The following is a 57,671-nucleotide window of genomic DNA, read 5'->3' as shown; positions in this document are numbered from 1 at the left end:
ATGAATGCATCGATCCGTTCAGGCGTCTGACGTTGCGGAACGTTCAATGTAAATGTGAACTCCACCTTCTCGGGATACTGTTCAGCCGGGTTCTTCATGGTTGCGGCACTTACGGTGCCTGATGATCGGTCGTGTTAGGCTCAGCAGTGGGACCCTTTTTCTTTCTGAAGCCGGCAACGATCTCTAACCCAAGCAGCAGGGCGATGCCAACGGTAACGCAGGAATCAGCCACATTAAAAACCGGCCAATGTGTCCACACCGTCCCCATGATATTCATATCGGGAATATCAAGCTGCACAAAGTCAACCACGCTGCCAAGGAACAGTCCTGCCTGACCATAGGCAACGCCATAGAATGTACGATCAATAAGATTACCAACAGCGCCGGCCAGAAGCAACATTATTGCCGTTTGAAGAAGCATACTTCCAGTTCTGATTTTATAGAGGTACCAGCCAAGTGCAGCTGCAATGATCACGGTTGCCAGCGTTAAGACAATTTTCGCTGATCCCCATTCTAAACCAAAGGCACTTCCGGGATTTTCAACAAATGTTAGCCTGACGATGTCACCGATGAGCGGTTCACTTTGACCAAGGTACATCCCCTGATGGGTAATGCCCATAAACGAAAAACCCTTAACGGCAAGCTTTGTACACTGATCCAGGAGTACCAGGGCCACGGCAATCAAATGGAATCGGAAAACCCGCATGTAGCACTATCGTATAACGCCACCGGGCTTTGCCACAATGCGGTCAACGCCGTCTTCCGGACATTGCTGATGAATTTTGTACGATGCCGACAACGTTGTAATCGGCACAGCAAGCAGGCGTTCCTTGGCGATTTTAATTCCGCACATCCGACATATACCGTACGTTTTTTCATCAATACGCATCAGTGCTTCATCCAGCTTCCGGATGTATTCCTGGATGCGTTGAATCTGAGCATAGGTTTTTTCTTTTTCCATTGCTTCAGATCCCTGCTCGGCCATGTGCATAGAATAGATAGCACTCTCTTCGGCCATCTCGCTGCTGGTCAGATCGTCAAGACGCTCACGCAGCATCCGTAATTCTTCCAGAGCATCCGATTTGGAATGTTCAATGTTAACCTTGAACATCTCAAGGTCCTTATCGTTATACCTAACATTCGGCTTTGGCTGAACCGGTACAAGTGGGGCGGCCTTAACCACCTTTGTTTCTTTTGAAGCTTTTGTTGTTTTTGTCTGTTTTGAAACAGAAGCTGCTCCTGTGGATCGCACAGGAGCAGCTTGTGATGTGCTTCCGGTTTTCGAGTTAGACTTCTTTTTCGTCACTTCCTGCTTTCTCGCTGTTTGTTCCTGATTCTTCATCTCTATAATAGTATTTTTAGACGCATTTGACATCTGCCTGCTGACGGCTGACGTCTTCGACGAAGTCTGTTGCGAAACCGGATTAAATGAGTTGCCGTTTCGGGCTAGCTCATTTTTTTTTTTGCAGCAGCTTTCTTAGCTACTGGCTTCTTAGCGGCAGCTTTCTTGGCTACCGGCTTCTTAGCAGCAGCTTTCTTGGCTACTGGCTTCTTAGCAGCGGCCTTCTTGGCTACTGGCTTCTTAGCGGCAGCCTTCTTGGCTACTGGCTTCTTAGCGGCAGCCTTCTTGGCTACCGGTTTCTTAGCAACAGCCTTCTTTGCGGCTGGCTTCTTAGGAGCAGCGGCCTTTTTGGCGGCTGGCTTCTTGGCGGCTTTCTTGGCAACTGCCATAGAAATAAACCTCCGATAAAAAGTGAATGAAAACGCGTGCGTCGATGGACGCACAAGCTTCAGTCGCGCAATACGCGCACGTTGACGAAGCGCCCGTTAATCTCGAGATCAACCCCTTCGGGCTGTTCCCCCCGCTCGAGCGATGTCGCCAGCGTTTCCATTACAATGTACGACCGCATGGATACCAGTGCTTTATATGTTTCGTCGTCACCAACCAGGACTAAACTCACTCTGTCGGTAACATTAAAGCCCGAATCCTTACGGATTTTTTGGATTCTGCTAACAAACTCACGTGCCAGACCTTCACGTTCGAGGACATCATCAATTTCAGTATCTAAAGCTACCGTAATTGTTCCCTCGGAAGCTACCAGCCATCCTTCGATATCCTCGCTGATAATTTCAACATCTTCGTATTCCACCTGAACAATTTCATCTCCCACTGTACATGCCAAAACCGAAGATTGTTCCAACTTCCGCACATGGTCGTTAGTCATGGTACGAATTGCCGCTGCAACAAGCTGGGTGCGATCACCATACTTTTTCCCTATAACTTTAAAGTTTGGTCGTGCACTCCGCCGAACGATACTTGTGTCATCCGATACATACTCAATTTCTTTTACATTGATCTCCTCCATGATGATGTCCTGTACAGACTGAATCTGTCTGCGTGCTGCCGGGCCATCAACTGGAAGAAGAATTCTTCGTAACGGTTGCCGCGTTTTTATTCGTGCCTTTTCTCTTAAAGAACGTGCAAGCGATACAATTATCTGCGCCTGCTTCATCCGTTGTTCGAGTTCAGCATCAATAAGTGCTTCCTCAAACAATGGCAATATACAACAATGTATGCTCACTTGGTGCGACTCTTTTTTTAGTCGTTGAAAAATCGCTTCGCTGATCATCGGGACAACCGGTGCCATCAGCTGAGTTACCCCAAGTAAAATTTCATACAATGTATGGTAGGCAGATTCTTTGTCGGCATCCATAGTACCCTTCCAGAACCGACGCCGATTGCGGCGAACATACCAGTTACTGACTTCCTCAATACAGAACTCCTGAATAGTCCGGCATGCCAACGTTATGTCGAACTCATCGAATGATTCCATAACGTCCCGACGCACAGTTTGCAACCGGGATACAATCCAGCGATCAATCTCCGGACGGGTTTCAACGGCCGGAGCAGGCGTGGTTGCGGCAAATCCGTCGATGTTGGCATACATTGCAAAAAAGTCGTACACGTTTGTTATCGATCTGAATAGCTCGGCTACAACCGTACGTGCAATGTCAGTTTCGTTAAACAACTTCGGCTTCCAGACTGGTGATGAGACCATGAGATACCAGCGAATAGCATCTGCGCCGTATGTGCCGAACAGCGAAAATGGATCAACAGTGTTGCCACGTGACTTCGACATTTTCTGTCCGTCCTTGTCAAGAACCAGGTCGTTGACAATAACGTTTTTAAATGCAACCGATCCAAACAGCGCAGTTGCAATATTGTGCATCGTATAAAACCATCCGCGCGTCTGATCGATTCCTTCAGCAATAAAGTCAGCCGGAAATTCCTTCTCGAACTTTTCCTTGTTTTCGAACGGATAGTGAAACTGGGCAAACGGTACGCTTCCGCTGTCGAACCATACGTCAACAACTTCGGTGGTTCGGCGGTATCGTTTTCCGTTGCGCACAAAAACAACATTGTCAACAAACGGACGGTGAAGGTCGATCTCCCGATTGCTTTCTTTCAGGGGGCTCAGGCTTCCGTCGTCATCTTCGTACATACCCTCCCGCAGTTCTTCGATGGATCCGACGGCAAACATGTCGGTTCCATCCTCACTGATCCAGATTGGAAGCGGAGTACCCCAGTATCGGTCGCGCGACAGGCTCCAGTCCTTGACTTCTTCCAGCCAGTTGCCAAATCGTCCGGCGCCAATTTCCGGTGGATGCCACGAGATTTTTGTGTTGTTCTCAACCAGATTGTCACGGTAGCGTGGTGAGGTAATAAACCATGAATCCCTGGCGTAATAAATCACGGGATTGTCGGTCCGCCAGCAGTGTGGATAACTGTGAACGTAGTCAAACGTAGCACGGTAAATTTTACCGGCTTCCTTCAGAGCTTTAACAATATCCCTGTCAGCCCCTTCTTCAGTATGATCGGCATAGGTAAATGTTTTTACAGTACGCCCGGCAAATGCCACAACGTCGTCCGTAAACCGTCCGTTTGCCGTAACAGGCTGAGGCATTGGTAAATCAAACTGCTTGGACACTTCGTAGTCATCCTGTCCAAAGGCGGGTGCCATGTGCACAATTCCGCTTCCGTCTTCGGTGCTTACAAAGTCGGCAGGGACAATAGTCAGAGCATGAGGGTGTGCCCCGATATCAAGTTTAATGTCAGAAAAAATCTGTTCATACCGAGCTCCCACGATATCCGATCCTTTATACCGGGCTTCAATGGTGTATGGTCCCTGCAACACCGAGAGCCTGCTCTCGGCAATCAGAAATCGTCCGCTTACTTCGGGTATCCCTTTAATCTGGCGGGTGTGTTGCACAACAACATAGTCGATGTTGGCACCAACTGCCAGCGCAACATTGGCAAACAGCGTCCACGGCGTTGTGGTCCATATCAGCACCTGAACGCCAACCAGTTCGGGGTGAGCGGAATGAGTGATCGTTACATTCAGGTAAACATTAGGATCTTTAACGTCTTTATAATTCTGCGATAATTCGTGGCTGCTTAGAGGAGTACCCAGGGTAGGACTTTGCGGAACAACTTTGAACCCCTTGGTGATAAGCCCCTTATCAAAAAACTGTTTCAGAGCCCACCAGACAGATTCAACATAGTTATTTGTACAGGTGATATATGCCGAATCCATATCAAGCCAGTAACCCATTCGGCGTGTCACCGACCGCCATCCCTGATCGGTACTGATGTTCTCATCAACAATTGCCTTGCATTCCTTGTTGAACACATCAACGCCAATGGTTTCGATCTGCGCCTTGTCGGTAATGCCCAGCCGCTTCTCTGCGGCAATCTCTACGGGCAGTCCGTGAGTATCCCATCCGGCCTGCCGACGGACTGCGTAGCCCCGCATGGTTCGGTATCTGCAAATGGTGTCCTTAATAGTCCGTGCAAGCACGTGGTGTATTCCCGGACGTCCGTTTACAGTTGGCGGTCCTTCATAAAACGAAAAAACCGGGGCATCTTTTCGGGCATCCTGTACGGTTTGGAAGACAGTATTGGCATCCCAGAATTCGAGAACAGATTCTTCAAGTTTTGGATACGATAAATCGTCTGGAAACGGTTCGAACATGGTGTAATGTAAAATGAAATGAGATACAAACTTACACTGTTCTTGGCAGCACCATGCTAAAGGTTGTACCCTTGCCCTCGGTACTCTCAACCTGTATGCGTCCGTGATGTTCATCAACAATCCAGCGGACGATACTTAGGCCGAGGCCGGTACCAGAGACATCCTGCGACCGTGCCTGATCAACCCGGTAAAACCTGTCGAAGATAAACGGAAGCTTGCTTTCAGGAATTCCAATGCCGGTATCACTCACGCGCAAAATCACGTCATTAAACTCTGCAAGCAACGTAATATGAACAGTCCCACCGGCTGGCGTGTACTTTACAGCGTTCTCGACAATATTCAAAACAGCCTGCCGTAGTCGAAGCGCATCACCGGTAACAATCAGGTCAGGCTGAATGGCAACGTGCAGCGTAATCTGCTTTCGCGTTGCCAGCCGTTCAATCACATCGGCAACATCGGCAATCATAACCGAAAAATCAACTGGCACCTTCTCGATAACAACCTGTCCCGACTCTGCACGTGACAGTTCCAGAAGACCCTGTACCACGTGCGTTAAACGCTCAACTTCTTCCAGACAACTGGTTAGGATTGCCCGGGCCTCCACCCCCACGTTTTTATTTCGGAGGGCAACCTCCAGCTCGCCCATCATTATTGCCAGCGGGGTTTTTAATTCATGCGATGCATCTGATGTAAACTGACGCACCTGTTCGAACGATTGCTGGAGGCGCGCTATCATACTGTTCAGTGTTTCAACAAGCCGGCCTATCTCATCGTTCGCAGGCGGTACCGGTAATCGTTCCGACAAGTTTTCAGCCGTTATCCTGCGCGCACTCCTCACCACCCTGTCCACCGGTTTCAACGCCCTGCGTGCCAGAAGCCACCCGATAAACATACTGACGACAATCGTTACCGGGAAGCCCCATTGTACAAGCTTGAATAGCCGAACCAGAATTAAATCAATTTCGCCAACCGGGTATGCGGTAGCCACTTCAGCTATCGAACTTCCGATGACAACAATTCGATATCGAATTCCATCCTGTTCAAACCATGACCAAACCCGGTTTGAATCTCCCTTCCCTGTTGGCAGCAAACTGCGAAGTGACGGCAGCGAATCAGTAAGCAGGTTGTCGGATTTCCAGACGATGTCACCTTTTGCCGATCGAACCTGTAATAAAAATGAACTTGCATTCAACAATACGTGTTCATATACGGCACTCCATACCGGGTCGGGTGGCTGCTCAAAAACATCATCCGTCACAGGGATCGGACCCACGAACTCCCGTAGCGACGATCGTTGCAAAAACTCAAAAACATTGTCGGGGCTATCCCTCCGACGCTGCTTTACCGGCTGGAGTGGCCTGTTCTGTTGTGTGTGCTCACGCTGCACTACGGCAAGTAAGCCGTTGCCTGCCCGCAGCAACGAAGCATCCAGATTATTCTGCAGCTCGTCCATCACTGTGTAATACGCAATAAAGGCAAAGGCAACCGTTGTGATGGCTGCCACAGCCCCGTACATCAGTGATAACCGCATTCGTAGGGTGAGGTTCACAACCGTAAACTACGCAGAGTAGGTACTTATCCCTGCGTATTTTCGACGATATGCCGGAAGAACTACAACCCATTGGTGTATTTGACTCGGGCCTTGGCGGTCTTACCGTACTGCGGAAGCTTATGATGCACCTTCCGAATGAACGGTTTGTGTACTTGGGCGACACTGCCCGCGTACCGTACGGTAACAAGAGCGCCGAAACCGTCCGCAAATACGCAGCCGAATGTGCGGCGTTTTTACTTGACCATGACGTTAAACTCATTGTGATTGCCTGTAATACTGTCTCCGCTGTTGCACTGGAGTCTCTCAGGTATCACCTTCCTGTACCCGTGCTTGGAGTTATCGAACCTGCAGCAAGGCAGGCCGCCCAGGTTAGCCCGAGCGGACGTATCGGCATTGTTGGAACCAGGGCCACGATTGCCTCCGGAGTGTATGAACAGGGTATTCACGCTCACCGCAGCGATGCCGCGGTTATGAGCCAGGCATGTCCGCTCTTCGTTCCCCTTGTTGAGGAAGGATGGCTTGATACCGATGCAACACGACTGGTTGCCAGAACCTATCTGAATCCTCTGCTGGCACAGCGCATTGATACCCTTGTGCTTGGATGCACTCACTATCCGCTACTCTCACCGCTGATTCAGGAGATGGCCCCCGGTGTTCGGCTTATTGACTGCGGCGAAGCAGCCTCAGTACAGGCAGCACAAACACTTAATGTAGCTTGGATCAATGGAGTTACGGATACAACGCGATCTTTTGCTCAGCTGTATCTTACAGACTATACGCCAACCTTTCAGCTTATTGCCCGTGAGCTCCTGGGCATGAACGTTCAGGAGCCTACCCGCGTAACCCTGTCGGAATACTCATTGCCGGACGCACCATGAAACTCTTCCAACTACTGGCAAATGCCCTTTCACTCCGACAGTTGTTGTACACACTTGCCGTACTCCTTGGAGTTGTAATACTAACGTTCTTTATCAGACCACCGGGTGACCCTGTACGGGTTGCTCTTGGACAGCATGCAGACTCTGTGAGCGTGGCGAACCTTCAGAAACAGCTGGGTCTGGACAAGCCCCTTGCCATTCAAATGCTACACTACATAGGCAACCTGACTGCTGGCGACATGGGTCGGAGTCTTGTTACCGGCAGACCGGTAGCTGAAACCATTGCCGACCGTTTGCCGGCTACGGCACTGCTTGCCACCACATCGATGCTCATAGCCACAGTTCTTGGTATTATACTGGGTGTGTGGGCAGCATGGAGGGCCAACTCGTGGCTCGACACCTCGCTGATGGGGTCATCGCTGCTGGGGATTAGTGTTCCCTCGTTTGTTGTTGGGCTGCTGTTCATCCTGGTGTTCTCGGTTATCCTGGAGTGGTTTCCTATCAGCGGATATATTGATCGTGGATGGGAATACCTTACCCTGCCTATGATCACACTTGCCATTCGGCCATTGAGCGTGATTGCACGCATCACCCGTTCCAGCATGCTGGATGTTTTAGGGATGGACTACGTACGCACCGCCCGGGCGAAAGGCTTATCTAACGTCAAGGTGTTTTTCAGGCATGCCCTGCGAAACGCTCTCAATCCTGTTGTCACCACCGTTAGCGCATGGTTTGCCGGCCTTCTTGCCGGCACCTACTTTATCGAAATGGTTTTTAACTGGCCGGGAATCGGCCTGGCAGCATTTAATGCCATCGAAAAACTCGACTATCCGGTTATTCAGGGTACGGTGCTGATAACTGCGGTGATTTTCGTTATTACCAACTTAGTCACCGATATTATTAACGCCCTGCTCGATCCGAAAGTGAGGGTGCGATGATTCCTATCGTAACGCTTACGTGGAAACGACTGAAAAAAAATAAAGGGGCTTTGGCAGGCTTGATAACAATATGTATCATGTCAGCAATGGCCATCTTTGCTCCATGGATAACACCATTTGAACCCACCACTCAAATTCTTGAATACAGTGTTAAGCCGGCTGGGTTTAGGGGAAACATTCTGTTAAAACACAACCCTGCAAATCCCAACGTACCCAGTGTTATAGCTGTCAGCGACTTCACGATATCCGGCGATACCGTCCACTACCACGATCCTTCGGGAGAACCATACCGTATCGCCCTGAAGCAGCTTGCGGGAACGTCGCAGGACGACTGGCACCACCGGCCCCTGTTCCTGCTCGGCACTGATCGTTTTGGTCGTGACGTGTTCAGCAGACTGATTTATGGTTTGCGGGTATCGCTGACCGTTGGGCTCATCGCCCAGGCTATCGCACTCCTGATAGGCGTTACGCTTGGTGCCTTTGCCGGATATTTCAGGGGCTGGGTTGATGACGGTGTAATGTGGGTTGTGAACGTTGTCTGGTCATTCCCCGCCCTTCTCCTTGTGATTGCATTCAGCGTTATTCTGGGCAAGGGCTACTGGCAGACCTTTGTTGCCATTGGCATGAGTTCCTGGGTTGACATTGCAAGGATTGTCCGCGGACAGTTCTTCTCCATCCGAGAAGCTGAGTATGTAGAAGCCACACGTGCATTTGGTTTTGGTGCAGTCCGCACCATCCTCCGTCACATGCTGCCCAATGCCGCCGGACCTGTGATTGTGCTAACGACTGCCGGGTTTGCCACTGCCATCATTGCCGAAGCATCACTCTCGTTTATCGGTCTTGGCGTCCAGCCACCGATGTCGTCACTCGGACAAATGATCAAGGATGGGTACGGATACATAGCACTTGGAACAAACTGGGGCCTTACGGTTTTCCCTGCTGCTGCCATGGCAATTGCCGTAATTGCCGTTAACCTTTTGGGCGATGGTTTGCGTGACGCACTGGATCCTCGCACAACACAACGATAGATACGGACCACACCATCGAACGTGTTACTCATGATTGAAGAAATTCTTACAACGCTGAACTTCCCGCCCGTCCTTCTTTTGTTTGGCGACGATGACTATACCCTTGAGCAGGATGCTGAACGGTTGTTTCAGGCAGCCTCTGCCAGCGATACCGGAGGCATGAGCACAGATGTTGTGGATGGCGATGGTATGCAGGCTGACGCCATTGTATCCATAGCCCGATCATTCCCCATGATGAGTACCCGCCGTACAATTTGGGTTAAGCATTTTGACCGGGTCACACCACCTCGAGGCAAGAACGCCTCGGTATTGTTGGGATACCTTCAAAACCCCTCATCATCAACATTTTTACTACTCACCGCATCTGTTCCGCAGGCAGCCGGATTAACCGGTGCTCGCCAGCGAGGGAGTGCAGCGTTCAAGCGAAAGCTCACCGGGATTAAGCAGCCGTTCACGGCGATTTTTCAGTCAGCAGCCTGGCATGAATATCCTGCCAAGAAGCATCCGCAACTGCTGGCATGGGTTCATGCAACTGCCGAGCAGAACCATTTCGCCATTGACCGCGATGCGGCCGAAATACTCATTGCCCGCTGTGGCAGCAGCCAGCGTATGCTTGCCCTTGAAATCGAGAAGGTTGCATTGTTTTTAGAAGGCAAACCACAGGCAACCGCACGCGACATCGTCAGGCTTACAAGCGGTTCCCAGCAATTTACAGTATTCGATTTGCAGCGCGCAATCGGAAGAAACAACCCGGCAGAAGCCATTCGTATCTTAAAACCACTTGTTGATGATAATCACGAAGAAATGCTGATCCTGACGATGCTCGCACGATACTTTACGCAACTGTTGAAACTCACCGAAACCATCCGCTCTGCCGACGCCTCGACCGCTGCAACAGCAGCCGGAATTCAGCCGTTTGCGCTTGGCGAATATCAGTCGGCTCTGTCAGCATTAGGTAGCCGGAAAATCGAAAAAGGAATTCACGCAATCCGGCATGCCGAGAAACTCCTTAAAAGCAGCACTGTCGATGCGTTTGCCGTCCTACAGGCAATGGTTGTTTCCATTCTCGACGATGACAGCCGGGATTTCGGCAATGGACTGGAGATATTTGCAGCGTGACCGATATCTACGCAGACCTGCACATGCATACCGTGTTCAGCGATGGGGTCCTTTCGCCCGCTGATCTTCTGAACAAGGCCGGCCTTACCGGCCTGAAAGCCATTGCCATTACCGATCACGATACAATGATGGCTCACCGCGAACTTCAGAATACGCCCGTCGCTTCTCACGTCACGGTAATTCCCGGTATCGAAATCAGCTGCTACGAAAACGGAACCGAGGTACACTGCCTTGGATACTACATGGACGCTACCAATCCCGACGTCCTTGAATATGAACACAAAAGTCGTCTCGATAGAGAACACCGTGCCCGAGAGATGGTAAGAAAACTTAATGTTGCCGGAATACGAATCACGTTTGATGAGGTTCTGGACGTTGCCGGCAAGGCACCGGTAACCCGCCCCCATATTGCAGCCGTTCTTGTTGCCAAACGGTATGCCACCAGCCACAAGCATGCTTTTGACAAATGGCTAAGCCGCGGACGCTGTGCCTATACGCCACGTGAGCGTTTCACCGTGCGGGATGCTGTAAACCTTACCCATGCTGCGGGTGGTGTTCTGGTAGTGGCACACCCGGGCCGGACCTACCAGGATCCGCGATTGTTTCTGTCGCTCCTTAGCATGGGCATTGATGGTATCGAAGTGTATCACCCGTCACACTGGACGCATACAACAGAGTACTATCGGATTCTGGCACAGCAACACGAGCTTATTGTTACTGGTGGTTCGGACTATCACGGCACACGCGACCATGACGATGCCACCATTGGCACGTACGGAGTGAGTGAGGAGCAGGTAAATATCATGCATGTTCGTTCGTTACAACGCAAAATTCACCCACCAGGAAGAGTTAACGATGGCATCTCCCGGAACCCCTGAACCCCTCAAGACGTCCACCACCGGTACCAAACACATTACCATCATTGCCGCCCGATGGCACGGGACCGTGGTTGATGCACTGGTCCAGGGCGCACTGGCTGTACTTTCAGACCATCCCCATTGTACCGTTAGCGTACTACGCTGTCCCGGAACTTTCGAATTGCCAACTCTTGCAGAAGCTGTTGCCCGCAAAAAAGTAACGAACGCCATCATTGCACTGGGATGCGTTGTGAAGGGTGAAACACCGCACTTTGACTTCGTGGCAGCACCCGTAGCACAGTCTCTGAACTCGATTAGCGTGCACCACTGCCTTCCCGTGATTATGGGTGTACTTACAACCCTTACGATGGAACAAGCCCTTGACCGTGCCGGCGGCAATCATGGCAATAAGGGAGCCGATGCAGCTCACGCAGCACTTGAAATGATTACGGTTCTTGACACAATTACCATGGGAGACCAACGATGATGCGCCCACCGGCAGGTATTCTTGGAACAGTAGAGCACACGATATCCGGACTTGCACTCCTGCTGGTTACCGCTGTACTCCCTGCAATGGGTCAGAGCCTTTCGCTCGGATCATGGCAGACCATCAGCTCAATGCGCACAACCAGAGACATTGACATTGACTGGAATGGTACTTTGTGGGTGGCTACCAGTGGCGGTGTGTATGCCTACAATCCTAATACCGATGAAAAACAAGAATACCGGAACATCAATGCGCTGCAGTCACTCGACGCACGGATTGTTCTGTGCGATACTACAACGAAACAGGTTGTTGTTGGCCATGCTGACGGAGCAATGGATATTCTTGACTCTACAGGTCGGTGGACGCCCATTGCCGACATTAAACGAGCTATGCAGTATCCCCGGCGCGGCATAACGTCACTCAGACAAAATGGGCGTGTTCTGATGATTGGTACGGAATTCGGACTGACGCTGTTCGACCTTAATACACGACTCTTTATTGAAACAGTTGATAGAATCGGAACATTGCAGGAAAAAACACGGGTAACGGATATTGCGCTGTTCCGCGATTCGGTCTGGCTTTCAACCGATTCCGGCATTGCCGTGGCACCACTAAATTCGCCAACGCTCAGACTGCCGTCAGTATGGAAGATCCTGGATGCCTCGAACGGTCTTCCACGGACGTCGTACCTGCACATAGTACAGAACGGATCCGGCGTTTACGCCTGTACTGATACGGTAGTATATAACGTCGCAGTTTCCGGGTCAGAGCAGGTTGGGCGGACCGATTATCGAATCAGCAGTCTCTCAGCTCTTAATAACAATGTTTACTTTTCAACAATTGGTGGTGTAGCTACGACCAACGGACCGGTAAACATTAACTGGACACCCGGTGAGTTTATTGGTCACAAGGCGGTAATGATGAATGGTGTACCGTGCATTGTTGGTTTTATTAACGGCACCGGAATCAACGTGTGGGACGGCACCTCCGTGCACCCCAAACCCATAGGTGGACCAGGCTCGAATCAGTTTGCCCACATGCGTTTTGATTCCCACGGGGTACTCTGGGTAGCAACCGATATCGAACCGCCTTCAAAAGCTGCAGGGGTTACCATTTTCGATGGCATGTCGTGGAAGTCTGTCACCGTCAGAGAGTATCCTGAGCTTCAGAGCAACTCTTGTTATCGCATCAGTGCACTGAAAAACAATCGGATTATGATTGGAACCTGGGGAACAGGCGGTATTCTTGGTTCGTATGCAAACGGGGATGTGGACCTTCGATCGTATACGGTTTCCAACAGTGCCGTTCAGGGAATTCCCAAGGATTCCAACTTCTGTTTGATTGCCGATGCCGTCAGCGATGCCTCCGGCAACACATGGGCTGTGAATGAGTTTGCCTCAACCCAGGTGCTTGTCAAGATCGACGATTCCGGCAACTCATCGGGGGTAGCAAACTGCACCGACGCACGCAGTAACAGCTATCGCACAATTGCCATTGACGGTGCCATGAATAAATGGATGGGAAGTACGGCAGGCTTAGGCTTACTAATTTGGAATGATAAAGGAACTGATAACAGGGCAGATGACATTTGCAACGTTGTGCGAACCAGTAACTCGCAGCTGCCCGACAATGTGATTTATGCTCTTGCTACCGACAGAACTGGCGCACTCTGGATTGGCACTGCACGCGGTGTGGCCGTAATTGCATATCCCGCCAGTATTTCCAATACATCGGTTCCATATGTCCGCCGTATCACTGCTCTCTCGGCATCTGTGATTAACGATATTTTTGTTGACGCATTAAACTACAAATGGGTGGCAACAAATGCAGGCGTCTTTGTATTAAACGAAGATGGCACCCAAGTACTTGCAGAAGTTACAAAATCAAATACGCCGCTGCTTGATGACAACGTGCGTACCGTTGCCGTCCACCCCGAAACCGGATTAGCGTACATGGGTACTACCCTTGGATGCAGCGTAGTGCAAACGTCGTCCAAAGCCCCTTCACAAACTCTCGAGCTGTCAGTTTTTCCGCAACCGTTCGAGCAGAGCAAGCACTCTGAAGTGATTATCGACGGGCTGGCGGCCGACTCGGAGCTTCGGATCCTTACGCCCGGTGGCGTGCTTGTGCAGGCGCTAACGGCAAAGGGCAGACAAGCTGCATGGGATGGCAGAGATGCCTACGGGAACGAGGTTCCGCCCGGAGTGTATATTGTCCACGTTACCAGTGCCGTCTCAAAGGAAAGTGGCGTTACCAAAATTGCTGTACGCAGGTAACAGTTACATTCCTATATTTGCGCTCCCCATGCGGAAGTGGCGAAATTGGCAGACGCACCATCTTGAGGGGGTGGCGCTCGTACGAGCGTAGGGGTTCAAGTCCCCTCTTCCGCACATCACCGACGGTTTTTTCCCTTGAAAGGGGCTCATGCCCCTACGCTCACCGGCATCCCGCGGTCCGAACTACGGTTGTAACAGTTCCACAATTTTCATGGCGGCCATATAGCCGTGCGAAATTGCATTCTCGATTGCCGGCGCTGCATCGTTATCTGCTGAAGCAAAGTGAATATTGCCTACACTACGCCGGGCTGCCTGAACAATTCCGCTGTGCGATCCAGGAAAGGGTATAACCATTCCATGCCCCCAACCCCAACTATACACCTCGATAACCGAATTGCGTTTTTCCCGAGGATATGCAGCCAGAAAACGGTCCACGATATCAGCGGTACGGCGCGCAAACAACTCCGGATCCTGTAAAGAACTACGGGCAAACCGGTCAACCGGCACGTAGAGCGAAGAAATGTGCTTATTGAACTGACTACCGGGAACGCTTGCAGGGTTTACAACATCAGTTTCAAATTCGCTGCTAAGATTCCAAGTGTCGTACAGATCCGGCTCCATAAAGGGTTCGGAACTAACAACGTGGATCGTGATGTACGGTGCGTACGACAGTTGACTGCAGGCTTTCGCCTGATGCGGATCTAATTCAGGGATAAGATGCGGTACCTGGAATTTGGGAGTGGCTACAACAACCTGATCACAGATATATCTAACAACCTCACCGCTGCTATCAATACAATCAACATCTACAGTCTTTCCGCTGTTGGCAACACGGACCGCTACATGGGAGGTTGTAACATTAGGCAACGACGCAGCAAGTGCCTCGGCAAAAACCGACGTTCCGCCGGGGAACGTGTGACGCAGCAGTCCAAACGAATCACCAAATTCACCACTATAAAAATTTATCAAGTTGTAAACGTTCACCCGCTCCAGCATTGCACCCATTGATGAACGACTATACGAGTTGAGAATGGTGAGCAGCGTACGTGAACCAAATGACTTTACCCAGTCGTACGCAGGAATGTCTAATGCCACTAACTCGTTTGTGATTTCATCGGGTAGCGGATAATCCGGGAATCCCACTCTGAGATTAAGCAGATGGTCTCTAAAACGCTTCATCCCGTCACGGTCGGCAGAATCGGTAATGACTCTATCCAGCGTGGCATCTGTCCAGATATCACGAACAACTTCACCGGTGCCAAAATTATACCCGTCAGCCGGACAGTGAACTGAGTGAACACCGGCACGATCAAGCAGGCGCTGCATGTTTTCGTTCAGGTCAGTAAAATACACGCTTCCGAGTGGCGCCTTGAAACCACCCATCGGAGCACTGACGGCCGCACCACCGGGTCTGAATTCACTCTCGAGCTGCGTGGTTTCAATCCCGTGGTCGTTTAAAAATGCAGCGGCACTCAGACCGGCAATACCCGTTCCGATTACGGCAACAGGCGTCCGCACAGTCCGAACCGGCTTTGACACCGGTGCCCCATCACGCAGGTATGCGTGAGGGATCCCAAACTTGGGTGTATCGTAAACCGTGCGTGATGATTCGAGCAGCTTTAGATCAGCAGGCTTTGTACAGCCGTTTAGCACAACCGAGTAGGCTGCGCCAGACGACAATAAAACTAATTTAATAAAGTGCCTTCTTGAGTTCACGCACATCCCTTAATGGGATGTCCGCTTACCGCACAAACGTAATTGGCACGTGATGGGGCACCCCGTTTATAATAACATTGCAAATGTACACACCATTGCTTTGTATAGAATGAACCGGGATGCGAACAACGCCCGTATCAACTCGGGTTTTCGTAATGTGCTGCACAAACCGTCCGTCAGCACCATATAACTCAACCGTTACCGTTGCGGGATTCTGTTGTTGCCATTCCAGTGTAGTTGCGTTGGTAGCGGGATTGGGTGTGACCTTGATTTCGGACGCACCCGGGCGGCGCAGGTAATCGCGAACGCTGGTTGACCGCTGAAGGACGCCGAGCGGAAGGATTTTTTCTTCAAGGACGGCTTCGGTATCCTCGGGTGTGCCACCAAACCAGTTTTCAATGATGTCGGCATACACTCTTCTAAAGTCCCACTGATACCTGAGGTCGCCATTTGAGTTCAGGTCCTTCAGATTCGGGCTGTTGCCGTACATACCGGCGCGAACCTTGTTGCCCCAAACGAACTGAATTGACGAAGCACCGTGATCGGTACCCCACGAGCCATTCTCATAAGGACGTCTGCCAAACTCACTAACGGTGGCTCCTACTACTCTATCGGCAAATCCCTGTTCCAGGGCATCCTGCATAAACTGTCCGATACCGGTACTGAGCGACTCCAGCAGGAACGGGTGTAGTCCCGTGTAGTCTTCCTTTTGCTGGTTCACGTGGGTATCAAAGCCACCCATATACACCATGAACACCTTTGACCGTAGTCCACCGGAGATGAGCCGTGCCACTAACTGCATTTGCCGTACGAATCCATTGTTAGCATACTCCAGTGTGTTTTTTCCTTTGTCGAACGCTTCTTTTACGACCGTGGCATAGCGGTCGCACTGCTCAGCAACCAGGCGCACGAAGTTAAACTCCCTGCCGTAGCGGGTATCTTCGGGCATTGGTGTAAGATCTGGTGAAAGCCCCTTTCCCAATTCAAAGAAAGCATCCGGATCGGTTAACGCAATCCCGATATCTCCTTTGTGACTTTGCAGAAGCATAGACAGTGTTCCACCAATCTGGACGGCAATCGGATGATCGGGCAGGACTTCAGGGAAGCCCTGGATGGCTCTAGACCAGTACCGGCCCAGCCATCCTTCTACCAGACGCTTGTCGGGATCGCTGCTGTTAAATCCACTCAGCCAGATATCGGTACTGCGGAAGTGTGACAGGTTAGGGTTTTCGTAGCCAATGCCCTGCACAACTGCCAAACGTCCGTCCTCCATCATGGTGCGCAAGTTGTACGTTCCGGCGGGATCGAGAGCCGGGTGGAAGTACAGGCGTGACAGTACCTTGACTGCCGTATCCGCCGGTACGCTCAGGTTGGGGCGGATGTTGTAGTACTCAGGATCCTCAGCCGGAATAATGGTGTTCAGACCGTCGTTCCCGCCAAAGAGTTGAATGATGATCAGTATCCTATCATCATCTTCCTCGGCAAGGGTTTCCATCATCCGTAATGGATTATAACCTTTAACCGGAATTCCGCTGATAAGTTGTGCGCCAACCGAGGCGGCCGCTGTTGTTGTTAAAAAGGATCTGCGTTTCATATTTCCCTCTCTAGCTTAATTGAAAGTCGGGAGCGTGCGAAATCGTGGTTAGGAGGTTGCGTAATCTGGAGGCGGCTGCCGATGGCGTTGCAACGATATTGGGCCAGTCGTAATCCGGTGCGTTTTGCAGGAGCGTATTCGTGTAGTACGTTATCCTTTCAGCGGAAACGTTGACCGGCAACATGAACGCAACAATCTGCGGGATGAGTTCGTGAACATCGCTATAGTTATCAAACATTTCGATAAAGCTCATTGCCTGCTCATCGGTCATGGCTTTAATCAGCGAAGCAGCGTAGGTACGGCGTACCGGGTACGTGTTGGTGCTTATCCAGGTACGATATCCGGGCCAGCCGGCAACGTTGGGAGGGTCCATCATGACCTGATCCATTTGTGCGATCCAAGTGTGCGGTGTATCACTTTGAACGCCAAGCTGACGTTCCAGGCCGGCAACAAATTCAATGGGGGTTTTGATCTGGGCACCGCGAATAGCGGAATCAAAAAAGTGTGCGCTGGTGAAAATTGTTTTAAACAATACCCGCAGGTCAAAGTCCGAGTTCCTGAAGATTTCAGATACCTGATGAATAAACCCGGGATCGACAGACGTGGGTGAACTATAAACGAAATATTTATAAACTTTTGTTGCAATAAACTTGCTTACTGCTTCGGGTCGTGCAGAATGGATGATTTCGATTACCCTGAGAACCTCCTCCTGTCTAACTTGGAATGCTGTATTGTTGTCTGGAGTCCGTGCCGGTATCGAGATTCCCATAAACTGTTTGGCGCCGGTATCATGTGCCGCGGCATCAAACCAGGTAGTGTACTTACCGTTCGGTGCCGGTGCATCGGAGAAGAGCTGACTTCGCCATCCTGTTAGTACGCGGGCTGCTTCCTTTACATCGCCTTCGGTGTACCATCCTATTCCGGTCAGGAACAGTTCCATCTGCTCTCGGGCGTAGTTTTCGTTGGCAGTGCCAACGGTATTGAACGTACCGCCCAGGTAGTACAGCATAGCAGCATCAAGTGCTACCTCCAGTGCAAGGGTGCGCAGGCTGCCCAACCTGTTTTTGCGCAGCATCAGGTACTGACGGTACAGCATCTGCGGCACCATGTTGGTATTGTCGAATTCGTATTCCGACGTCCAGTGTCCCGACCAGAAGAGGGTTACTTTTTCAATCGCCGTAGGATCGGCCGACATCAGCTGCATCCGCCACTTCGAGAAAGTAGCCAGGTTTTTGTCCCACTGCCGCAGGATTGCAAACCGAGTCTGCAAGTCGGCCCCCTCGGGGTCTTCGGTCCAGTCATCAATCCAGGCACCCGGGGATTCGGGATCGGGTTCTGAGGCTGATCCCAGCAGCTCGTCCACAACATCGGCAGCAGTTCTTCCTACATAGAGCACCGCCTGTGCGTGGCTTGGGCCGAAGCCTACACGTCGGAGCAGATGGTAGGCATCAGCAAGGGTAAGGGGCTTGGTGTATGGTTCTGCGCCAGCCTCAAGTATCAGCGGTTCTTCGTTGCTCACGTTTTCGCGCTGCATTCCGCCAAGCATGGCGGAGAAAAAAGTTCGTCTTTCCATGGCTACCTCAGAGGTGTGGTAATAGTCAGCGACACTGTTCTGCAATAGAACCGACCTTCCGGCAACGAATTGTCGTACGGTAAGACCGATGGTCCAATGCCTTCAACCGTTTCAATTTTCAATACAGGCGAAATAGCCCGCGTGGCGCGTTCAACGCTGAGCGCCCTCTCCTTGGATAACTGCAGGTTATGATCCACCTCGCCAAGTCTGTCTGTTGACCCCACGATACGTGCCACACTCCCTTGGCGCACTGCTGCTGTGATCATTTGTTGCATCATTTGTTTGTTGGCATCAGCAATATCGGAACGATCAAAGTCAAAAACAATGAGGGAGAGGCGGCTGACCTCAAAATTATTTGTAACCTTTTCCACAGGAAAGGTGGTAGAAGCCTGCACGGTATTCGTTGTTGTGGTTACGGCGAGCGTTGCGCTCAGTGTATCGGAGCTGCCAACGATGGGACCAAGTTTGTTTGTAATCTCGTTGTCTAAATCAAACCGCACGGTTGCCGGCGGCACTCCCTGTGCATGATGCTGTGCAACAAGAGCCGTTCCGTGATAAACACTGAGCTGCCATCCGGTAACGGTTTCGGGATGTTCAATCCGAACGGTAAAATCCTGGTGAGGTTGAATTGCCACGTACTCATTAAACCGTGAGTGAATTACGGGCTGCAGAACTGAAACATCGGTTGCATCAAGTTCTACGCGTCTGTTCTCCACTAATCCGTCAGCGTACTTTTCGTTACTCGGCAGCGATGGTTTTTCGGCTGTGCGAATTGAGAATCGAGATGGAGGAATATTCCATCGCTGTCCGATATACCCGGCAACAGCGTGTGCCCGACGTAGTGCAAGATCCCTTCGTTCGCTGCTACTGCCTTCAACGCCATCGGTAGTGCCCGTTACAATCAATGTAGCTGTACTCCTTGCTAACCTGCTGCCAATAATGTCCAACATCCGATAGTAAATTGGCAGAGTTTCTTTTGGCAGTGCCGCTTCATTCATGGTTGAGGGGGCTGCTGCATGCCGGTATTTGTCCGGCAGCACTGCCTGCGCAGAATCAAAAAAGATATACGGTAGCAGCGGGAATGTTTGGGTTACCACTGTTTCCTGAATCCGAAGGGGGCTGGTGTGCACTGCCACGATGGTAGCCGGCGGAGGCGGAAGTATGGTATCCGCCACGACAGGCTCCGGTTCGGGCTCCGGTTCGGGTTCGGGCAACGGCGGCGGCGCCACTGAGACCTCCTCAGTGAACCGGTAGCGTAGGTGCAGGCCCGCAGCAAGCCAGTGCTGACGCCAGTCGGCAGTTGATGTAATTGAATTCAGTCCGTAGCGCACGATAACCTCGGGAGCAAGCTGCACCCGCTGTGAGAGATCAACAGCGAAACCCAAGCCCCCTGACACACCATAGGCAGTACTCAGCCCGGGAAACTCACCGCTGCCGGTTGTGCGCTCAGCAGTGTTGTCGGGATACAGTACTCCCTCTGGCGAAACAATCCTCTCGGTCTGAGTGTAGGTGGCATTCACGATTGGGTTGCCGGCATCGCCAGTAATCCGAAGGTACACCGGAACACTGTGGAATGGTTTCCAGCGCAGCCCCGCCTGGATAGCAAGGTAACCAAGATCAGCCCGGAAGGAATGAAGTCGGTCAAGGTGCACATAGGTGTTGGTGCGCGGATCGAGGACGGTAAAGTTATCGGTACCCGAGGTACTCAGGTGGGCTGGACGCTGACTGTAGGTAACACCAAGCAGACCTTCGAGTGTTTCATCGAACAAGGACTGCTGAACTTCCAAACCGGTCCAGTACCCCAGGTGTCTGCCGTTACTAAACACACCGCAATCGGTACTCCCCAGCAGGACAGGGATGGTTGACAAGGTTTGCGTAATCATGGCACCCCCCCGTACTCCGATCGCCAAACCCGTATAGCGGACCTCCTGCCCCGAAGCACAGCTCAGGGTGCATAGTATGGAAACAGTGATCCATAAACTTTTATACTTTTTCCACATTGAGGTCACTTGGTCCGCAGTCATTAAGGTTCCGAAAACCGTAACTCCGCAAAGAGTTACATCCGGGATTCGCAGAGGTCAGGCTGCAAAAACCAGACGCAGGAGTTCAGGCCACTTTGTTAACGCAATAATCCGAATGCCATAAAAGGTTCCAAAGCCAATCAGGGTGACCCCACTCAACTGCTGAATCCGGCGCAGAAAGGTCGGCGTCATCTTATGCCGGAGTGCTAAAACAAGCCTGACAAGCGTAAACAGCCACAAAAAGTTGCCGATGCCAAAGCCAATGCTAAAAACCACGTTGTTGGCAACTGTACTTTCAAACCAGCCAAACTTCTGAATAAACGTCGTCATTGCCGCCAAGGCCGGTATGAACGTGGGATTTGCAAGATTAGCAAGGGCAAAGCCCACACCCACGAAGAAGGGACCGTGACCTTTCAGCCACTCGGCAATCCGTGATGGTTTAGCAGTCGTACTGGGTTCAGCGTTCCGTGGTTCCCTGTCCTTCATCTGGAGTATGCCAAAGCCTATCATAACACCCACGATTACAAGCTGAATGGCCACCGGCGCCAGCGGAGAGATATGCTCGATAGCTTCCAGCCACCGGACGATTGCAGAGGTGGCAACCATGGCAAGTGCACAGTACACAATATCAAAGATTCCGGCACCAAGGGCAAGCTTCAGAGCAGGCATCCCACCCTCCCGTAGTCCGGTGCGGATAGATGCCATCCCGATGGGTCCCGGAGGAATCGCAAGGATGTATCCAACAGCCAAACCTATTATTATTGCGCCTAACATTGCCTAAACCTACGAAGGTTAGGTAAACTTGAAAAATTTTTTTGTCCCAAATGACCCCCAAAACACCCTCGAAGCCCAAATTATCGCGATCAATTGGTCTATTTACAACAACAATGCTGGTTGTTGGAAGTGTGGTTGGCAGCGGGATTTTTAAAAATCCGGCGGGAATGGCAGCCCTGGTTGAGTCACCCTTCCTTTTAATGCTGGTTTGGGTGGTAGCTGGCGTTGTTACCTGTTTTGGGGCACTGTCGATTGCCGAGGTTGCCGGACTGATACCGGCAACGGGCGGACAATACGAGTTCTTCCGGGTGATTTATGGCGATGCTGTGGCTTTTGTTTACGGCTGGTGTATGTTTTTTGTCATCCAAACAGGTTCAATTGCCAGCATTACCTACGTTTTCAGCTACTATTTCGGCTCTGTATTTCCACTGTGGACCTTCCCGGAAGCTGTGTGGCAGGCCTACCCCGTTCATCTGCCGTTCGGTACGATTTATCCGCTCCAGGAAATCGGCATTAAGGTTGTCACGGCTTCCGCCATTATCATCCTGACGGTGGTCAATATCGCAGGGATTCGTCAGGGGGGCGGGCTGCAAAACATCCTGACGGTTGCCAAAGTACTGGCAATCCTGTTCCTGGTAGCGGCGGCCTTTGTGTTTGGTCAGGGGTCGTGGACGTTGGTTACCTCCGCCAGTATTCAATCAACACCTGCAGGGGGCGCATTGCTAACAGTGCTGGTTCTTACACTGAACAAGGCGCTGTGGGCATATGATGGATGGAACACGGTAACGGCAGTTGCCGGCGAAACCCTAAACCCACAGCGTACGATACCACGGGCTCTCCTCCTTGGGTCGGTAAGTATTCTTGGCATCTATATCCTGATAAACTTGACCTATCTCTACACGCTGGGGATCGAAGGAATGAGTGTTTCGGAGAGTGTGGCTGCCGATGTTGCGCGAATAGCGCTCGGACCTTGGGGACTCACCTTTGTGGCAGTAATGGTGATGATTTCAACCCTGGGAACAAGCAACGGTACCATTTTACAGAGTGCCAGAATTTTCTATGCCATGGCTGCCGATGGACTATTCTTTAAACACCTGTCAAAAATCCATGAACATTTCCGAAGTCCGTCGTCGGCCCTGCTGTGGCAATGTGTTTGGAGCTGTGTACTGGTTTTCACCGGGACGTTCGACATGCTCACCGAAATGCTCATCTTTGTCAGTTGGGGGTTTTACGGTCTGGCGGCATTTGGCGTCTTTGTGCTTCGCCGTAGAATGCCTCATGCGCATCGTCCGTACAAAACATGGGGCTATCCTGCTGTTCCGGCATTGTTTGTACTCTTTGCTGCCGGCTTCCTTGTGTTTTCGCTGTATGCGGATTATGAGCAGTGGTATCAGGGGCAGCTCAGAGGCTCTGATCCCATTCTGAATTCTGTTTACGGCGTCTTCATCGTCATCAGTGCCCTGCCGGCATACGTTGCCTTCCGTAAAATGCGCCCAGCAGGCCAACAGTAAACAAACTTAAAATACGATGCCTACTGTCACCGTCAAATAATCGCGCGATGCTTCGCCCTCGGGTCTGCCAAGCAGGTTGGTCATGGCGTAGGTAATGTCGAGCTGCGGACGTATTCCAAGGTCAAGTTCAACCGTTACGCCTGCCTGAGCCCCGTACCGCATCACGCGCTGTTCAAGTTCAACGCCGGGTAACAGCAGATCAGCAAGGAAGCTGCCGCCGTTAACGATGGTTTTACGATAACTTACCAAGCCTTCGGCATGGATGACCGGTACAATTCCTTCGCGGATAACAAGCCATGAAATGCCTGCCGATATCGGAACGATAATGGTGCTTGAACTAAGATTGTGCGTTGTGTTGTTTGCAATTTCTACCATCGTTAATTCCTGGTTTGGGAACCGGGCAAAGCCGATACCGCCCGACAAGCTAAATGCCGGACTCATCCCAATCCTACCGTTAGCCATAATGGTGTAGCCCATGCTGGATGCACTTTCGTAGGCAATACCAAAACCAAACGTATCAAGCGTATTATACACCTGCGCAATTCCAGGTCCCGGTATGGCAGGCCCAACCCTGATTCCAACTTTCAGCTTTTCTTTTGCTGAATCCTGGCCTATACTCTTTGTCGTTACGGTAAGCATCAGCCCAATAACAACTAAGGCGTGTACGTTATGCACCATTGCCCGCACGGCAATCTCCGTAAGTTTGTGGTTCACAATAATACCCTCACATCATGATTACACGTTTTACCTGCCTCTTACTTTTTATCGGAACAGTTTGTTCACTTCAGGCCCAGACAACAGGCTCATCCGAAGCCGGGCACCTTCCAGCCAGAATCGGACCATATTTTTCGGGTTCACTGAATTTCTCGGATCATTCGATTGGGATCTGGAAAAACCTGCCATCGCTGGCACCCTACGATGCCTTCCGTGACGGCCTTATTCGGTTTACCTACGGCAGTACCAGCCTTGCATTTGCTGGCGGCGGAAGCGTTATGTTCCCACTGTCTGACAGTTGGCACATTGGCGGCAAGGCCGGTGTAAACTGGCTGAACGCCACAAGCAGCCATAACCAGTTCATTGGTTTGGACACCACAATCCGTCATAGCCTGGAGGTTTCCGAGGCACTCCTGGAATTAACGCCAACAGTTGAACTGCACGAGGTGTTCAGTTTCCCACTGTACTTTACGGCAGGTATCGAATTTGGCATACCCATCGGCAGTAGTCACACACAGTCGGTAATCCTTGATTCCGGATCGGTTCACCGCGCCCCGGAAGTAACATCGCCCACAACGTCTGTTTCATCAACAAGTGTACGAAGTGCCATCATGATTGGTGCCGGCTACAGCATTCCACTTTCGAACACGGCCTGGCTGCAACCCGAAGTATCTCTCAGGCTTCCTCTGACCAACGTATCATCGTCAGCCGATTACTCGCCTTGGAGTGTTACCCAACTCCGCTTTGGAGTAAACCTGATGTTTAGCATTGCCGGCTCTGCAACAGATGACGTTGATGACAACACCGATAAAGCCACTGCACGATTTGGTCCGGTTACCGCAATTGATGCAGGCGGACGTGAATATGATGTTCAGAACCTGTCGGTCGAAGACGTCACCTACACCGAGATGTTCCCCCTTGTGCCCTACATCTTTTATCCCGAAAATGGCACCACACCGGAAAGCTCTGCCCAAAATACCGAGTTCCGTACCGAGCGGGGTGAGTTTATTCCCGAGAAACTTGAACTCGACGCCATGGAAGTAAACAGGAACCTGCTGAACATCGTTGGATCGCGGATGCAGCAAATTCCGCACAGCACGCTTACCATTACCGGTACTGCAGACGGTGCAAAAGAAAACGGGAAAGGGGCTTTGCCCTCGCAACGCGGCCAGTGGGCAAAGGACTATTTAGTACAGGCATTTGCGATCAAGGCCGACCGAATATCGGTTGTTGGTGCTCCCAGGCCCGCAGCTCCCAGCTCGCTTACCGATCCTGAAGGTGTAGCCGAAAACCGGAGAGCAGAGCTTACCAGCAACGTGCCCGATGTGCTTGAACCGCTGATTATCACGGCCGACAACCAGAGGATTGCCACACCCAGTGTGGTTATGTTCCACCCAATCGTAGAACATGCCGACTCGGTCAGCAAGTGGATCCTGAGTATCACCCAGGCCGGACGCCCCCTCCGCGAACTTACCGGCACGGGAACGCCAAAGAGTATTACATGGCCGATTAAACCAAACGAGCTTTCAACAGCACAGGTTCCGGTTGACTATGTGTTTAGTGCCACAACATCGAACGGACAGCAGGTTGAAGCCACCGGCACTCTTGCGGTGGACTACATGAGCAGCGTTCGTAAGAAAACAGAGAATCTGCCGGACCGGACAATTGATAAGTATTCGCTGATTCTGTTTGATTTTGATAAGGCAACGCTCAACGCCGATAACCAACGCATCCTTGAAAAAATGGTGCTGCCTGCCATCAAGGCAAACAGCTCAGTGAGCATTATCGGATATACCGACAGGATCGGAACCGAAGACTACAACAAGAAACTTTCGGCTGAGCGCGCCAGCACCGTAAAGGCATTCCTGCAGTCCCGTGCCACCGACGCGCGATATACAGCAATGGGTGTTGGCGAAAGCTCCGAAATCTATCCCAACATTCTGCCTACCGGACGTCAGCTAAGCAGAACAGTTCAGATTATTATCGAAACCAAGCGATGATGATGGTACCAAAGGACCACCCTCACCGTTGATACTCCGAAACCACGATAATGGATTGATTACAGCAAGAACGATTGAGAGCACTACGTGAAGTATTTGAATTCGATTAATTCTCCGGCCGACCTGCGACAGCTTGCCCCAAGCCAGCTGCGTGACGTGGCCGACGAAGTCCGCCAGCACCTGATTGACACGATTACAAAGGTTGGCGGACACTTCGGTGCCGGCCTCGGAGCCGTAGAACTAACGGTGGCTCTGCACTATGTGTACAATACGCCAATCGACAAAATTGTCTGGGATACCGGACACCAGGCGTATCCGCATAAAATTCTGACAGGCCGACGTGACTCTCTGCATACCATCCGGCAAAAAGGAGGCATCAGCGGTTTCTTAAAACGATCCGAGAGCGAGTTCGACACGTTTGGCGCCGGCCATGCCACAACATCAATCAGCGCAGCACTGGGTATGGCAGCAGCCAGGGATGTTTTAAAAGAAAATTATAAAGTTGTTGCTGTTATCGGAGACGGTGCAATGACGGGCGGAATGGCCTACGAAGCCATGAATAACTGCGGCGTGCTTAAAAGCAACATGCTGGTGGTTCTGAACGATAACCAAATGTCGATTGCGCCCAACGTGTGGGCCTTAAGCAACTACTTTAGCGAAATATTCGCTACGCCACGCGTGCAGAACCTTCGCCAGAAAATTGTACGGTTTACGGAGGGGATGGAAAACCTGGGCGACAGGATACGACAGACCGCTCACCGGCTTGAGGGAGGCTTTAAAGCCGTCCTGACACCCGGCATGCTGTTCGAAGCCCTGGGGTTTCAGTACTTTGGTCCCGTAAACGGCCACAACATTGACCAGCTGGTAAAAATGCTCACCCATATCCGCGAAATCAATGGTCCGGTACTGTTGCACACCATAACTCAAAAAGGCAAGGGTTACGCACCAGCCGAGAAGGACAAGCAGTTCCTACATGCAATCGGCAAACTGCCCAGCCAGGCAGCAGCTCCGGCAGGAGGATCAGAAAAACCGAAACCCAAGCCCCCTACCTATCAAACGGTGTTTGGCAACGCCATGGTTGAACTGATGTCCTCCAATCCTAAAATTGTTGGCATTACCGCTGCCATGCCCGATGGGACCGGCCTTGATATTGTTCAGAAACAGTTTGCCGACAAAGTGTATGATGTTGGGATAGCCGAGGAACATGCGGTTACCTTTGCAGCAGGCATGGCCACCCAGGGCGTTACGCCCGTTGTTGCCGTGTACAGCTCGTTTCTACAACGAGCATTTGATCAGATTATGCACGACGTTGCACTGCAGCACCTGCACGTTGTGTTTGCAATGGATCGTGCAGGCGTTGTGGGCGCCGACGGACCCACGCATCACGGTGTGCTTGACCTTGGCTACATGCGTCTGATTCAGGGTATGGTTGTTATGGCACCCAAGGACGAACAGGAACTGCGTGACATGCTCTATACTGCCATCCACAGCTACACCAGCGGTCCAATCAGCATCCGCTACCCGCGTGGTGAGGGCGAGGGCGTCCCTCTCAGACCGTTTACATCGCTACCAATAGGCAAGAGCGAAATACTGCGCTCTGGTACCGATGTTGCCCTGATAGCAATTGGCAATCGCGTGTACCCCGCCCTGCAGGCGGCCGAACAGCTTGCACACAGCGGAATCGAGGCCGAAGTGATTAATGCACGATTTGCCAAACCACTCGACACTGCAATGCTGCAGGATATTGCTGGCAGGATAGGAAAAATTATTACAATCGAAGACGGACAAATGCAAGGGGGCTTTGGCAGCGCCGTTGCCGAATTCCTTTCAGAACATCATCCCGATACTGATTTACAGATACACGGTTATCCCGACGTGTTTTCGGATCATGGCACACAGCAGGAACTCTGGGCCGAATACAAACTGGATGCCGATGGCATTGAATGGGTTGTGAAGAATTTTTTAAGTGAAAAATTCGTTCGTGAACTACGATAACCGTATCTTTGTGGCTTGTTGATCCCGTAGCTCAGCAGGCTAGAGCATTTGACTTTTAATCAAAGGGTCCTGGGTTCGAGTCCCAGCGGGATCACTTTCGTAAAATGCAAACCGCGCGGTTTCGACCTTGCGGTTTTTTTTGTTCTGCTATCTGTTATCGTGCCAACGGTTGTTTCACCCCTTGGTTATCATCGTGCGGTTGGTTTTACCTCTTTCCCGGAATGCTTCATTGCCCTGGGTTCGATCCCAAAATCAACGCTTCCCTGCTCACCGTTCCGAAGGGCGTGATACGCTACAAAGCCAATCATTGCCGCATTGTCAATACAGTACTCACCGCGGGGCGCTGCATACCTAAGCCCCATGCTCTGTGCAGCCTGGGCCAGTGTTCTGCGCAACTCGCTGTTGGCGCTGACGCCTCCTGCTACCGTAATCGTATCAGCGCCGTAATCTCGTGCTGCCTGAATGGTTTTGGCAACCAGTACTTCAACAATTGCACGCTGTACGGAGGCACAGATATCCGCTGTTGATACCTCAGGATGATCAAACGGTTTACCAATGGTATGACCGAGTTTGACAAGGGTATTACGAACAGACGTCTTTAAGCCTGAAAAGGAGAAGTCAAGCGTCCCATCGGCAAGCTTGCCTCTGGGCACAGCAATGGCATTGGGATTACCCTGCTGTGCAAGGTTGTCAATCACCGGCCCTCCCGGATATCCCAGCCCCAGCATCTTTGACACTTTATCGAACGCCTCGCCGGCTGCATCGTCAACCGTTGAGCCAACCATCCGGTAGCGAAGCCAGTCTTCAACAACAAACAGCGCTGTATGCCCGCCGCTTACAACCAGGGAAATACTTGGGAACGTCAGCGATGTATCTTCGAGGTAGGCACTGTACACATGCGCCCGGATGTGATGCACCGGCACAAGCGGAACTCCTAAGCTTATTGACAATCCCTTTGCGTACTGCGTCCCCACCAACAGTGACCCGGGCAGACCGGGCCCATACGTCACGGCAATAGCATCTATCTGCTCCGCCGGAATTGCAGCTTTTTGCAGTGCGGCATCAACACAGTACGAAATCGCGCGCACGTGTTCACGCGAAGCCAGTTCGGGCACGATACCACCCCAATCATGATGCACCGTCTGCGATGCAATGATGTTGCTTAATACCGTGGTTCCCTGCACAACGGCTGCCGCAGTATCGTCGCACGACGTTTCGATGGCAAGGATAACTGGAAGGGGGCTATGGTTCATGTGTTAACGTTTGATACAATAGGGTTAATGCCGTGGCGGCAGCACGGCTACGGATCATTGACCGGTTTCCTGTAAACCGGCGAAGGGTGGTTGTGGTCCCGTGCGGACCTGCGATGCCAATCCACACGGTACCAACCGGTTTGTCGGCTGTACCGCCATCAGGGCCAGCAATACCGGTAATACCAACCCCCCAGGTTGCCCCTACAACATCACGGGCTCCCTCGGCCATCTGTGCAGCAACCTGGCTGCTAACGGCACCAACGGTGTTGAGTGTTTCCAACGTAACGGACAGCAGGTGCTGTTTTACCCTGTTGCTGTAGGCAATCACGCCTCCTTCAAACCATGCAGAACTTCCAGGCACATCTGTCAGTGCCGATCCCAGCATTCCGGCTGTACAGCTTTCGGCAACGGCAACAGTCTGACTATGCCGGCGCAGGATATCGCCAACTGCGCTCGCAAGAGTAACATCATCAGTACCCACAACATACCGTTCAGCCTGTGACCGAATGTAAGCCAGGATTTGTCCAAGTGTTTCAGTGCGGTAGCGGGCATCGGTGGCAGTAACACCAACGCGAATACGAACACCGTGAGCATGAGGCAGGAAGGCTACGGCCGCACCGCGAGCCCACACCTCCGGTTCGCCCAACAGGTCGGCAAGTGTGCTTTCCGGAATGCCGGAGGTAACCACGGTTCGGAACTCGGTAACAGCGTCGCCGCTTTCCATCATTTTGTTCTGCAGGAGCGGCACCACGTGCTCATCGGTAAGATACTGCATTTCGGATGGTACTCCGGGGAGCACGCAAACTGTGAGCGGTGTTCTGGTGCTGCGGGGTACTTCTATCACGAACCCGGGGGCTGTGCCGATGGAATCGTACCACACCTGTGCAGTAGCAGGCACCATCGCCTGGTGTTCGTTCCGTGGCGTTAGCTCACGTCCGAGTGCCACCATCATTGACCGTAGATGGTCAACCCATGTATTATCGCGTATCAGTGGAACATCTGCAAACTCTGCAACCGACGCCACGGTTTTATCATCGTGGGTGGGACCAAGGCCTCCGGTTGTGATGATCACATCGGCCAGTTCCGACAGCCGTCGGAGCTCGGCAACAATCACACCCGTATCATCGGCAACAGTGCTATGGACTGGGAAGCTAACGCCCGCACGCTGCGTACACTGCCACGCTATGGAGGCAGCGTTGGTATTCACCGTCTGCCCAATCAGGAGCTCATCGCCAATGGTTAAGATTGCGCAATTCACGTGGCAAAACTATTGATCACGGAGGTGTATTCCGTTAAATACAGTGGCGCAGGTCCAAAGCCCCTTTCAACAAAAGAAATTCCTGGCACACACCGCAGAGGTATATGCTGCAGAGCAACCGTGGTTGGAATGGAGAAGCTGACGGCTATCAGCTTAGTTTCTGGCGGATCTTCCGCTCGCTCATACCGCGCAGGTAGTACAATTTGGCACGGCGTACCGAGCCTTCTTTCACGACTTTCAGGCTCTGGATGATGGGCGAATGTATCGGGAAAATCCGTTCCACACCAACACCGTTGCTGATTTTGCGAATACGGAATGTCTCGTTCATGCCACTGCCACGCCGTGCAATAACAACGCCCTGGAAGTTCTGAATACGCTCTTTATCACCTTCAACAACGCGGACAGCCACTGTAACTGTATCGCCCGGACGGAATGAAGGAATCTCCGGCGACGACTCGCCAGCCTTTGCTTTGCGCATTTCGAAAGCTGCTTCCTGTGCAGCCAGTTCGATTTTTTTTACCTTGGGATGCATGATTTTCTTGCCTGAAATTGCTTTGTAAGGAGTTGAGAGCAACAAAGATACGGCGATTTTCCCATTTCACCAATACCTCTGTACTTTTCCCGTGAAGGGGCTTGGGTACGGGAGATCCATTCTGCCATAAACATTCAGCGTGGGCGGCACCTTGGATTGGCCGTGGTGTATTCATTACTTGGACGTATCTGCATAAATTAGGGTCGTATGAAACAACAACCTTAAGCAGATATTGATTTCTATCACAATTACGGGAGTTGACGGCATGAAAAATTACGATGCACACCATATCCGCAACATTGCGCTGATGGGCCATGCGGGGTGCGGTAAAACCACCATGGCCGAAGCAATGCTGTTCGAGTCCGGCGAAATAAGCCGCAGAGGGACCATCGAGGATGGTAACACGGTTTCGGACTACCATGAGATCGAACAGGAACGACAGGCAACGGTGTTCTCGTCGCTGTTAACTGCCCAATGGCGCGACTATAAAATAAACATTGTTGACACTCCGGGCTACGCAGATTACGTTGGTGAGTTGGTGAGTGCGCTTCGTGCTGCCGATACCGGCGTTGTTATTCTGAGTTCGCACAATGGCGTTGAAGTTGGCACCGAAACCATCTGGCGCTATACCTCGGACTTTGCTACACCGGTGTTGTTTGTGGTTAACAAGGTTGACAATGAGCACAGTAATTTCTGGAAAACCGTGGAGCAGGCCAAGGAGCGTTTTGGCAGAGAGGTAACGGTGGTTCAGTACCCGCTGAACGAAGGTGTAGGCTTTAACACGATTATCGACGTTCTAACGATGACTGCTTATGTATTCCCTCCTGAAGGAGGGAAACCACAAAAACAGGCAATACCGGATGCCGAATCAGAGCGTGCTAAACGCCTCCATAATGAGCTGGTAGAAATCGTTGCCGAAAACGATGCCACGCTGATGGATACCTATCTGGAGAAAGGTGAGCTTACCGAAGAAGAGCTCCGCAACGGACTTACCAAAACACTGATACAACGACAAATCTTTCCGGTATTCTGTACATCGGTAAAGAACAATATGGGCACGGGAAGGATAATGTCGTTTATCGACGTGTTTGTTCCCGCACCGGTAGAAATGCCTCCGGTTCTTACCGAAGGCGGAACCGAACTTTCGGCCGACCCCAAGGGAAAACCCTGCGTGTTCGTGTTTAAGTCGGCCAACGAACCCAATGTTGGCGATCTGAGTTTTTTCAGGGTGTACAGCGGTACGATAAAACCGGGAATGGATCTGGTGAACGATCAAACGGGCACCACCGAACGGCTTGGACAATTGTTCGTTGTTAACGGTAAAAAACGGTCAGAGGTAACCGAACTTGCTGCCGGCGATATTGGCGCAGTGGTAAAACTTAAAAACACGCACGTGAACAATACACTACACGAAAAGGGCTCAACCCTTGTTATTAAACCAATTGAATATCCACTGCCCAAGGTACGAACAGCCATAAAAAGCAACCGCAAGGGTGACGAGGACAAGCTGGGTATGGCGCTAAATCAGATTCATGAAGAAGACCCCACATTCATCATTGAGCATTCGCACGAGCTGAAACAGATTATCCTGCACGGTCAGGGCGAAATGCACCTTGCAACTGCACGGTATAAACTTGAACACCGCTACAAATTAGATGTCTCGTATGTGCCGGCACGTGTTCCCTACCGCGAAACCATCCGGAAGAGCATCAACACCGACTACCGTCACAAAAAGCAAAGCGGCGGTGCCGGCCAGTTTGCCGAGGTCCACATGCGTGTTGAACCATACTACGAAGGGATGCCTGCACCGGCGGGCATCACCGTTCGGGGTACTGAAGTGCACGATCTCCCCTGGGGCGGCAAGCTGGTATTCCTTAACTGCATCGTTGGCGGCGTTATTGACCAACGATTTATGCCCGCAATCCTGAAAGGTGTGATGGAGAAGATGACTGAGGGTCCGATTACCGGCTCGTACGTGCGTGATGTACGCGTAAGCGTGTACGATGGAAAGATGCATGCGGTGGACAGTAACGAAAATGCATTTAAAACGGCCGGCAGAATGGCCTTCAAGGATGGCTTTATCAAGGCCGATCCACAACTGCTGGAGCCGATCTACCTGGTTTCGGTGGTAACCCCCGAAGATAATGTTGGCGAGATAATGAGTGACCTGCCACTCCGCCGGGGTGAGATTGTGGGGATTGATGCCGACGGACATTACCAGCGCATTAATGTACGGATGCCGCTGGCGGAACTTGATAACTACTCAACAATCTTACGAAGCATCAGTCAGGGACGGGCCACCTATACAGCTGAGTTTCAGGAGTATGCCGTTGTACCCGGCAATACACAACAGAAGCTACACTCTGAGTATGTTAAGCAACTTGAAGAAGAAGAAGTCTGAGGCTGCACCAAGCTTCAAGAAAAAAATGCGTGTGCGGATTCCGCACACGCATTTTTTTTATGATTCTGGTTCTGAGGTTCGACCGTCTTACTTGGCGATTGCCGTGCTCCTGCGCTCACGGATTACGGTTACCCGAATCTGACCCGGGTATTCCATATCCTGCTCGATGCGCTTTGCAATATCATTGGCAATCATGTCGGCCTTTAGGTCATCAATACGTTCCGGCTCAATCATCACCCTGAGCTCTCTGCCGGCCTGGATAGCATAGGTCTTGGTAACGCCATCGAATGAGGTTGCGATTTCTTCGAGCTGCTGCAGACGTTTGATGTAGTTTTCGAGCGACTCTCTGCGGGCACCCGGACGGGCACCGCTGATACTGTCAGCAGCCTGAACCAGAACAGCGATTGGCGACTCCATCTCGATATCGTCGTGGTGGGCTCCAACAGCGTTCACCACCAGCGGGTGTTCCTTGTATTTGCGGGTAAGTTCCATGCCAAGCAGGGCGTGCGGGCCTTCAAGATCTCTGTCGATGGTTTTACCAATGTCATGCAACAAGCCTGCCCGCTTAGCCAGATTCACATCCAAACCAAGTTCGTTGGCCATAATACCGCACAGGAAGCCAACTTCAATGCTGTGTGCCAGCAGGTTTTGTCCGTAGCTCGACCGATACCTCATCCGTCCGATATACCTGACCATTTCCGGATGGATATTGTGGATACCCAGTTCCATCAGGGCTCCCTCGCCAACGCGGACAATTTCTTCTTCCAGCTCCTTGGTAACTTTTTCTACTACCTCTTCGATCCGTGCCGGGTGGATACGTCCATCGCTCATCAGCCGTTCCAGGGCAACGCGGGCTACTTCGCGTCGGAACGCATCAAATCCGCTAATGACCACGGCTTCCGGCGTATCGTCAATAATCAGATCGATCCCCGTGGCTGCTTCGAAGGCGCGGATGTTCCGCCCTTCTTTTCCGATAATCCGCCCCTTCATTTCATCGTTCTGAATATTGACAACCGAAACGGTGCTTTCTACCGAGTGATCGCTGGCCGTACGCTGGATGGCCTGGAGGACAATGCGCTGTGCTTCCTTGCGGGCATTTTGTTTTGCTTCATCGCGGATATCTTTTACAAGCTGGGCGCCTTCCGCCTTTGCTTCGTTCACCATGTTGTCGATCAGGAATTTCTTGGCATCGTCCTTTGTCATCCCTGTTATTCGTTCCAGTCGAATATTCTGCTCATCGTAGAGGGCATCGATCTCTTTGAGTTTCTTTTCGCCTGCAGCCATTCGTTTTTGGACTTCGGCATCCTGCTGAGCGATTTGTTTTTCCTTCTTTGCAATCGTCTCGTACTTATCGGCTACTGCTTCTTCGCGTTTGCGCAGTTCTTTTTCCTGATGACGAATTTTGGATTCGCGTGAATCGCGTTCTGACTCTGCCTTGCGACGTTCCTGTGCAATTTCTTCCTTGGCCTCGAGTAGTTTTTCTTTCTTGATTGCATTCGCCTCTTTTTCGGCGCCTGCCAAAAGCCCCTTTACCTTGTCTTCGGCTTCAGCCAGTGTTTTTGCGGCTGCCTTCCTGCCTATTAAAAATGTGACAAAAAAACCAATGACTGCGGCCCCTGCCACAATCAGTGTACCTTGCATTACCGGGTCCATGTAGTCTCCTAAAAAATAGAAGCCGCATCCTACCGCCACGGGCCAAGCCCGTTATCGGTTACCAAAAGAACCTCTTTCTCCGCACAGTGGGTGCCATCCTTGCCACCGCTGACTTCCACTGAACAGGTGTATAGTTACCTATACCGCTGCAGCTTTTGCCACAACCCTGTTCCCTCGTAAAAGGGTGAGGCCTGTCATTGGCAACGAGAGCCTGGCTCCCTGGATGAAAAAATTGTATGGTTCTTTTTCAAGCGTGCGACGAGCAGCAAGATGCGGCAAGCATCTCTGAAATCTCGATACGCCAAAAGTCCGGCAGAATTACCGCAAAACGAAGATGTGTATGCGTTAGGTAAGGGGCTGATGCCAGGCGCGCTCCAAGAGTTCCGTCATTTTACCAAGCTCTGTCGTCAGGTAGGCAATATCTGCCGCCCGTCCCTCCTCTGCCTGGATACATCGCTCGGCCAGGTTTAGTGCCGTCAGGAGCGACAAGGTTTGTGCCCCTTGGTCCTTCGCTGCCTGCTGCAATGACTGTAACTGGAGATTAACTTCACGCACTGACTTTTTTACTGTCTCTTCGTTATCTCCCCGAAGAGTCAGGTCTTTTCCACCTAAAGTAACTCTGATCGACTTTGTCATATGTCGGCTTCAGTGTTCGTCTGATTAATAATTACGTCTAAAACTACGAAAGTTCTATCAATTTTTCGATTTCGTCGGCTATTTGTTCAAGGCGTACTGCCACTGCTTCGGTCACATCTGCACTGTTAGCTGCAAGTTCTGCAACGTGTCTTCCAAACATATCAAGCTGACTACGGAGTCCGTTCTGCAAACCGGCAAGCTGGGCGTTATTGGCTTGCAGGAGTGCCTGTTGCGCCTGTTTAAGCTGTTCCTCCAGATCTGCGATTCGCTTTTCTGGTTCAGGACTGGCGATGTTCACCGAGGCAATCTTTTCCAGCTCTGTGCACCGTGCCTGGAGCTGCTCCACGAACTGTGCGCGTTCTTCGAGGTCTGCAATCAACCGTGCAACATGTCCTGAGTTGGCTGCTTTCTCCTGAAGGGAGTGCCTGCTTTCCTGGAGCTGCTCATGTGTATTCTGGAGTTGCTCACGCAACTGATCGCGTTCCGCAACTACTGTGGTGTACAGTTCCTCACGTTCGGTTAGTCCGGTACCATCGTGGTTATCGCCAGCAGGTGAATGGTCCTGGCTCAGTCCGGCATTGATGCGCTCCAGATCTTCGATCCTCTGCAGAAATCCGTCAATCTTACCTTGTAAGTCGGCCTCGCTGTGACGCAGCACATCGATCTGGGTTTGCAGGATGGTGTTTTCCTGACGCAGGGTTACGATGATTTCGGCACCATTGCGAATGGCGTCCCACAAACTACGAACAACACTCATTAACTCCGGTGCCGGTTCAGGTACCGGTTCAACTACCTGAATGCTTGGGGAAAACTGAGATTCCTCCTTGATGTCTTTCCGTACTGTTGTTTCGGCATTAACAGGTCTCAATGTGGGGCCTCCCTGATCTCAGAAACCAACAAAAAATGTTTACTATCCACGAATACTGGCTCCAAACGTAGATGTTACCGACTGAATGATCCGTGATACAGCATCATCAACTTCGGAATCTACGAGTGTGCGACTGGTATCACCAAAGCGCAGGGCAACGCCGACGCTTTTCTTGTTTGCACCAAGCCGTTGTTCGTTACGATAGATGTCAAAAACTAACCCGCCAAGATACGAATCTCCCGCCACTTTCGCTATGACGTCGAGGATACTCTGTGATAAAATCTGCTCGTCAACGGTGAAGGCTACGTCGCGTCGGACTGTTGGGAAGGGGCTTACGGGATGGTAGTGTTTAGGAGCCTGCAGCACTGCGTCAACCACCAGCATGTTTAATTCTGCAACTGCCACGGTTGCGTCAATATCCCGCGCAACCGCATCGGCCGGGAGCAGGAAGGCCTTTCCTATCATCAAATCCTGAGTGTACAGGGTATAGGAAATTGCCAGCTCATTATCAGACCTGTAAAACCCGTGGTTTTGTACAGCCTCTTCAGCTACCGTCGGCGTAACGCTCCTGCCCAGGAGTGTCTCGATATAGCCCAGGACATCAAACACATCCATCTCCTGCTGAGCTCTGCTCCAGTGTTCTTCGGTTGAACCGCATACAACAAGGGCAAGCCTCTCCTGCTGAAGAATACCGAACTCGGCATTCGGATGTAGTGAGAATACATTGCCGAGCTCAAACATGCGCAGGGTCTGGGCACCATGGTTTCGGTTATAGGCAATGTTGCGCAGCAAACCCGGTACAAGCGATGTTCGCAGTGCCGAATATTCCGCTCCGAGCGCATTGCGCAGCATAACATGTTCCGACAGGGTCTGTTGCCGAGGGTCAACCAACACGCCGTTTAACGCTTCGTTAAACCCGAGCCCCTTGAGGAGCAAACGCACTTCTCGACGACGAGCTTGTCCAGCACTGCCACCGGGTGCCGCCACGCTGGCAGGCAGATCGGGCTGACCAAACGGCACCGTTGCCGTAGTTGCTTCGGGTATTGTATGAACACCATACAGACGCATCACCTCTTCAGCAATATCGGCTTCAATTGTGATATCGGCGCGCCAGTGCGGTGCCAACACCGTGCACGCTTCGGGTGTCTCTGAGAGTACCGTACAGCCTACAGCCTTAACAATCGTTAGTATCGTCTCATTGGGAACACCAGTTCCCAGGATATCGCGAATCCGCTGATACCGTACAGTTATCGGTGTACGTTTATCCGTCAGGCTGTTCGCAACCACAACGCCGGCATTGGTACCGCCACCGTACTCCAGAATCAGCGATGCTGCCCTACGAAGTGCCGGCAGCACACCGTTAGGATTGACGCCCCGTTCAAACCTGTAGCTGGCATCGGTACTGAGGGCCAGACTCCGTGCGGTTTTGCGTACAGATTGTGGACTAAACCAGGCGCTTTCGATGCAGACATCCGTCGTTGCATCCGAAATCTCACTATTCTGTCCGCCCATCACACCGGCCACTGCAACCGGCTTTTCGGCATCGCAAATCAGTATTGTTCCCGGTTGAACTTCACGTTGTTTACCATCAAGCGTAACGAATGGTTCAACAGTATCAGCGGTGCGAACGACTATCGTGGGCACACCGTTCTGCGCAGCCAGTTTTGCAGTATCGAATGCATGCAGGGGCTGTCCGGACTCCATATTCACATAATTCGTCACATCCACAATCAGGTTTTTCGGACGCAGACCCGCCGCTTTCAGTCGCCGTTGCATCCACGCCGGCGACGTCCCATTACGGACTCCGGTAAGGCGCTGAATCGCATACAGTGGCACAACCTCGGCATTGAGTACCTCCACGCGGACATCGCCGTTGGGAGATTGTCCATCTCCGTCATCACTATCAAACAAATTTACATTTCGTGTTACACCACCGTGCACGCATCCATAGGCATACAGATCGCGGGCAACGCCCACGTGACTCAGGCAGTCTGCTCTGTTAGGAGTAATTGCCACATCGTACACAGTACTCAGCCCCAGTGCCTCGGCAGCAGGCATCCCCGGTACCAAAGCCCCCTCACAGTCAACCATGTTTTTACCCGGTCCATCCAGCACCATGATACCATCTGACTCATCCGACAGATTCAGCTCGGCAGCCGAGCAAATCATACCATTGCTTTCCACACCGCGCAGCATTCGTTTGGCAATTGTAAAGTTTCCATTCGGCACCACTGCCCCATCCAGGGCAACCACCACCAACTGGTCCTGTTGTACATTCTGCGCTCCGCACACAATTGTGCGCAGTTCCGGCTCACCCGCATCAACACTGCACACATGCAGCTTATCCGCCTTTGGATGTTTTGAGCACTCAGTCACACGTCCCACCACGAACCGCTGCAGCATTCGTTCCGGAGCCGACACCTCTTCCACCTCCAGGCCAATACCTGTAAGCACTTCTGCAACAGTATCTGCCGACCAGCACTCCGGATCGACGCTTATGAACTCCATCAACCAATCATGAACTATTTTCATTTAGGGAACCGTGTTTGAAAAAGAAAATGCAAAAATACTGCCCCACTGCCGGCCCCACCCCCCGGCCCCCTCCCCAAACGCGCACGCCGGCCCCACCCCGGCCCCCTCCCCAAACGCGCACGCGCGTTTAGGGAGGGGGAGGGGGGACATGTCACGTTTTATACTTATGATACCACTAACGTGACATGAGTCATTTTAAACACAATTCCAGGCCGGTGGTTTTTAAGTGGGCGCGTATGCTAAGGAATCGGCAGACGGAGGCTGAGACAATTCTATGGGAACGGTTGCGGGATAAGAAACTGGGTAACTTAAAATTCCGCCGACAGCACGTGATATTAAATAATATTGTCGATTTCTATTGTTATTCAGCAAAGCTCATCATTGAAATTGATGGTGATATTCACCGTACTCCCGAACAGAAGCAAAGGGATCAAGAGCGAGACTCGCAGTTTGAAGCTGCGGGGTTTCGTACGCTCCGTATTAGCAATGAAGATGTGATCAGCAACATCGACGTTGTATGTAAAAAGATCCACCTGGCTGCTACTCTTCCGAACGTTCCTCTCTAAGGCGAATCTCCCCCCCCTCCCTAAACGCGCGTGCACGTTTGGGGAGGGGGCCGGGGGGTGGGGCCGGGGCCATTTTGCCATGTCCGCAGAAACCCGTACCTTTGTAATCCTATCGCGGGGTGGAGCAATTGGTAGCTCGTCGGGCTCATAACCCGAAGGTTGTAGGTTCAAGTCCTGCCCCCGCTACAAACCCTGACCCGTACAGTAGAGTGCGGGTCTTTTTTTTTTAGGGAAGGGGGCTGGGGTTTAACGGCGTGTTCGCCCATTCTGCCGACAGTGCCTCGGCTTGCTGTAAGACAGTTTGTACAGCTTTATCCTGAAGATCGGGTGGATAGCCGTACTTACGTAAGATGGAGTGGTCCCATAAAAATGGACACATTAGGGTAGGTGTTTTTGGTTACGAAAGTAGTTGTTTTCAAAGTCAACGGGGGTTGTATATCCAAGTGTTGAATGCAGTCGTCTGCGATTATAAATGTTCTCGATGTAGTGTGCTGCCTGACGCTTCAGGTGCTCGAGATCGACGAAGTTGATGTCGTTGAATTCTTCGGTCTTGAGCGTGGCAAAAAAGGATTCTACTGGTGCGTTGTCCCAGCAGTTTCCCTTGCGGCTCATGCTCTGCGTTGCTTTACAGTAGTCAGTCAGAAACTGGCGATAGCCTGCCGCAGCATACTGCGAACCGCGATCACTATGAATGAGCATGCCGGTGGCATAAGAACGGTTCTTCCAGGCCTTCCAGAGTGCCGTGATGGTGAGCTGTTGCGTGATCGTCTCTGACAGATGCCAGCCAATGATGCGACGCGAGAACAAATCCATCACCACCGCCAAGTACACATAGCCAGCGTTGGTCTGTACATAGGTGATGTCGGCAGCCCAGACGGTGTTCGGTTTCGTGACGGTAAAGTTGCGATTGAGCCGATTGTCGGCCACCGGGTGCTGATGTTGCGAGTCGGTAGTTTGCACCAACGCACGCCTGGGCGTGCGCTTGACACGGATGCCGTCTTCCCGCATCAGCCGGCGCATTTTGTGACGGCCTGCCACAAGGTTGCCTCGCCGCAGTTCCTTGTACATCCGGCGGCTGCCGAAGGTATGGTTGGACTTCTCATCAATCTCGCGCATGGCACGCACCAGCTTGCGCTCATCGTCACTAAGCTGAGGTTCAGGTCGCTTTAACCAGGCATAGTAGCCGCTGGCACTCACCTGCAGCACATGGCACTGCAGGCGCACCGGCCAACAGTGCCGGTGGTTGTTGATAAACATGTATTTCAGTCCCTTCCCGGCGGAGCGGCAAAGATCGACATCGCTTTTTTAAATGGCCAGTTCCATTTCTGCACGCTCAGCGCGCTTACGCAAGGCTCGTACTTCGGCGGCAAGCTCGTCAGGTGTCTTCTGCCCGGCAGCTGCTGCAGCTCAAAGCGTACGCTTCCAGTACGATAGTCGCTTGACGTCGATGCCAAGCTCACGGGCCACCGAGGCCAGCGTACGTCCCGCAGCTACCATCTCCAGGGCGCGACGTTTAAATGCTTCATCATAAATGCGAGGTGGATGTTTCATTGCTCTTTCCTTAGATTTTTGGAAAATTACACCTTCCCCGTAGTGTCCACTTTTTCAGGACCACTCCAAGATACGTTTAACCAAGACCCTCATTCGGGCACGGGTGTTTTCGCTGTGTGCCCAATCAACGGTGACGTTGGCTCGTAAACTCGTCAGTAGTTCATAGGCGATCACCTTGAGCTTGTCGTCGCCCATCACCTGAACAGCACTCTCGTTCTCAGCTAAGGCATCGTAGAAAGCGATTTCTTCGTCTGATAATCCCGACTCTTCCCCGCGCAGGCGTGCTTCCCGTATGTCCTTGGCAAGCTGAATCAACTCCTGAAGCATCTCTGCTGTGGTAATGGCATTAGCGTGGTAGCGGTCTACGGCACCTTCTATCCTGTCGGAAAATGCCCTGGTTTGGACGACGTTGGTTTTACTGCGCGACCGTATGCTATCGTTAATCAGCTTGCGCAAGGCTTCCAGCGCAAGGTTCTTCTTCGCCATCTTCTGTACTTCAGCCAGGAACTCGTCTGACAGGATGGAGATGTCCGGGCTCTTGATTCCGGCTGCTGCAAGGATATCGACGATTTCGGTAGAGACAACTGCCCTACTCACGATTTGCTGAATCGCCAGCTCACGGTCTCTCTGCGTTATGCCATAACCGGTACTGCTCTTTACCAGTGCAGCGCGGATTGCCTGAAAGAAGCCGACTTCCTCACGAATCTTACGAGCTTCGTCGGAAGCAGATGCCAGTGCGAAAGCTTTCGAGAGTGCAAGGACTGCATCGCGGTATCGTCGGTGCGCTGCCTTCTTGCCTTCGTTAGTGTCCTCCTTCGCTGCCAGTTTCTGCTGTTGATCGAGAATCCATTCTATGGCGCCTGCCATCATCTTAAGTCGCTCTTCCGGTGTTCCGGCAAGTGCAGATAAATAGTCGAAGTTGTGAAACATGTCGCGGACGATTTCATATTTCTCCAACATCACTTTAACAGCTTCTGACTCATCAACACCGGTGTTTTCCTGGTCGTCTCTCGAGTACTGCTGGAGCGCGGATTTCAAGTTCTGCGCGATCCCAATATAGTCAACAATCAAGCCCGCAGGCTTGTCACGAAACACACGGTTAACCCTGGCAATTGCTTGCATGAGTCCATGGCCCTGCATCGGCTTATCAATGTACATTGTATGCATACATGGCGCATCGAATCCCGTTAGCCACATATCTCGAACGATCACCAGCTTAAGCTCATCTTCAGGGTCTCGAACGCGCTTGGCCAGAAGTTCACGCCTTGCCTTATTCCCGATATGCTGTTGCCACTCCTCCGGATCACTTGCCGCACCCGTCATCACAATTTTTACGACTCCGGCATTGTCGTCAGTGCTGTGCCATTCAGGACGCAGCTTTATGATTTCATCGTAGAGTTTAACGCAGATGCGCCGACTCATACATACAACCATGGCCTTACCATCGAGAGCTGACAAACGATTCTCGAAGTGTGCTATCATGTCTTCTGCGACCAGTGCAAGCCGCTTGTCACTGCCAACCAGCGCTTCAACAGTTGACCACTTTTGCTTAAAGTGCTCCTGTTCCGCTTCGGAATATTCTTCAGTCAGAGCGTCAACTTCAGCATCAATCTTCGGTTTCTCATCTTCGTCAAGTTCAATTCGTGCCATCCTCGATTCATAGTAAATCGGTACTGTGGCACCATCTTCGACAGCGCGGCTGATATCGTAAATATCAATATAGTTGCCGAAAACAGCAGGCGTATTAACATCATCCGCCTCAATGGGAGTGCCGGTAAAGCCAATAAATGACGCATTCGGCAGTGCATCGCGCATGTACTTTGCAAAGCCGTAGGATATCTCACCCGTCTTTGCGTCAACCTTTGCCTTAAAACCATACTGACTCCGATGGGCCTCATCAGCAATCACCACCACCTTGCGGCGGGTCGTAAGCGGTTCGGTAATCTCACCGAACTTCTGCAGCGTCGTGAAAATCACACCACCCGATGCACGGTTCAGCAGTTCCTTCAGGTGGTCGCGACTCCCGGCCTGCACCGGTGTCTGCCGGATCAGGTCACGGCACATCGAGAACGTCGCAAACAGCTGATCATCAAGATCATTACGATCGGTGAGTACCACCAGCGTCGGATTCTCCATTTCCGGATGCTTCACAAGCTGACCCGCATAGAACACCATCAGCAGACTCTTGCCCGAGCCCTGGGTGTGCCAGATAACGCCCGCGCGCTTATCGCCTGCAGACTGTGAGTCCACGCTCGGAAGACCATATTTGGCAGGACTCTCACCAAGTTTTGGAAGGGGGCTTGAGGCACGTATCGTTGATTCCACCGCATGGAGCACCGCATGAAACTGGTGGTAACCGGCAATGATTTTTACTAAACCAGAGGAAGCCTCGCCAAATACCGTGAAGTCGCGCAGCAAACTCAGAAACCTGCCATGCTCGAACACACCCTCAATTAAGACACGAAGTTCCGGAGCCCCCTTCGGTGCAATACTTCTGCCAACGGTAGTACGCCACGGCATGAACCTCTCAAGGTTAGCCGACAGTGATCCCACTCTGGCAGCAATACCATCCGAAGTAACCAGTAGCGCATTTGTGTTGAACAGAGCAGGGATTTGTTTTTTATACGTCTGCAGTTGATTGAAGGCACCCATTAGGTCAGCCCCCTCACTCCCCGGCGCCTTCAGCTCGATAACTGCAACCGGCAGCCCGTTCAGGAATATCACCACATCCGGCCGGCGGTTCACCTGACCATTGATAACCACAAACTGGTTCACCGCCAGCCAGTCGTTCTGCTCAGGATGTTCGAAGTCGATAAGCGCAACCTTGCCCGCCGTCAGCGTACCATCATTGGCGTAATACTCAACGTCCACGCCTTCTGTCATCAGTTTGTGCAGACGCCGGTTTTCTTCCAGCAGTGATGGTAGCTCGGACTGCATCACCTTCCGCACAGCATCCTGACGCGCCTCCTCCGGAAGATCAGGATTCAGGCGCGCAACGGCATCTTTAAACCGTTGATTAAGAATAACCTCGGCATAACTCTCACGTTCAGGGTTATGTCCATCCGGACCAATAACCTCATCACTAGCAACACCGTACCCCAGCCCCTTGAATTGTTCAAGCAACGTCAGTTCAACATCAGCTTCAGAGAGGAAGGCCATTAACGTATTTCATCAAGCATGTTTTCGCAGATCGTAGCAGTACATCACCATGGAGTGGTCCTGAAAAAGTGGACACTACGGGGAAGGTGTAATTTTCCAAAAATCTAAGGAAAGAGCAATGAAACATCCACCTCGCATTTATGATGAAGCATTTAAACGTCGCGCCCTGGAGATGGTAGCTGCGGGACGTACGCTGGCCTCGGTGGCCCGTGAGCTTGGCATCGACGTCAAGCGACTATCGTACTGGAAGCGTACGCTTGGAGCTGCAGCAGCTGCCGGGCAGAAGACACCTGACGAGCTTGCCGCCGAAGTACGAGCCTTGCGTAAGCGCGCTGAGCGTGCAGAAATGGAACTGGCCATTTTAAAAAGCGATGTCGATCTTTGCCGCTCCGCCGGGAAGGGACTGAAATACATGTTTATCAACAACCACCGGCACTGTTGGCCGGTGCGCCTGCAGTGCCATGTGCTGCAGGTGAGTGCCAGCGGCTACTATGCCTGGTTAAAGCGACCTGAACCTCAGCTTAGTGACGATGAGCGCAAGCTGGTGCGTGCCATGCGCGAGATTGATGAGAAGTCCAACCATACCTTCGGCAGCCGCCGGATGTACAAGGAACTGCGGCGAGGCAACCTTGTGGCAGGCCGTCACAAAATGCGCCGGCTGATGCGGGAAGACGGCATCCGTGTCAAGCGCACGCCCAGGCGTGCGTTGGTGCAAACTACCGACTCGCAACATCAGCACCCGGTGGCCGACAATCGGCTCAATCGCAACTTTACCGTCACGAAACCGAACACCGTCTGGGCTGCCGACATCACCTATGTACAGACCAACGCTGGCTATGTGTACTTGGCGGTGGTGATGGATTTGTTCTCGCGTCGCATCATTGGCTGGCATCTGTCAGAGACGATCACGCAACAGCTCACCATCACGGCACTCTGGAAGGCCTGGAAGAACCGTTCTTATGCCACCGGCATGCTCATTCATAGTGATCGCGGTTCGCAGTATGCTGCGGCAGGCTATCGCCAGTTTCTGACTGACTACTGTAAAGCAACGCAGAGCATGAGCCGCAAGGGAAACTGCTGGGACAACGCACCAGTAGAATCCTTTTGCCACGCTCAAGACCGAAGAATTCAACGACATCAACTTCGTCGATCTCGAGCACCTGAAGCGTCAGGCAGCACACTACATCGAGAACATTTATAATCGCAGACGACTGCATTCAACACTTGGATATACAACCCCCGTTGACTTTGAAAACAACTACTTTCGTAACCAAAAACACCTACCCTAATGTGTCCATTTTTATGGGACCACTCCACGGGTGCGTAGGAGGAGCGCACCACCGTACGCCATCACGGACCCGTAGGCGTGCGTAGGGGCACCCGTAGGGGCGCACGGCCGTGCGCCCATACGGGTGCGTAGGAGGAGCGCACCGCCGTGCGCCATCACGACGCGTAGAAGGAGCGCACCACCGTACGCCATCACGGACCCGTAGGCGTGCGTAGGAGGAGCGCACCGCCGTGCGCCATCACGACGCGTAGAAGGAGCGCACCGCCGTGCGCCATCACGGACCCGTAGGCGTGCGTAGGGGCACCCGTAGGGGCGCACGGCCGTGCGCCCTTACAGGTGCGTAGGCGTGTGTGATACACCATTTTGTGCCCATTTCATTGGATTATTTGTGATGTATTTGCGAATTTTATGAAGTGCGGCTTCATCACGGATAATACGTTCGTAATAATTGCGGAGCCATACGCGAGTACCAGGAGTGCCGCGCAAGCGATTAATGCGTATTGTTGCAGCCGATTTGAATCCCGCAATCATCGATCCCAACGAACGTGGTGGGCGGTAGAGTATCGGCTTACCACCGGATGCGCCCCATTCAACTCTGTCTGGCAACAACACAATCCCATGGAAATGGTCGGGCATTACAATCCATTCATCTAAATGTATTTCCGGACGAATGATAGCAGATTTTACCCATTCTTCTGCAACAATCTCCCCTAATTCATTCAGTTGCATTTTGGCCTTTACTACTTCGCCAAATAGACATTTTCGCTGATAGGTACAGATCGTTATAAAGTATGCTCCTGACTGTGAGTAATCATAACCTCTTAGGCGAATGCTACGCCGGTGATGTGGTGGGTGTGAGTTTATCATGATACAGCCTTACGCTATTGTGAGATTACCAACAAACTATTTATAGCTAAGAGCTGTTTTTATTCCAGAATGGGACACTCGGATAAGATAATTTTTCACATCAGTTCTTCACATTGCCAGTACTCATATGCAGCAGCAGCATTTTCCCGCGGTTGGACATTGTGGGGGAAGATCCCTACGTTGGATAATCCAGTAGCTGCCAGTAGCCTTCTTGCTGCGGACCTACCCGGTGTGGACGCCCTGGTTCGCGCAGGAACTGCACGGTACGTTTGCACTCACTATGGAACTAGTTCAACTACACGATAATTCTGTGACAGTTATGGTAGGCTGAGACTGCGACAAGTAGAGATTTACACCTGGTGTTTTGAGCGCACTTCTCCGAGAGGTTTACCCCGGCTAACAGCATGCTTCTATGGGACGGTGATACTGAATTCAGCGATCACCGCTCTCGTGCGAACCTTGGCAACAGGGGTTCCAACCCAGCATCATGCATTGCCTTCACAGTTTTCAATATGCCACGTCTCCAGGCTTCCATGATACCACACCTGTAAAAGCGCTTGCACTACCTGTGGGGTCCACGGCTTAGATTCGTATGAAAGGGATTTGCTCCCGGAGTTACAAACACCTGTCGTCCCTTACCATCTGTGTATGGCAGACGCGATCTTATAATGATGTTGATTCTCTGAATTCCAGCGTGACGGATTCACTGCCGACCTGCCAAATGAGAAGCAATCATATGGATGCGACCTCCGCTTTCTGATTTCCCATCATCATAATGACATTACAGCTCTCCTTGTTCTTCGATGGGCTGAATCGCCACCAGCTTCAATAGACCGTCGTAATGCTCACGGTCGACAGCCATCATCATTTCGAGTGTGTCGCGCAACACGGGTTGGGTCTCTGCAAGTAGAGAAAGATCGTGCCCCGGATCGGCGATTGCGCCAGCATGGGAATACGTGTTGAGCAAGCGGAGGATGCGGGTCTTTTTCGCGCTGTCGAAATCCACCCGCTCGAGTCGTGGACCGAGATCCCCGCTCATCTCGGGGAAGCGGAATGCGAGGAAGGCCTCGATCAATCGGCGCGCGACGTTGGGCAAACCGTAGTGGTGTTCCAGTTGGACAACGTCATTGCGGTGAGCCTCCTCGTAGACGCGCTTGAACAGGTACTGGTACTCCGATTCGTACTCCTCAAGCAGAGGATCAAGATGACCTAACTCGCTGGTGCGCGTTCCGTCAGCGTGACGCCGGGTACGAAGCAGGAAGAACCGACCGGGCCGGTCTTCGATCTTTCTCTTTCGTTGCCCAGGCAGGTGATGGAACCAGTTCTTCACCAGCCGGAAAAACGAGAAGCTGTGCGTCAAGATGAAAAGTTGCCCGGCCTCCTTGGTGCGATCTTTCATGTAGCCGAAGGCCGAGAACAGTGCGTTGTCATCGAGGCTCGACACCGGGTCATCAATGACGACAATCCCATTCTTCAAGTCAAATGCTCTGTCCTGCAACGACTTGAGGAAATAGAGAAATGCAATCGCCGTTCGCTCTCCATCGCTCAAATGCGCTACGTACTGGCCGCTGCGGGTCAGCGCGTAGCCGGTGCCTTTCACCTCGAAGCGCAACTCGTCGCGCCCAAGGTAGGCGCATAGCTCTGCAGTCAGCTCGTCAGCGGGGCGGCGATGTTCGAGGATGGCGCGTTCCAGCTCATTGATCTGCGTTTGGGTTTCTGCCTGTGTAGCCTTTATGCCATCCAGTCCGGCGGTCGCGGTTTTCACAGCCTCGGAGAGCTGGACGAACTCGGCGTGTGCCTCCGCGACATACGAGGCTTCAAGCTTCTTGCACGCACTATCGACCGACGCTGTGAACTCTGCAGAGATGCGGTTGTGCTTCTCCACGATCCCGTTGAATGCGGCAACTGAGTCGGTAATCGAGGAAGGTTTCGCAGTAGCAGGTGTCAGCGTGGCTGTGGGTGCGAACGGCTGATCGCGCTTGGCCTCAACACGTGCGATGAGGGCATCGAGCGCGGCTTGGGTCTCTGACTGGGCCGTCAATACCATTGCGCGCGCGGCTGGCACTTCGGACGCGAGCGCTTCATAGAAGCGGGAAACATCGGGCAGCGAAAGCGAGGCCGCAGCCTGTTTGGCCGCCTTCAGCTTCGAGAGAAGAGCAGACAGGTCTTTCTGAAATCCTGCGAAGGCGTCGTTGAAGTGAGCTTCGAGTGCGGCGCGACGCGCTGCCTGAAGTGGCTGCTGGCAGAAGCGGCAGGTGTCGGAGGCGTGCTCGCCTGAGTGCAGATAAAGCCCTTCTTGCACCCACGCGGCAAGCCTGGCATTGCTGGTCAGTTCGTCAAGCGTCTGCGCGACGACGGACCGACCGACCAGGACGTTGACCTCACTCGTTAACGCATCAAGTTCGATGTATGGCGCAGCGACCTTCTCGACAAGGGGCTTTGGCTGGGCGTTCTTCTGGCTGTGGAGTTGTGTTTTCTGCTCGTCGGACAGAGTCGCGGCCACCGCCTTCTGCGCATCCATTGCTTCAACGGCACGCTTGAAATTTCGCTTGTCGTAGTTGTTGTAGGCCGGGCTGTTCGCGGTGGTCAACAGCTCCTTGATGAGCCTCGCCTTGTCCTTGCAGACATCGTCCAGCTTCGATTCTGCTCTTGTCTTGTCGGTCTGAGCAGTCCGCAACTTGATGTCGGTCGTGACAAGCTCCTTCTTAAGCTGCTCGACCTGTTTCTGCTTCTCAATGCTGTCTTCGCCGAGAAAGTAGATCGGTGCAATGCCGCCGCCCGTTTGCGACAGGGTGGCATTGATGAAATCCCGGTTGAAGACGCGCACCGTGGGCAGTTGCGCCGAAGCGAAAGCGGAACCTGCGACCTTCGTTTTGCCATCGATCTCCAGTGTTGCCTCACCCTCTAGGAGCGTGGTTTTCTTCTCGACGAGCGAAAGCAGCCAGGACAGCGTCGTTTTGCCGCTGCCGTTCCATCCATAGATGACATTGAACTGCGCGAACGGGTGCAGTTCTGTTGGCCAAGCAAAGTCGCGGAACACTCGGAGCCGTAGCTTGGCGATGCGAGTCAACTTCATGTCGACTCTCCTTGTTCTTCGATCGGCTCCACAGCCGGAGCAGGTGCGCCGCGCGAAGCGTTCAGCGCTTCGACGTAGGCATCCCGATCCCGTTGGTAAAGCAAACGGCTGACTTCGATGTTGATGGGCAGCTCATCGCCGCCGGGCAGCAGGAAGCGCAAGGTTGGCGAGTCGCCATCCTCAGCGTCCACCGCCAGCCCCACGTGAGCATCAATCAGCGCGTTGTCCTGCGAAAATCGCTCCCACGGCTCGCGAGAGCTGATCGGGTCGAGCTGCGCATCCAGATAAGCCTGATGCAGAAAGGCCACTATGACATCGGCCGACAGAATCGCGCTGCGGCGGTGGTACTCTGCCAACCGCTCCAGATACGGGTCTTTGCCGTGGCTGGCGGGGCCCGCCTTGTTGCGCAAGTCGTTCAGTGCGTCGGTCAACTTGTGGTGGCTGGAAACGAGCTTCTTGAACCGGTCGTCACGGACATCACCCAGTTTGAGGGCGCGAATTGCTGCCGTGAGCCAGTCCGACAGCGAGGGCGTCTCCTGAGTCGGCTTGAGCGGGGCTTGTTGGGTGTGGAAACTTTCTACCACCACGCGGCACACCACCTCAACGACGGTCTTGGCGCAGTCGATGCACGCATCGTTGCTCTGCTCCAGATTGCGCTCCATCGCCTCGAAGGTCTGCTGCAGCATCGGCGCATCGCGCCAATGTGCGCAGACTTCGCGGATGCCGGGGTACCAATCCAAGGTCATACCACCGCTCCGGGGATGCGTTCGGCATCAGGCACGCGCAGTTCGCCGGAAATCAGCTTGGGCAGGAGCGTGTCGCGGAGTTGGGCGAGGGAGCGGGATTGCTGCGCGTTGCTGACCATTTGATCGAATAGCGGAGCAAGCGCGATGTCAAACGCCTTCATGCCTTCCGGGGTCGCAACAGCGATTCGGGCATCTGTCAGATGCTTGCGCTGAATGTGACCCATGGTCGTCGCTTTGTCGGCGGCAATCGCACGGAAATTCTGCAAATGATGGCGAGTGGCGAAGAAGTAGAACCACTTCGGAACCGTATCGGACGTCACTTTGAACAAGTGCTGATTCAACGCGCCCCGCCCGCCGTTCCACACCTCGACCTCAAGCGAGCCTGACCACGAGAAAAGTACGTCGCCATCGACAACAACATATTCAGGCTTGATTCGGGCGCTTGCCCGGTCTGCCCCATTTGTGTTCCCGGCGCGTAGCTGCGCAATCTTGATGACCGGCAGAAACTCGTCGTCGCTTTCCGGCGGGAATTTCTGTAGCGCAAGACCGTTTAGATAGTTCGCAATCGAGTCCAGTGAGCGCATTTCCCACCCATCCGGAATCTCTCCCAACTCTGATTCAGTGAGCCGGTCGGGGAAGAGGTCGTAGAGGTGCGCGGGCAGGCCGGGCAGCGACTGGCCGCGCCGCCAGCGGCCTTCGATCTTGGCGCGCACCGGCTCGAAGTCCACGAACCACGCCTTGAACAAGGTGCGCGCCATCGATTCCAACGATTGATTGACCCGACGGTAGTTGGCGATGAGGTTGTCCATCGACGACAAAACACTTCCGATTCCGCTTCGCTCATGGCTGGAAAAGTCTGGGATCTCGTAATCTGAGATTGCTTGCCAGGAGACTCTCTGTCGCCCAGACGTTCCCTCCATCCGGCCTTTCGCGTAGGCCCGAAACTCGGGATACCTCGCAACGTAGTAGACGAAATCTTCATCGACGACAGGCTCTTTCGCGGCCATGACGATGAATTCGGTTGAGCCATGAGCAACATTGCTTTCGGGCAGACCGCTCACCTTCGCGGTTTTTCCATTCTCGAGGCAAGGCGTAATACGAGCGAACAGCGTGTCGCCGTTCTTGAACTTGCTGCCGCCACCGTTGAAGATGCGGTTGCCGATTCCTGAGACGTCTCGCTCTCCCTCGGGCAAGTCTGCCATCTCGATAAAGGCAGTCATCACACCCTTTTCCAGGGGGCGCTTAGGGTTGAAATCAATCAGGTCAGAAAGCTTCATTGGTCACCCTCCGGGATTGGGAGGCCAATAAGCTTCAGCTGCTTTCGCACCGTGGTCTGGAGAACCGCAGATTCGGCTAGCTGCTCCCCAAGTTCAGCCGTCAGTCGTGTGATACGTTCTTCGAAGGACTCTTCATCTCTTTCGATCCCACCTGTACCAACATACCGGCCCGGCGCAAGGATGTAGTCATGCTTGCGCAGATCGTCCAACGAGGCAGACTTGCAGAAACCCGCCACGTCCGCGTATTCGCCCGCGCCATCTTCACCGCGCCAGGCGTGGTAGGTGTCGGCGATCTTCTGGATTTCCTCGTCCGCAAGCTCGCGTCGGGTTCGATCCACCAGCACACCCATCTTGCGAGCGTCGATGAACAGCACTTGTCCGCGCCGGTCGCGCAGACTCTTTCCGGGGTTTTTGTTGCGGGCCAAGAACCACAGGCAGGCGGGAATCTGCGTGGAGTAAAAGAGCTGCCCGGGCAGCGCCACCATGCAATCCACCGCGTCGGCTTCGAGCATCGCTTTGCGGATGTCACCTTCTCCGGACTGGTTGGAGCTCATCGAACCGTTGGCCAGCACCACGCCCGCCGTGCCGTTGGGTGCGAGGTGGTGGTAGATGTGCTGGAGCCAGGCGTAGTTGGCGTTGCCCACGGGCGGCGCGCCGAATTTCCAGCGCACGTCTTCACGCAGACGGTCGCCGCCCCAGTCGGACACGTTAAACGGAGGGTTTGCAAGAATGTAATCTGCTTTAAGATCGCGCAGTTCATCCTTGTGGAAGCTACCCTCGTTATTCCAGCGGATGTCGGAGTCGATGCCGCGCACAGCCAGATTCATCTTGCACAGACGCCAGGTGGTGTAGTTGCTCTCCTGTCCGTAAATGGCGATGTCGCCAATACGGCCGCCGTGTTCCTGAACAAACTTGTCGGACTGCACGAACATCCCTCCCGAGCCGCAGCACGGATCGTACACGCGACCCTGATACGGTTCGAGCATTTCCACCAGAACCCGCACTACCGAGCGTGGAGTGTAGAACTCGCCGCCACGTTTGCCTTCGGTGCCAGCAAACTGACCCAGAAAATATTCGTACACCCGACCAAGAACGTCCTTTGACCGACTCCCCTTCTGGTTCAGTGCAATACCCGAAATCAGATCAATCAGTTCACCAAGCATCACCTTATTCAGGGCTGGGCGTGCGTAGTCTTTGGGGAGAACCCCCTTTAGCGATTCATTATCTTTTTCGATAATCCGCATCGCATCATCAATCAAGACACCGATCGTGGGACGTTTCGCGTTCGCCTGCAGATGCGACTATCGCGCCTCTTTCGGCACCCAGAACACATTTTCAGCCAGGTACTCATCTCTGTCTTCCGCCGCCTGTGCATCGTCAGCAATAAGCTCAGCATATTTAGCTTCGAATGCATCCGAGATATACTTCAGAAATATCAGCCCCAGCGCCACGTGCTTGTAATCGCTCGGCTCCATATTCCCGCGCAGCTTATCCGCCGCCTTAAACATCTCAGCCTCGAAGCCCAAGTGATCCCGGTTTTCAGTCTCGGACTTTTTAGTTTTCTTGGTTGCCTTAGTACGAGTTGATTTCATCGTATTAAAATACGGTAAGAGGGGGATAGGGGGGAGAACTATTGCATTATATGACGGGAGCTGGTGGACGGTTTGGGCGAATAATTCAACTGCAGAAATAAACAGATGGTCTGCTCACTACGTCCACTCCGGAGTTCGCTCATGTGACGGAAGCGGCAAGATATCACCAATCCAGCAACTGATGCTTTTACAGTCCGCTGCTCAAACAAGTAAAAGAATAATCGGCACGTACTACATATCTTTGACGACAATTCTGTCTAGGCTATTGGAGATACTAATTCTCACGAAATTCCATAATCTCTTCGACATCACACAATGGCACACCTGAACCCAACGACTCGGATGTTTCAATCTGTATGTATGGTTTGTCGTCAATATAGTATAGCTCAGGCGTCCTTACTTGAACTGTAATCTCACTCCCATCTTTGAGTTTTAATTTCATCCAATAGATTGCATCGTCACGCAACCAGATACAATGCATTTTATTCTTCCATTCTTCAGGTTTCATTGGATACTCCTTCAAGGTGAACGACGAAAAGCACTTTGAACAAATGTACGGATTCATGTTAGCCACCATCTTGTATTGTATCAACCCCCAATTGATTAGACAGAATTGTTGTCAAAGATATGTAGTAAATGCCGTTTTTTCTCCTTTGTTCGGGCAGCGGCCAGTAACTGCATCAGTTGTTGGGTTAGAGGTGCATGGCCTCATTCGACACATAAGCGAACTCTTGAACAGGCGTATTGAGCAGACTAATTTCCCTTTTCTGCTATGGGGTTGTTTGGCCGAGTTTTCTGTGTTTGCACTCATAGAGCACTGCATGTAGTCGTGCAGATGCTGGTTAGCTTCTTTGAAGCTGCTAAACTAACATTGTCCAAGTTGTACTTGCGACAGGTTGCCAAATATCCCTCCCGCTCCGCTTCCTGCAGAAGGCTTAGCGGGTCTTCCGGTGTAAATGTTTGCTTTGTTTTTGCCATGGTTCCCTATTTTCCCTGATACAATTCGGTTTTGTGATTGCTGTTCAGGCTTTTAGGAGGCTAATACAGTGTCTAAGGGGATTCAAGTACTTTTTTGAAGAATTCTTATTAGCTAAGTTGGTCTAATTTTCATATAATTCCTTTTTAATTGTAATAATAAACCCATTCCCATACCCCCACGGCCTCTTCCTGTCTTCAATTAAATTACCAATTCTATTGTTTGCGCCCATAAGTGCCACGCTGCCATGAGGATTTATGACAATCCAACCAATTTTTTCAAATGGTTTGAATTCAGCTAAAGTCTCATTATGCAAAATTGCTGCAACTTGTAACACCATATCTTCAGGATAGTATTGTGGTAATTCAACATTTAATACCTCACCGAGAAGTAAGGCTAATTTAGGTTTTGTTGGCTCAATTAACTGTGCTTCTAATATTGTTAGGACTTTGTTGAGATCATCATTTATTCCTCTTACAATATCTGTTATTAGTTCAACGAAATTTTGTTGCTCAACATCATCTATAATATTGGCAATGGCGCTGAATGGACTACCCAATGTTGGCAGTGCAGAGAATATTTTCATAATAAACCTGATAGCTTGTGTGCCACCCGGATCATTGTACACTCGAGTTAATCTTCTAACTAATTCATCTCTTTCGTTTTCCATAAAGTGGTCTAACCCCCTATTGTTAGTAATCGGACTCGCATTTGTTAGTTGATTGTGTACCAACCCCCATTAGTTTACACAGATTTATTGTCAAAAATATGTAGTACATGCCAGATAATCTCTTCATTGTTTGAGCAGCGGCCGGTAACAGCATCAGTTGTTGGGCTGGTGATGCCTGGGGGCTTCCGGCTCATAAGCGAACTCCGGAACGGGTGTAGTTAGCAGACCAGTCTCTCAGTTCTATTTTGGAGTTTTTCGGCCTAGTTTTCTGTGTTTGCGCTCACAGATCCCCACTGATTTCAAACTGCTCAATAGGTTTTAAAACTGTTTGTTGTATCCAAGCCCCCTACTCCCTTCTCCTCCCCACACTCGTTCCATGGCGTCGCGTTGTGATTGATCGGTGAGCATACAGCCCAAAAACCTACACCACACACGCCATTATTCCCACAATTAACCGAACTTCTGCACACGTGATATACTATCCGGACACAAATTGCTGGGCTCCATACCACTACGTCTTTCGTTTACTATCTGTGGCTAACTTCACCGCATAACTTTCGCGCAAACGGGTTACTTTGCTATGAATGTAAGCACTCATCTCCGGCAGCTCCACAATCGGCGGGTGAGCTTCGGTTATATGATACGATCTGGCACCGATCGTACTCTGTTTCCTCTGCCCGAAGGTGATGGTAAATTCCAGATGTTTGTAAGGCTCGTAAACATAATGAAGGAGGCTTGAGGTTTCGTGCATCATATCCAATAGCATTACATTATTTTCATTTATGATACTGTTGTCGTGTCCGCGGTAAAATGTAAACTCTTCTGTACCTGTCCAGCCCATGCAGGCGAGAATGACGTGGTGAAGGTCAATGAGATCGTTCGTGACGGGAATGAGTATTGTGCGCCAGAATGTCCGATAATGATCAGTCTCTGTAATCCGTACTTCGACCAGGTTACGGGGTCTCCGCGCCTAGTCGGCATCCAAACCAGGTTCTGCAGCCAGCCGCGACCGTGGTGTCTGATAGTCATCAACTCGTTCCTGTTTTGCCGGGCCGTCCTTGTACAATTCATCAGTCATCTCCATGTTGATGCGCGGCAGCGACCTTGCGTCGCGTATGCGCCAGGTAACGTACAGCATTACACGATCCAGGCGCGAAACCATCGACCTGTTTTGGGTGGGCAGATAACGCACTGATTCAACTGCAGAAAGCAGCTTTGCAATCCGGTTACTATCTATTTGCATATCACCCAGCAGAGGCTCAATTGCAGCGCGCATCGTCTCTGCGGGATTCAGCTTGAATTCCTTTACATGGATAACCACCGTCAGAAACGTCGGATCATTCACCAGCACCACCACATGCTGCTTCTCAACGATTGCGTATGTTGCATACCATGCAGCAAGAAGACCATCCTCCCGGATCAAGCCATCTTCAAGCGCCTTGGTCTCCCACTTCTTAGCCCTCTCAAGAAGTTTCTTTGTCGCATAAATCAGCGTTTTCAGCAACACTCCAAGTTTGAATGGGTTTAAACTACGGTGGCACGAACCTAAAGTGGGCACGCACTGCAGGACACACCTAGCTGAGCCCCCTGCCTATCTCTGGGATGTTGGTAGTAATTGGGCTCTTTCACTATCAAATCCCGGTTATGATTAGGGTGAGTGTTGGATTCTCTTCCTACAGATTTTTTTGGTCTTCTTGATTGTGGGTTCGTATCATTCGTGCGAGATTTCCTAAACACAGCCCTTGTAAACATATTTTATGGATTCTGTCAAGCTGTGTAAGGGGCTAAAGGCTGCTGACTAATGAACCAAGAGCAATCTCGAGTGATAACATCCCGATGAACACTGCAGCAGCTCGACAACCGCACCGTTTCCCGGGCTTTGTAGTGACCGTCCCAAAACGTCATACCATCCAATATGCTGTAGGGCTTCATGATTGCCTGGCTTACTCGAATCCACGCTTGTTATGCGATCCTCATCAATCCGTGCAATAAATGAAGCCTGATCTGCTCCCTGGCCCAATACATACAATTTATTCTGATCTTTGTATAGCGAGCTTAGACGAGATGGTCTTTGGTCCTGCATGCTAAGAAATTGCTTGATTTTTAAAGCAGAATCGAATTCACAAATAAAACCGCGTGATGATGACTCAATCAATTCATTGGCCGCAGGGTCATAATCGAGAATTTTTCCAACTGCAGTCACGCCCCCGTCATTGGAGATCATCGCTCCATACACAGTTGGGTAAGTATATTTTGGTAGAAACTCAACCACTGATTCAAGTTCATCCGAGCCGACGTTGTACCTCCAAATCTGTAACCCCCACCTCGGTTCAACTCTACTTGTAGCTTGAGCAATGATTACAACGCTCCCATCGGTTTCATCCGCCCCAACAAATTGGACGTCATAAATAAACTCGTCTGCATCGCTCAAAACCATTGCCTTAAGTTCATCTTCCGAGTAAATCCCTCGTACCATGATTCGATACCGGTAGTTCATGCCGCTTTCTACTTCCCTCCACAACACTACAACGGTGGTATCCATAAATAGAATAGTTGACCCCATTAGCCTATCATCATCGTTCGTTACCTGCATCTTCCACTCACTGTGCCAGCCAGTAACGGTGTCCATGACGTATGCAAACAATGTATCAACTGTTAGAGTATTAACCGGCGTTGTGAAAGCAATGAGGCTACCCTTGACATC

The 57,671-nt window shown here is 51.9% G+C and carries 45 protein-coding genes, 3 tRNA genes and 2 pseudogenes (2 of these 50 running past the window's edge); 17 read left to right on the top strand and 33 right to left on the bottom strand.

Annotated elements, in window-relative coordinates:
- From HRU79_10975 to HRU79_10950, 6 genes are all read right to left on the bottom strand, one after another.
- Positions 1-98 carry the start of an RluA family pseudouridine synthase gene (locus HRU79_10975; GenBank protein ID QOJ27134.1) on the bottom strand. The gene continues 1,063 nt to the left of window position 1, outside the view, so 98 of the gene's 1,161 nt are visible here — the first part of the coding sequence; it begins with the start codon at positions 96-98; its stop codon lies off the left edge, out of view.
- An 11-nt stretch (positions 99-109) separates the two neighbouring features.
- Entirely contained in the window at positions 110-706 is a 597-nt protein-coding gene (gene lspA, locus HRU79_10970; GenBank protein ID QOJ27133.1) for a signal peptidase II, read from the bottom strand.
- A 6-nt stretch (positions 707-712) separates the two neighbouring features.
- Entirely contained in the window at positions 713-1,342 is a 630-nt protein-coding gene (locus HRU79_10965; GenBank protein QOJ27132.1) for a TraR/DksA C4-type zinc finger protein, read from the bottom strand.
- A gap of 104 nt (positions 1,343-1,446) precedes the next feature.
- Positions 1,447-1,731, bottom strand: a complete 285-nt coding sequence (locus tag HRU79_10960) for a histone H1-like repetitive region-containing protein (GenBank protein QOJ27131.1) — start codon at positions 1,729-1,731, stop codon at positions 1,447-1,449.
- 59 nt (positions 1,732-1,790) lie between these two features.
- The gene (locus HRU79_10955) at positions 1,791-5,033 is read right to left on the bottom strand and encodes an isoleucine--tRNA ligase (protein QOJ27130.1); all 3,243 of its coding nucleotides are present in this window, start codon (positions 5,031-5,033) and stop codon (positions 1,791-1,793) included.
- Positions 5,034-5,064: 31 nt separating this feature from the next.
- The gene (locus tag HRU79_10950; GenBank protein QOJ27129.1) at positions 5,065-6,582 is read right to left on the bottom strand and encodes a HAMP domain-containing protein; all 1,518 of its coding nucleotides are present in this window, start codon (positions 6,580-6,582) and stop codon (positions 5,065-5,067) included.
- Between the two features lie 50 nt (positions 6,583-6,632).
- Between HRU79_10950 and HRU79_10945 the strand changes: the two genes are divergently transcribed.
- From HRU79_10945 to HRU79_10910, 8 genes are all read left to right on the top strand, one after another.
- Positions 6,633-7,463: a glutamate racemase gene (locus HRU79_10945; GenBank protein QOJ27128.1), complete on the top strand. Its 831-nt coding sequence runs from the start codon at positions 6,633-6,635 to the stop codon at positions 7,461-7,463.
- A complete protein-coding gene (locus HRU79_10940; GenBank protein ID QOJ27127.1) occupies positions 7,460-8,401 on the top strand; it encodes an ABC transporter permease in 942 nt (313 codons plus the stop codon). The genes HRU79_10945 and HRU79_10940 overlap by 4 nt, the downstream gene beginning before the upstream one ends.
- A complete protein-coding gene (locus HRU79_10935; protein ID QOJ27126.1) occupies positions 8,398-9,429 on the top strand; it encodes an ABC transporter permease in 1,032 nt (343 codons plus the stop codon). Before HRU79_10940 ends, HRU79_10935 begins: the two co-directional genes overlap by 4 nt.
- 30 nt (positions 9,430-9,459) lie before the next feature.
- Positions 9,460-10,548, top strand: a complete 1,089-nt coding sequence (gene holA, locus HRU79_10930) for a DNA polymerase III subunit delta (protein QOJ27125.1) — start codon at positions 9,460-9,462, stop codon at positions 10,546-10,548.
- The gene (locus HRU79_10925) at positions 10,545-11,426 is read left to right on the top strand and encodes a PHP domain-containing protein (GenBank protein ID QOJ27124.1); all 882 of its coding nucleotides are present in this window, start codon (positions 10,545-10,547) and stop codon (positions 11,424-11,426) included. Before holA ends, HRU79_10925 begins: the two co-directional genes overlap by 4 nt.
- A complete protein-coding gene (locus HRU79_10920; GenBank protein ID QOJ27123.1) occupies positions 11,404-11,892 on the top strand; it encodes a 6,7-dimethyl-8-ribityllumazine synthase in 489 nt (162 codons plus the stop codon). The genes HRU79_10925 and HRU79_10920 overlap by 23 nt, the downstream gene beginning before the upstream one ends.
- Complete coding sequence (locus HRU79_10915) at positions 11,889-14,168, top strand: hypothetical protein (protein ID QOJ27122.1); 2,280 nt, start codon at positions 11,889-11,891, stop codon at positions 14,166-14,168. Before HRU79_10920 ends, HRU79_10915 begins: the two co-directional genes overlap by 4 nt.
- Before the next feature lie 30 nt (positions 14,169-14,198).
- A tRNA-Leu gene (locus HRU79_10910) sits at positions 14,199-14,282 on the top strand.
- 69 nt (positions 14,283-14,351) lie between these two features.
- Here the strand turns inward: HRU79_10910 and HRU79_10905 are convergent.
- The 5 genes from HRU79_10905 to HRU79_10885 all read right to left on the bottom strand — a co-directional run bounded on the left by HRU79_10905 (position 14,352) and on the right by HRU79_10885 (position 21,846).
- Positions 14,352-15,884, bottom strand: coding sequence for an FAD-dependent oxidoreductase (locus tag HRU79_10905; GenBank protein QOJ27121.1), 1,533 nt, complete (start codon positions 15,882-15,884; stop codon positions 14,352-14,354).
- Positions 15,885-15,909: 25 nt separating this feature from the next.
- Positions 15,910-17,478 (bottom strand): DUF1501 domain-containing protein, encoded by a 1,569-nt coding sequence (locus HRU79_10900; protein QOJ27120.1) that lies wholly within the window; start codon positions 17,476-17,478, stop codon positions 15,910-15,912.
- A gap of 10 nt (positions 17,479-17,488) precedes the next feature.
- The gene (locus HRU79_10895) at positions 17,489-19,051 is read right to left on the bottom strand and encodes a DUF1800 domain-containing protein (GenBank protein ID QOJ27119.1); all 1,563 of its coding nucleotides are present in this window, start codon (positions 19,049-19,051) and stop codon (positions 17,489-17,491) included.
- A gap of 2 nt (positions 19,052-19,053) precedes the next feature.
- Positions 19,054-20,934 carry a hypothetical protein gene (locus HRU79_10890; GenBank protein ID QOJ27118.1) on the bottom strand — a complete coding sequence of 627 codons (1,881 nt, stop codon included), beginning with the start codon at positions 20,932-20,934 and terminating at the stop codon, positions 19,054-19,056.
- A gap of 195 nt (positions 20,935-21,129) precedes the next feature.
- Positions 21,130-21,846 (bottom strand): LysE family transporter, encoded by a 717-nt coding sequence (locus HRU79_10885; GenBank protein ID QOJ27117.1) that lies wholly within the window; start codon positions 21,844-21,846, stop codon positions 21,130-21,132.
- A 113-nt stretch (positions 21,847-21,959) separates the two neighbouring features.
- Between HRU79_10885 and HRU79_10880 the strand changes: the two genes are divergently transcribed.
- On the top strand, positions 21,960-23,357 hold the full coding sequence (locus HRU79_10880) for an amino acid permease (GenBank protein ID QOJ27116.1): 1,398 nt from the start codon (positions 21,960-21,962) through the stop codon (positions 23,355-23,357).
- Positions 23,358-23,363: 6 nt separating this feature from the next.
- Here the strand turns inward: HRU79_10880 and HRU79_10875 are convergent, their stop codons facing one another.
- The gene (locus HRU79_10875; GenBank protein QOJ27115.1) at positions 23,364-24,071 is read right to left on the bottom strand and encodes a hypothetical protein; all 708 of its coding nucleotides are present in this window, start codon (positions 24,069-24,071) and stop codon (positions 23,364-23,366) included.
- A 17-nt stretch (positions 24,072-24,088) separates the two neighbouring features.
- Between HRU79_10875 and HRU79_10870 the strand changes: the two genes are divergently transcribed.
- The 3 genes from HRU79_10870 to HRU79_10860 all read left to right on the top strand — a co-directional run bounded on the left by HRU79_10870 (position 24,089) and on the right by HRU79_10860 (position 28,160).
- Entirely contained in the window at positions 24,089-26,071 is a 1,983-nt protein-coding gene (locus tag HRU79_10870) for an OmpA family protein (protein QOJ27114.1), read from the top strand.
- A gap of 87 nt (positions 26,072-26,158) precedes the next feature.
- Positions 26,159-28,066, top strand: coding sequence for a 1-deoxy-D-xylulose-5-phosphate synthase (locus HRU79_10865; protein QOJ27113.1), 1,908 nt, complete (start codon positions 26,159-26,161; stop codon positions 28,064-28,066).
- A gap of 20 nt (positions 28,067-28,086) precedes the next feature.
- Positions 28,087-28,160, top strand: a tRNA-Lys gene (locus HRU79_10860).
- 94 nt (positions 28,161-28,254) lie between these two features.
- On the opposite strand, the gene tsaD is transcribed toward HRU79_10860, so the two are convergent.
- The 3 genes from tsaD to rplS all read right to left on the bottom strand — a co-directional run bounded on the left by tsaD (position 28,255) and on the right by rplS (position 31,109).
- Positions 28,255-29,319, bottom strand: coding sequence for a tRNA (adenosine(37)-N6)-threonylcarbamoyltransferase complex transferase subunit TsaD (gene tsaD, locus HRU79_10855; GenBank protein ID QOJ27112.1), 1,065 nt, complete (start codon positions 29,317-29,319; stop codon positions 28,255-28,257).
- Positions 29,309-30,577: a CinA family nicotinamide mononucleotide deamidase-related protein gene (locus tag HRU79_10850; GenBank protein QOJ27111.1), complete on the bottom strand. Its 1,269-nt coding sequence runs from the start codon at positions 30,575-30,577 to the stop codon at positions 29,309-29,311. Before HRU79_10850 ends, tsaD begins: the two co-directional genes overlap by 11 nt.
- Positions 30,578-30,725: 148 nt before the next feature.
- Complete coding sequence (gene rplS, locus HRU79_10845) at positions 30,726-31,109, bottom strand: 50S ribosomal protein L19 (GenBank protein QOJ27110.1); 384 nt, start codon at positions 31,107-31,109, stop codon at positions 30,726-30,728.
- A 265-nt stretch (positions 31,110-31,374) separates the two neighbouring features.
- Here rplS and HRU79_10840 point away from each other — a divergent pair, with 265 nt between their 5' ends.
- Positions 31,375-33,510 (top strand): elongation factor G, encoded by a 2,136-nt coding sequence (locus HRU79_10840; GenBank protein ID QOJ27323.1) that lies wholly within the window; start codon positions 31,375-31,377, stop codon positions 33,508-33,510.
- An 87-nt stretch (positions 33,511-33,597) separates the two neighbouring features.
- On the opposite strand, the gene rny is transcribed toward HRU79_10840, so the two are convergent.
- From rny to HRU79_10820, 4 genes are all read right to left on the bottom strand, one after another.
- Positions 33,598-35,163 (bottom strand): ribonuclease Y, encoded by a 1,566-nt coding sequence (rny, locus tag HRU79_10835; GenBank protein QOJ27109.1) that lies wholly within the window; start codon positions 35,161-35,163, stop codon positions 33,598-33,600.
- 345 nt (positions 35,164-35,508) lie between these two features.
- Positions 35,509-35,799 carry a cell division protein ZapA gene (locus HRU79_10830; protein QOJ27108.1) on the bottom strand — a complete coding sequence of 97 codons (291 nt, stop codon included), beginning with the start codon at positions 35,797-35,799 and terminating at the stop codon, positions 35,509-35,511.
- 43 nt (positions 35,800-35,842) lie between these two features.
- Positions 35,843-36,667, bottom strand: a complete 825-nt coding sequence (locus HRU79_10825; GenBank protein ID QOJ27107.1) for a hypothetical protein — start codon at positions 36,665-36,667, stop codon at positions 35,843-35,845.
- A 42-nt stretch (positions 36,668-36,709) separates the two neighbouring features.
- Positions 36,710-39,199 (bottom strand): phenylalanine--tRNA ligase subunit beta, encoded by a 2,490-nt coding sequence (locus tag HRU79_10820; protein ID QOJ27106.1) that lies wholly within the window; start codon positions 39,197-39,199, stop codon positions 36,710-36,712.
- A 185-nt stretch (positions 39,200-39,384) separates the two neighbouring features.
- On the opposite strand from HRU79_10820, the gene HRU79_10815 reads away from it, so the two are divergent.
- Both HRU79_10815 and HRU79_10810 read left to right on the top strand, forming a co-directional pair.
- Positions 39,385-39,765: an endonuclease domain-containing protein gene (locus HRU79_10815; protein ID QOJ27105.1), complete on the top strand. Its 381-nt coding sequence runs from the start codon at positions 39,385-39,387 to the stop codon at positions 39,763-39,765.
- Positions 39,766-39,878: 113 nt separating this feature from the next.
- Positions 39,879-39,951 (top strand) — tRNA-Met (locus HRU79_10810).
- A 40-nt stretch (positions 39,952-39,991) separates the two neighbouring features.
- On the opposite strand, the pseudogene HRU79_10805 reads toward HRU79_10810, so the two are convergent.
- From HRU79_10805 to HRU79_10790, 4 genes and pseudogenes are all read right to left on the bottom strand, one after another.
- A pseudogene (locus HRU79_10805) lies at positions 39,992-40,117 on the bottom strand (DUF3387 domain-containing protein).
- 26 nt (positions 40,118-40,143) lie between these two features.
- Positions 40,144-41,022, bottom strand: a complete 879-nt coding sequence (locus HRU79_10800) for an IS3 family transposase (GenBank protein QOJ27104.1) — start codon at positions 41,020-41,022, stop codon at positions 40,144-40,146.
- A 150-nt stretch (positions 41,023-41,172) separates the two neighbouring features.
- The gene (locus HRU79_10795; protein QOJ27103.1) at positions 41,173-41,316 is read right to left on the bottom strand and encodes a transposase; all 144 of its coding nucleotides are present in this window, start codon (positions 41,314-41,316) and stop codon (positions 41,173-41,175) included.
- A gap of 54 nt (positions 41,317-41,370) precedes the next feature.
- Entirely contained in the window at positions 41,371-44,475 is a 3,105-nt protein-coding gene (locus tag HRU79_10790) for a type I restriction endonuclease subunit R (protein QOJ27102.1), read from the bottom strand.
- A 118-nt stretch (positions 44,476-44,593) separates the two neighbouring features.
- Here HRU79_10790 and HRU79_10785 point away from each other — a divergent pair, with 118 nt between their 5' ends.
- Entirely contained in the window at positions 44,594-45,676 is a 1,083-nt protein-coding gene (locus tag HRU79_10785; protein ID QOJ27101.1) for an IS3 family transposase, read from the top strand.
- On the top strand, positions 45,612-45,764 hold the full coding sequence (locus HRU79_10780) for an IS3 family transposase (GenBank protein ID QOJ27322.1): 153 nt from the start codon (positions 45,612-45,614) through the stop codon (positions 45,762-45,764). Before HRU79_10785 ends, HRU79_10780 begins: the two co-directional genes overlap by 65 nt.
- A 329-nt stretch (positions 45,765-46,093) precedes the next feature.
- Here HRU79_10780 and HRU79_10775 read toward each other — a convergent pair whose 3' ends face one another.
- From HRU79_10775 to HRU79_10730, 10 genes and pseudogenes are all read right to left on the bottom strand, one after another.
- Positions 46,094-46,630, bottom strand: a complete 537-nt coding sequence (locus HRU79_10775) for a hypothetical protein (GenBank protein QOJ27100.1) — start codon at positions 46,628-46,630, stop codon at positions 46,094-46,096.
- A 781-nt stretch (positions 46,631-47,411) separates the two neighbouring features.
- A complete protein-coding gene (locus tag HRU79_10770; GenBank protein ID QOJ27099.1) occupies positions 47,412-49,706 on the bottom strand; it encodes an AAA family ATPase in 2,295 nt (764 codons plus the stop codon).
- The gene (locus HRU79_10765; GenBank protein ID QOJ27098.1) at positions 49,703-50,452 is read right to left on the bottom strand and encodes an abortive infection family protein; all 750 of its coding nucleotides are present in this window, start codon (positions 50,450-50,452) and stop codon (positions 49,703-49,705) included. Before HRU79_10765 ends, HRU79_10770 begins: the two co-directional genes overlap by 4 nt.
- Positions 50,449-51,729: a restriction endonuclease subunit S gene (locus tag HRU79_10760; GenBank protein ID QOJ27097.1), complete on the bottom strand. Its 1,281-nt coding sequence runs from the start codon at positions 51,727-51,729 to the stop codon at positions 50,449-50,451. The genes HRU79_10765 and HRU79_10760 overlap by 4 nt, the downstream gene beginning before the upstream one ends.
- A pseudogene (locus tag HRU79_10755) lies at positions 51,726-53,321 on the bottom strand (SAM-dependent DNA methyltransferase). Before HRU79_10755 ends, HRU79_10760 begins: the two are co-directional and overlap by 4 nt.
- Before the next feature lie 274 nt (positions 53,322-53,595).
- Positions 53,596-53,829, bottom strand: coding sequence for a hypothetical protein (locus HRU79_10750; GenBank protein ID QOJ27096.1), 234 nt, complete (start codon positions 53,827-53,829; stop codon positions 53,596-53,598).
- 592 nt (positions 53,830-54,421) lie between these two features.
- On the bottom strand, positions 54,422-54,967 hold the full coding sequence (locus tag HRU79_10745; GenBank protein ID QOJ27095.1) for a hypothetical protein: 546 nt from the start codon (positions 54,965-54,967) through the stop codon (positions 54,422-54,424).
- A gap of 511 nt (positions 54,968-55,478) precedes the next feature.
- On the bottom strand, positions 55,479-55,919 hold the full coding sequence (locus HRU79_10740; GenBank protein QOJ27321.1) for a hypothetical protein: 441 nt from the start codon (positions 55,917-55,919) through the stop codon (positions 55,479-55,481).
- 18 nt (positions 55,920-55,937) lie between these two features.
- Positions 55,938-56,471 carry a hypothetical protein gene (locus HRU79_10735; protein QOJ27094.1) on the bottom strand — a complete coding sequence of 178 codons (534 nt, stop codon included), beginning with the start codon at positions 56,469-56,471 and terminating at the stop codon, positions 55,938-55,940.
- Positions 56,472-56,765: 294 nt separating this feature from the next.
- Positions 56,766-57,671, bottom strand: partial view of a hypothetical protein gene (locus HRU79_10730; protein QOJ27093.1) — the 3' portion only. It continues 492 nt past the right edge of the window; only the last 906 of its 1,398 coding nucleotides appear in the window; the start codon falls outside the window, past its right edge; it ends in the stop codon at positions 56,766-56,768.

It is taken from the genome of Ignavibacteria bacterium, from assembly GCA_015709655.1.
Lineage (GTDB): Bacteria > Bacteroidota > Ignavibacteria > Kapaibacteriales > Kapaibacteriaceae > OLB6.
This window is presented reverse-complemented; position numbering and strand designations above follow the sequence as displayed.

Bases quoted from the DNA above. Each gene is read 5' to 3' on its own strand.
- lspA (QOJ27133.1), bottom strand. From the start codon at position 706: ATGCGGGTTTTCCGATTCCATTTGATTGCCGTGGCCCTGGTACTCCTG.
- HRU79_10965 (QOJ27132.1), bottom strand. From the start codon at position 1,342: ATGAAGAATCAGGAACAAACAGCGAGAAAGCAGGAAGTGACGAAAAAG.
- HRU79_10960 (QOJ27131.1), bottom strand. From the start codon at position 1,731: ATGGCAGTTGCCAAGAAAGCCGCCAAGAAGCCAGCCGCCAAAAAGGCC.
- HRU79_10955 (QOJ27130.1), bottom strand. From the start codon at position 5,033: ATGTTCGAACCGTTTCCAGACGATTTATCGTATCCAAAACTTGAAGAA.
- HRU79_10945 (QOJ27128.1), top strand. From the start codon at position 6,633: ATGCCGGAAGAACTACAACCCATTGGTGTATTTGACTCGGGCCTTGGC.
- HRU79_10940 (QOJ27127.1), top strand. From the start codon at position 7,460: ATGAAACTCTTCCAACTACTGGCAAATGCCCTTTCACTCCGACAGTTG.
- HRU79_10935 (QOJ27126.1), top strand. From the start codon at position 8,398: ATGATTCCTATCGTAACGCTTACGTGGAAACGACTGAAAAAAAATAAA.
- holA (QOJ27125.1), top strand. From the start codon at position 9,460: ATGATTGAAGAAATTCTTACAACGCTGAACTTCCCGCCCGTCCTTCTT.
- HRU79_10920 (QOJ27123.1), top strand. From the start codon at position 11,404: ATGGCATCTCCCGGAACCCCTGAACCCCTCAAGACGTCCACCACCGGT.
- HRU79_10915 (QOJ27122.1), top strand. From the start codon at position 11,889: ATGATGCGCCCACCGGCAGGTATTCTTGGAACAGTAGAGCACACGATA.
- HRU79_10900 (QOJ27120.1), bottom strand. From the start codon at position 17,478: ATGAAACGCAGATCCTTTTTAACAACAACAGCGGCCGCCTCGGTTGGC.
- HRU79_10895 (QOJ27119.1), bottom strand. From the start codon at position 19,051: ATGGAAAGACGAACTTTTTTCTCCGCCATGCTTGGCGGAATGCAGCGC.
- HRU79_10890 (QOJ27118.1), bottom strand. From the start codon at position 20,934: ATGATTACGCAAACCTTGTCAACCATCCCTGTCCTGCTGGGGAGTACC.
- HRU79_10885 (QOJ27117.1), bottom strand. From the start codon at position 21,846: ATGTTAGGCGCAATAATAATAGGTTTGGCTGTTGGATACATCCTTGCG.
- HRU79_10880 (QOJ27116.1), top strand. From the start codon at position 21,960: ATGCTGGTTGTTGGAAGTGTGGTTGGCAGCGGGATTTTTAAAAATCCG.
- HRU79_10870 (QOJ27114.1), top strand. From the start codon at position 24,089: ATGATTACACGTTTTACCTGCCTCTTACTTTTTATCGGAACAGTTTGT.
- tsaD (QOJ27112.1), bottom strand. From the start codon at position 29,319: ATGAACCATAGCCCCCTTCCAGTTATCCTTGCCATCGAAACGTCGTGC.
- rplS (QOJ27110.1), bottom strand. From the start codon at position 31,109: ATGCATCCCAAGGTAAAAAAAATCGAACTGGCTGCACAGGAAGCAGCT.
- HRU79_10840 (QOJ27323.1), top strand. From the start codon at position 31,375: ATGAAAAATTACGATGCACACCATATCCGCAACATTGCGCTGATGGGC.
- rny (QOJ27109.1), bottom strand. From the start codon at position 35,163: ATGGACCCGGTAATGCAAGGTACACTGATTGTGGCAGGGGCCGCAGTC.
- HRU79_10830 (QOJ27108.1), bottom strand. From the start codon at position 35,799: ATGACAAAGTCGATCAGAGTTACTTTAGGTGGAAAAGACCTGACTCTT.
- HRU79_10820 (QOJ27106.1), bottom strand. From the start codon at position 39,199: ATGAAAATAGTTCATGATTGGTTGATGGAGTTCATAAGCGTCGATCCG.
- HRU79_10815 (QOJ27105.1), top strand. From the start codon at position 39,385: ATGAGTCATTTTAAACACAATTCCAGGCCGGTGGTTTTTAAGTGGGCG.
- HRU79_10800 (QOJ27104.1), bottom strand. From the start codon at position 41,022: ATGTTTATCAACAACCACCGGCACTGTTGGCCGGTGCGCCTGCAGTGC.
- HRU79_10795 (QOJ27103.1), bottom strand. From the start codon at position 41,316: ATGAAACATCCACCTCGCATTTATGATGAAGCATTTAAACGTCGCGCC.
- HRU79_10790 (QOJ27102.1), bottom strand. From the start codon at position 44,475: ATGGCCTTCCTCTCTGAAGCTGATGTTGAACTGACGTTGCTTGAACAA.
- HRU79_10785 (QOJ27101.1), top strand. From the start codon at position 44,594: ATGAAACATCCACCTCGCATTTATGATGAAGCATTTAAACGTCGCGCC.
- HRU79_10775 (QOJ27100.1), bottom strand. From the start codon at position 46,630: ATGATAAACTCACACCCACCACATCACCGGCGTAGCATTCGCCTAAGA.
- HRU79_10770 (QOJ27099.1), bottom strand. From the start codon at position 49,706: ATGAAGTTGACTCGCATCGCCAAGCTACGGCTCCGAGTGTTCCGCGAC.
- HRU79_10765 (QOJ27098.1), bottom strand. From the start codon at position 50,452: ATGACCTTGGATTGGTACCCCGGCATCCGCGAAGTCTGCGCACATTGG.
- HRU79_10760 (QOJ27097.1), bottom strand. From the start codon at position 51,729: ATGAAGCTTTCTGACCTGATTGATTTCAACCCTAAGCGCCCCCTGGAA.
- HRU79_10750 (QOJ27096.1), bottom strand. From the start codon at position 53,829: ATGAAACCTGAAGAATGGAAGAATAAAATGCATTGTATCTGGTTGCGT.
- HRU79_10745 (QOJ27095.1), bottom strand. From the start codon at position 54,967: ATGGAAAACGAAAGAGATGAATTAGTTAGAAGATTAACTCGAGTGTAC.